The organism is Kitasatospora sp. NPDC088548 (assembly GCF_044753005.1).
GTDB lineage: Bacteria > Actinomycetota > Actinomycetes > Streptomycetales > Streptomycetaceae > Kitasatospora.
The window spans coordinates 1-57103 of the sequence record NZ_JBIVMI010000024.1; the positions used below are offsets into that span (position 1 = coordinate 1).

45 protein-coding genes, 2 tRNA genes, 5 pseudogenes and 1 riboswitch (1 of these 53 cut by a window edge) are annotated in these 57103 nt (G+C 73.0%); of the genes and pseudogenes, 14 read left to right on the forward strand and 38 right to left on the reverse strand.

What is annotated here, in order from left to right:
* Window positions 1–102, forward strand: a pseudogene (locus ACIP82_RS26825) (ABC transporter ATP-binding protein); the annotation flags it as partial.
* Window positions 103–148: 46 nt separating this feature from the next.
* Complete coding sequence (locus ACIP82_RS26830; protein WP_363607013.1) at window positions 149–2707, forward strand: FtsX-like permease family protein; 2559 nt, start codon at window positions 149–151, stop codon at window positions 2705–2707.
* 222 nt (window positions 2708–2929) lie between these two features.
* On the opposite strand, the gene ACIP82_RS26835 is transcribed toward ACIP82_RS26830, so the two are convergent.
* From ACIP82_RS26835 to ACIP82_RS26865, 7 genes and pseudogenes are all read right to left on the reverse strand, one after another.
* Complete coding sequence (locus tag ACIP82_RS26835) at window positions 2930–4300, reverse strand: NAD(P)/FAD-dependent oxidoreductase (RefSeq protein WP_363607012.1); 1371 nt, start codon at window positions 4298–4300, stop codon at window positions 2930–2932.
* Window positions 4301–4728: 428 nt separating this feature from the next.
* A complete protein-coding gene (locus ACIP82_RS26840; RefSeq protein WP_363607011.1) occupies window positions 4729–5670 on the reverse strand; it encodes a Ppx/GppA phosphatase family protein in 942 nt (313 codons plus the stop codon).
* Between the two features lie 161 nt (window positions 5671–5831).
* Window positions 5832–6344, reverse strand: a pseudogene (locus tag ACIP82_RS26845) (DUF501 domain-containing protein); the annotation flags it as partial.
* Entirely contained in the window at window positions 6316–6798 is a 483-nt protein-coding gene (locus ACIP82_RS26850; protein WP_363607010.1) for a septum formation initiator family protein, read from the reverse strand. The gene ACIP82_RS26850 and the pseudogene ACIP82_RS26845, both read right to left, overlap by 29 nt.
* A gap of 139 nt (window positions 6799–6937) precedes the next feature.
* Window positions 6938–8224 (reverse strand): phosphopyruvate hydratase, encoded by a 1287-nt coding sequence (gene eno, locus ACIP82_RS26855; protein ID WP_363607009.1) that lies wholly within the window; start codon window positions 8222–8224, stop codon window positions 6938–6940.
* A 244-nt stretch (window positions 8225–8468) separates the two neighbouring features.
* Window positions 8469–9356 carry a transglycosylase family protein gene (locus ACIP82_RS26860; RefSeq protein WP_400656960.1) on the reverse strand — a complete coding sequence of 296 codons (888 nt, stop codon included), beginning with the start codon at window positions 9354–9356 and terminating at the stop codon, window positions 8469–8471.
* A 5-nt stretch (window positions 9357–9361) separates the two neighbouring features.
* Window positions 9362–9533, reverse strand: a riboswitch (cyclic di-AMP (ydaO/yuaA leader).
* A 224-nt stretch (window positions 9534–9757) separates the two neighbouring features.
* The gene (locus tag ACIP82_RS26865; RefSeq protein WP_363607006.1) at window positions 9758–11026 is read right to left on the reverse strand and encodes a cytochrome P450; all 1269 of its coding nucleotides are present in this window, start codon (window positions 11024–11026) and stop codon (window positions 9758–9760) included.
* 156 nt (window positions 11027–11182) lie between these two features.
* Here ACIP82_RS26865 and ACIP82_RS26870 point away from each other — a divergent pair, with 156 nt between their 5' ends.
* Window positions 11183–11605 carry an SDR family NAD(P)-dependent oxidoreductase gene (locus ACIP82_RS26870; RefSeq protein ID WP_363607005.1) on the forward strand — a complete coding sequence of 141 codons (423 nt, stop codon included), beginning with the start codon at window positions 11183–11185 and terminating at the stop codon, window positions 11603–11605.
* A gap of 46 nt (window positions 11606–11651) precedes the next feature.
* Here the strand turns inward: ACIP82_RS26870 and ACIP82_RS26875 are convergent, their stop codons facing one another.
* Both ACIP82_RS26875 and ACIP82_RS26880 read right to left on the reverse strand, forming a co-directional pair.
* The gene (locus ACIP82_RS26875; protein ID WP_363607004.1) at window positions 11652–12671 is read right to left on the reverse strand and encodes a MazG family protein; all 1020 of its coding nucleotides are present in this window, start codon (window positions 12669–12671) and stop codon (window positions 11652–11654) included.
* Between the two features lie 83 nt (window positions 12672–12754).
* Entirely contained in the window at window positions 12755–13351 is a 597-nt protein-coding gene (locus ACIP82_RS26880) for a hypothetical protein (protein WP_400656964.1), read from the reverse strand.
* Window positions 13352–13806: 455 nt separating this feature from the next.
* On the opposite strand from ACIP82_RS26880, the pseudogene ACIP82_RS26885 reads away from it, so the two are divergent.
* A pseudogene (locus ACIP82_RS26885) lies at window positions 13807–14232 on the forward strand (phosphatase PAP2 family protein); the annotation flags it as partial.
* Window positions 14233–14322: 90 nt separating this feature from the next.
* Here the strand turns inward: ACIP82_RS26885 and ACIP82_RS26890 are convergent.
* From ACIP82_RS26890 to mfd, 3 genes are all read right to left on the reverse strand, one after another.
* Window positions 14323–15051 carry a response regulator gene (locus tag ACIP82_RS26890; RefSeq protein ID WP_400656966.1) on the reverse strand — a complete coding sequence of 243 codons (729 nt, stop codon included), beginning with the start codon at window positions 15049–15051 and terminating at the stop codon, window positions 14323–14325.
* Window positions 15035–16516 (reverse strand): sensor histidine kinase, encoded by a 1482-nt coding sequence (locus ACIP82_RS26895; RefSeq protein WP_400656968.1) that lies wholly within the window; start codon window positions 16514–16516, stop codon window positions 15035–15037. The genes ACIP82_RS26890 and ACIP82_RS26895 overlap by 17 nt, the downstream gene beginning before the upstream one ends.
* A 203-nt stretch (window positions 16517–16719) precedes the next feature.
* Window positions 16720–20349 (reverse strand): transcription-repair coupling factor, encoded by a 3630-nt coding sequence (gene mfd, locus ACIP82_RS26900; RefSeq protein ID WP_400656971.1) that lies wholly within the window; start codon window positions 20347–20349, stop codon window positions 16720–16722.
* Between the two features lie 607 nt (window positions 20350–20956).
* Here mfd and ACIP82_RS26905 point away from each other — a divergent pair.
* A complete protein-coding gene (locus ACIP82_RS26905; protein ID WP_363606998.1) occupies window positions 20957–22270 on the forward strand; it encodes a nucleotide sugar dehydrogenase in 1314 nt (437 codons plus the stop codon).
* 82 nt (window positions 22271–22352) lie between these two features.
* Here the strand turns inward: ACIP82_RS26905 and ACIP82_RS26910 are convergent, their stop codons facing one another.
* Window positions 22353–22679: a beta/gamma crystallin domain-containing protein gene (locus tag ACIP82_RS26910; protein ID WP_400656975.1), complete on the reverse strand. Its 327-nt coding sequence runs from the start codon at window positions 22677–22679 to the stop codon at window positions 22353–22355.
* A 453-nt stretch (window positions 22680–23132) separates the two neighbouring features.
* Here ACIP82_RS26910 and ACIP82_RS26915 point away from each other — a divergent pair, with 453 nt between their 5' ends.
* The gene (locus tag ACIP82_RS26915; protein ID WP_363606994.1) at window positions 23133–23813 is read left to right on the forward strand and encodes a hypothetical protein; all 681 of its coding nucleotides are present in this window, start codon (window positions 23133–23135) and stop codon (window positions 23811–23813) included.
* A gap of 18 nt (window positions 23814–23831) precedes the next feature.
* Here ACIP82_RS26915 and ACIP82_RS26920 read toward each other — a convergent pair whose 3' ends face one another.
* The 6 genes and pseudogenes from ACIP82_RS26920 to ACIP82_RS26945 form a co-directional block, all read right to left on the reverse strand.
* Window positions 23832–25079, reverse strand: a complete 1248-nt coding sequence (locus tag ACIP82_RS26920) for a hypothetical protein (RefSeq protein WP_400656978.1) — start codon at window positions 25077–25079, stop codon at window positions 23832–23834.
* Between the two features lie 253 nt (window positions 25080–25332).
* Complete coding sequence (locus ACIP82_RS26925; protein ID WP_400656981.1) at window positions 25333–27681, reverse strand: SUKH-4 family immunity protein; 2349 nt, start codon at window positions 27679–27681, stop codon at window positions 25333–25335.
* A 96-nt stretch (window positions 27682–27777) separates the two neighbouring features.
* The gene (locus ACIP82_RS26930) at window positions 27778–28779 is read right to left on the reverse strand and encodes an SMI1/KNR4 family protein (RefSeq protein WP_363606990.1); all 1002 of its coding nucleotides are present in this window, start codon (window positions 28777–28779) and stop codon (window positions 27778–27780) included.
* Window positions 28780–28903: 124 nt separating this feature from the next.
* Window positions 28904–29477 (reverse strand): annotated as a pseudogene (locus ACIP82_RS26935) (DegT/DnrJ/EryC1/StrS family aminotransferase).
* A 71-nt stretch (window positions 29478–29548) separates the two neighbouring features.
* Window positions 29549–30001, reverse strand: a pseudogene (locus tag ACIP82_RS26940) (DegT/DnrJ/EryC1/StrS family aminotransferase); the annotation flags it as partial.
* Between the two features lie 17 nt (window positions 30002–30018).
* Window positions 30019–30375: a DegT/DnrJ/EryC1/StrS family aminotransferase gene (locus tag ACIP82_RS26945; RefSeq protein WP_400656983.1), complete on the reverse strand. Its 357-nt coding sequence runs from the start codon at window positions 30373–30375 to the stop codon at window positions 30019–30021.
* A 420-nt stretch (window positions 30376–30795) separates the two neighbouring features.
* Between ACIP82_RS26945 and ACIP82_RS26950 the strand changes: the two genes are divergently transcribed.
* The gene (locus tag ACIP82_RS26950) at window positions 30796–31257 is read left to right on the forward strand and encodes a YwqJ-related putative deaminase (protein WP_363606988.1); all 462 of its coding nucleotides are present in this window, start codon (window positions 30796–30798) and stop codon (window positions 31255–31257) included.
* Window positions 31258–31322: 65 nt separating this feature from the next.
* Window positions 31323–31847 carry an SUKH-3 domain-containing protein gene (locus ACIP82_RS26955; protein WP_400657117.1) on the forward strand — a complete coding sequence of 175 codons (525 nt, stop codon included), beginning with the start codon at window positions 31323–31325 and terminating at the stop codon, window positions 31845–31847.
* Window positions 31848–31869: 22 nt separating this feature from the next.
* Here ACIP82_RS26955 and ACIP82_RS26960 read toward each other — a convergent pair whose 3' ends face one another.
* Entirely contained in the window at window positions 31870–33138 is a 1269-nt protein-coding gene (locus tag ACIP82_RS26960; RefSeq protein ID WP_363606987.1) for a histidine kinase, read from the reverse strand.
* Between the two features lie 336 nt (window positions 33139–33474).
* Between ACIP82_RS26960 and ppc the strand changes: the two genes are divergently transcribed.
* The gene (gene ppc / locus ACIP82_RS26965; protein WP_363607025.1) at window positions 33475–36210 is read left to right on the forward strand and encodes a phosphoenolpyruvate carboxylase; all 2736 of its coding nucleotides are present in this window, start codon (window positions 33475–33477) and stop codon (window positions 36208–36210) included.
* A gap of 175 nt (window positions 36211–36385) precedes the next feature.
* Here the strand turns inward: ppc and ACIP82_RS26970 are convergent, their stop codons facing one another.
* The 6 genes from ACIP82_RS26970 to ACIP82_RS26995 form a co-directional block, all read right to left on the reverse strand.
* Window positions 36386–36694, reverse strand: a complete 309-nt coding sequence (locus ACIP82_RS26970; RefSeq protein WP_363606986.1) for a hypothetical protein — start codon at window positions 36692–36694, stop codon at window positions 36386–36388.
* A 154-nt stretch (window positions 36695–36848) separates the two neighbouring features.
* Window positions 36849–37430: an aminoacyl-tRNA hydrolase gene (pth, locus tag ACIP82_RS26975; RefSeq protein ID WP_363606984.1), complete on the reverse strand. Its 582-nt coding sequence runs from the start codon at window positions 37428–37430 to the stop codon at window positions 36849–36851.
* Between the two features lie 111 nt (window positions 37431–37541).
* Window positions 37542–38132 (reverse strand): 50S ribosomal protein L25/general stress protein Ctc, encoded by a 591-nt coding sequence (locus ACIP82_RS26980; RefSeq protein WP_363606983.1) that lies wholly within the window; start codon window positions 38130–38132, stop codon window positions 37542–37544.
* A gap of 283 nt (window positions 38133–38415) precedes the next feature.
* Window positions 38416–39393, reverse strand: a complete 978-nt coding sequence (locus tag ACIP82_RS26985) for a ribose-phosphate diphosphokinase (RefSeq protein WP_363606981.1) — start codon at window positions 39391–39393, stop codon at window positions 38416–38418.
* 201 nt (window positions 39394–39594) lie between these two features.
* Window positions 39595–41052, reverse strand: coding sequence for a bifunctional UDP-N-acetylglucosamine diphosphorylase/glucosamine-1-phosphate N-acetyltransferase GlmU (glmU, locus tag ACIP82_RS26990; protein WP_400656989.1), 1458 nt, complete (start codon window positions 41050–41052; stop codon window positions 39595–39597).
* Window positions 41053–41207: 155 nt separating this feature from the next.
* Window positions 41208–41278, reverse strand: a tRNA-Gln gene (locus ACIP82_RS26995).
* Between the two features lie 373 nt (window positions 41279–41651).
* On the opposite strand from ACIP82_RS26995, the gene ACIP82_RS27000 reads away from it, so the two are divergent.
* Both ACIP82_RS27000 and ACIP82_RS27005 read left to right on the forward strand, forming a co-directional pair.
* Complete coding sequence (locus ACIP82_RS27000; protein WP_363606978.1) at window positions 41652–42623, forward strand: fatty acid desaturase; 972 nt, start codon at window positions 41652–41654, stop codon at window positions 42621–42623.
* A gap of 173 nt (window positions 42624–42796) precedes the next feature.
* Window positions 42797–43399, forward strand: coding sequence for a TetR/AcrR family transcriptional regulator (locus ACIP82_RS27005; protein WP_148643184.1), 603 nt, complete (start codon window positions 42797–42799; stop codon window positions 43397–43399).
* A 44-nt stretch (window positions 43400–43443) separates the two neighbouring features.
* On the opposite strand, the gene ACIP82_RS27010 is transcribed toward ACIP82_RS27005, so the two are convergent.
* Window positions 43444–44235: a methyltransferase domain-containing protein gene (locus tag ACIP82_RS27010; protein ID WP_400656991.1), complete on the reverse strand. Its 792-nt coding sequence runs from the start codon at window positions 44233–44235 to the stop codon at window positions 43444–43446.
* Between the two features lie 111 nt (window positions 44236–44346).
* Between ACIP82_RS27010 and ACIP82_RS27015 the strand changes: the two genes are divergently transcribed.
* Window positions 44347–44844, forward strand: a complete 498-nt coding sequence (locus ACIP82_RS27015; RefSeq protein WP_363606976.1) for a MarR family transcriptional regulator — start codon at window positions 44347–44349, stop codon at window positions 44842–44844.
* Window positions 44845–45071: 227 nt separating this feature from the next.
* Here the strand turns inward: ACIP82_RS27015 and ACIP82_RS27020 are convergent, their stop codons facing one another.
* The 3 genes from ACIP82_RS27020 to ACIP82_RS27030 form a co-directional block, all read right to left on the reverse strand.
* Complete coding sequence (locus ACIP82_RS27020) at window positions 45072–46088, reverse strand: LuxR C-terminal-related transcriptional regulator (RefSeq protein ID WP_400656994.1); 1017 nt, start codon at window positions 46086–46088, stop codon at window positions 45072–45074.
* Window positions 46089–46276: 188 nt separating this feature from the next.
* Entirely contained in the window at window positions 46277–46561 is a 285-nt protein-coding gene (locus tag ACIP82_RS27025; protein WP_400656996.1) for a hypothetical protein, read from the reverse strand.
* 74 nt (window positions 46562–46635) lie between these two features.
* Complete coding sequence (locus tag ACIP82_RS27030; protein WP_400656998.1) at window positions 46636–47253, reverse strand: NADPH-dependent FMN reductase; 618 nt, start codon at window positions 47251–47253, stop codon at window positions 46636–46638.
* Window positions 47254–47378: 125 nt separating this feature from the next.
* Between ACIP82_RS27030 and ACIP82_RS27035 the strand changes: the two genes are divergently transcribed.
* The gene (locus ACIP82_RS27035; RefSeq protein WP_363606972.1) at window positions 47379–48038 is read left to right on the forward strand and encodes a TetR/AcrR family transcriptional regulator; all 660 of its coding nucleotides are present in this window, start codon (window positions 47379–47381) and stop codon (window positions 48036–48038) included.
* A gap of 148 nt (window positions 48039–48186) precedes the next feature.
* On the opposite strand, the gene galE is transcribed toward ACIP82_RS27035, so the two are convergent.
* The 4 genes from galE to ACIP82_RS27055 all read right to left on the reverse strand — a co-directional run bounded on the left by galE (window position 48187) and on the right by ACIP82_RS27055 (window position 50732).
* Complete coding sequence (gene galE / locus ACIP82_RS27040; RefSeq protein WP_400657000.1) at window positions 48187–49149, reverse strand: UDP-glucose 4-epimerase GalE; 963 nt, start codon at window positions 49147–49149, stop codon at window positions 48187–48189.
* A gap of 174 nt (window positions 49150–49323) precedes the next feature.
* Window positions 49324–49992 carry a response regulator transcription factor gene (locus tag ACIP82_RS27045; RefSeq protein ID WP_363606969.1) on the reverse strand — a complete coding sequence of 223 codons (669 nt, stop codon included), beginning with the start codon at window positions 49990–49992 and terminating at the stop codon, window positions 49324–49326.
* 180 nt (window positions 49993–50172) lie between these two features.
* Window positions 50173–50245: transfer RNA gene (locus ACIP82_RS27050), tRNA-Thr, on the reverse strand.
* 76 nt (window positions 50246–50321) lie between these two features.
* Window positions 50322–50732: a winged helix-turn-helix transcriptional regulator gene (locus ACIP82_RS27055; RefSeq protein ID WP_400657003.1), complete on the reverse strand. Its 411-nt coding sequence runs from the start codon at window positions 50730–50732 to the stop codon at window positions 50322–50324.
* Window positions 50733–50895: 163 nt separating this feature from the next.
* Here ACIP82_RS27055 and ACIP82_RS27060 point away from each other — a divergent pair, with 163 nt between their 5' ends.
* Window positions 50896–51501 (forward strand): flavodoxin family protein, encoded by a 606-nt coding sequence (locus ACIP82_RS27060; protein ID WP_363606966.1) that lies wholly within the window; start codon window positions 50896–50898, stop codon window positions 51499–51501.
* A gap of 20 nt (window positions 51502–51521) precedes the next feature.
* Here the strand turns inward: ACIP82_RS27060 and ACIP82_RS27065 are convergent, their stop codons facing one another.
* The 4 genes from ACIP82_RS27065 to ACIP82_RS27080 form a co-directional block, all read right to left on the reverse strand.
* Window positions 51522–52862, reverse strand: a complete 1341-nt coding sequence (locus ACIP82_RS27065) for an MFS transporter (protein WP_363606964.1) — start codon at window positions 52860–52862, stop codon at window positions 51522–51524.
* A gap of 207 nt (window positions 52863–53069) precedes the next feature.
* The gene (mycP, locus tag ACIP82_RS27070) at window positions 53070–54296 is read right to left on the reverse strand and encodes a type VII secretion-associated serine protease mycosin (protein ID WP_400657005.1); all 1227 of its coding nucleotides are present in this window, start codon (window positions 54294–54296) and stop codon (window positions 53070–53072) included.
* A 118-nt stretch (window positions 54297–54414) separates the two neighbouring features.
* A complete protein-coding gene (gene mycP / locus ACIP82_RS27075) occupies window positions 54415–55809 on the reverse strand; it encodes a type VII secretion-associated serine protease mycosin (RefSeq protein WP_400657007.1) in 1395 nt (464 codons plus the stop codon).
* Window positions 55810–55955: 146 nt separating this feature from the next.
* Window positions 55956–57103, reverse strand: partial view of a WXG100 family type VII secretion target gene (locus ACIP82_RS27080; RefSeq protein ID WP_400657009.1) — the 3' portion only. 514 nt of this gene lie beyond the right edge of the window; only the last 1148 of its 1662 coding nucleotides appear in the window; its start codon lies beyond the right edge, outside the window; its stop codon occupies window positions 55956–55958.

Sequence of the window (57103 nt, forward strand, 5' to 3'; positions counted from 1 at the left end):
TTCCTCGCCGACGGCCGCATCGTCGACGAACTCGTCAACCCCACCGCCGACACCGTCCTGGACCGCATGCGCCGCTTCGACGCCAAGGGCCGTACGAGCTGACGCTCCGCCGGCAGCCGCCCGTCCCTACCTGACCCCAGGACACCCCATGTATCGCACCGCACTGCGCAATGTGCTGGCCCACAAGGGCCGACTGCTGATGACGGCACTGGCCGTCATGCTGGGCACCGCCTTCGTGGCCGGCACCATGGTCTTCTCCGACACCTTCGGCAAGGCCATGCGGGACAGCAACTCCAAGAGCTACACCGACGTGTCGGTCCAGATCGTCGACCGGGCCGCGGGCTCCTCCGCCAGCGCCCGGGAGAAGAGCGACAAGAGCTCGGCCACCCTGACCGACGCCACGGTCCAGCAGCTCGCCGCGCTCCCCGGCACCGCCCAGGCCCGCGGCGTGGTCAGCGGCTTCACCGGGGTCGCCGACCGCAGCGGCAATCTGATCGGCAAGGCGTGGAGCGCCAAGGGCGCCAACTTCGCCCCCGGCCAGGACGGCAAGGACCCGCGTTACCCGATGGCCGAGGGCCAGGGCCCGAAGACGGCCAAGGAGATCGCGCTCGACCGCAAGACCGCCGACAAGGGCGGCTACAAGGTCGGCGACACCGTCCGGCTCGCCTCCAACGGCCCGGTGATCGAGGCCCGGCTGACCGGCATCTTCACCACCGACGACCCGGTGGTGAACACCGGCGGCACGCTCACCCTGTTCGACCGCGCCAGCGCCCAGCAGCTGCTGCTGGAGCCGGGCCGCTACAGCAGCATCGTGCTCGCCGCCAAGCCCGGCACCACCGAGGACGCGCTGCTCTCCCAGGTCCAGCCGAAGCTCCCGGCCGGCCAGCAGCTCAACGCCGAGACCGGTCAGCAGCTCAAGGACGACGAGCAGAAGATGATCACCAGCGGCACCGAGAGCATGCGCACCATGCTGCTCGCCTTCGCCGGGATCTCACTCTTCGTCGGCATCTTCATCATCGCCAACACCTTCACCATGCTGGTCGCCCAGCGCACCAAGGAGCTCGCGCTGCTGCGGGCGATCGGTGCCAGCCGCAAGCAGGTCACCCGGTCCGTGCTGATCGAGGCCCTGGCGATCGGTGCCCTGTCCGCCGCGGCCGGTCTGGTGGTCGGTGTCGGCATCGGTGCCGGGCTGCAGTCCCTGGTCGGCGCGATGGACAGCGGGATGCCCAGCGGCCCGCTGGTGATCAAGCCGCTCACCGTGGCCGTCACCCTGGTGGTCGGCATCGTGGTGACGGTGCTCTCCGCCCTGCTGCCCGCCATGCGGGCCTCCCGGATCGCCCCGGTGGCCGCGATGAGCAGCGGTGACCAGCCGAGCAGCCAGAAGAGTCTGGTGGTCCGCAACACGATCGGCTCGATCGGCGCCGCCGGCGGCGCCGCGCTGATCGCCTACGGCGCGTCCACCGGCAACGGCGACGGCCGGATGCCGGTCGCGGTCGGCGCCGTGCTGGCCCTGGTCGGCGTCTTCGTCCTGCTGCCGCTGCTCTCCCGCCCGGTCATCGCCCTGATCGGCCCGGTCCTCGGGAAGCTGGCCGGCATGCCCGGCAAGCTCGCCCGGCAGAACGCGGTGCGCAACCCGCGCCGCACCGCGGCCACCGCCGCCGCGCTCACCATCGGCCTGACCCTGGTCAGCGGTCTGACGGTGATCGGCGCCTCGGTCGGCGACGCGATAGACAAGGCCGTCACCAGCTCCCTGAAGGCCGACTACCTGGTCGGGGCCGCCAACGGCATGAGCCTCTCGGACAAGGTCCCGGCCGAGATCGCCAAGACCCCCGGGGTGACCGCCTCCTCGCCGTTCACCACCGTCTACTGGGACCTCAACGGCAAGAACCAGGAGATCACCGGGCTGAACCAGGACTCCTTCGACAAGCTCGTCTCGGTCAAGCTGACCAGCGGCTCCACCGCCGGGCTCGGCCAGGGCCAGATCCTGATCGACGAGGACGTCGCCAAGAACGGCAACCTCACCACCGGCTCGACCGTCAAGATCACCTACCCGGACGAGTCCACCGGCCAGGTCACCGTCGGCGGTGTCTACCAGAAGGGCGGGATGGTCGGCGGGGCCGCACTGGCCAACAGCGAGATCGTCAAGCACGATCCCCAGCCCTACATCAGGAACGTCCTGGTCAAGGGCGCCGACGGCGCCACCGACAAGCTGAAGCAGTCGCTCAAGGACGCCACCGGCGCCAACCCGGTGATCGAGGTCCAGTCCAAGCAGGACGTCCGCGACGAGTTCAGCCAGACCATCACCTTCGCGCTGAACATGATGTACGGACTGCTGGCGATGTCCGTGATCGTCGCGATCCTCGGGGTGATCAACACGCTGGCCATGTCGGTCTTCGAGCGCAAGCGCGAGATCGGGATGCTGCGGGCGATCGGCCTGGACCGCTCCGGCATCAAGCGGATGGTCCGGCTGGAGTCCGTGGTGATCTCGGTCTTCGGCGCCGGCATCGGTGTCCTGCTCGGCTGCTTCATGGCCTGGGCGATCAACGGCACGCTGAAGTCGAGCCTGCAGGGCCTCACCACGGTGCTCCCCTTCGGCCAGCTGCTGCTCTTCCTGGCACTGGCCGGCGTGGTCGGCCTGGTGGCCGCCTTCTGGCCGGCCCGCCGGGCCTCCAAGCTGGACATCCTGGAGAGCATCAAGACCGACTGACCGCCGGCCGGGGAAGGCCGGAAGCCGGGGAGCCGGGAAGCCGGGAAGCCGGGAACGGGAAGTCCCCCGCCGGAGGGTTCGGCGGGGGACTTCCCGTACTTCTTGTACTCCGCCCGGTCGCACGGGCCGGCTGAGCACCACGGAGGTCGTGGTCCGGCGGCGTTGCCGGGCGGAGGGCCTCCGACTCATACCCCGACGCTCCCACGCCGGGGTGTCAGTCGCTTACTTGCTGGCGAGTTCCTTGTCCGCGGCCGGCTTGGCCGCCACGGCGGGCTTCGGCGCGGGCGCCGTAGCCTCCTGGAACGCCTCGAACGGCTTCTCCATCTGCGACAGGCCGACGGCCTCGCGCTTCAGGAACACGGCCAGCGTCCAGTCGGTGAAGACGCGGATCTTGCGGTTCATGGTCGGGACCATGGCGCCGTGGTACAGGCGGTGGAACCACCAGGCCGGACGGCCCTTCAGCTTGTACTTGCCGAAGAGGATCGCCACACCCTTGTGCAGGCCGAGACCGGCCACCGCACCGAGGTTCTTGTGCTTGTACTCGGACTGCGGGAAGCCGCGCATCCCGGAGATGACGTTGTCGCCGAGGACGGCGGCCTGACGGACCGCGTGCTGCGCGTTCGGCGGGCACCAGGCGCCCTCGCCGGCGGCGAGGTCCGGCACCTGGGCGTTGTCGCCGGCGGACCAGACGTAGTCGAAGCCCTGGACCTGCAGGGTCGGGGCGGTGTCGACGTGGCCGCGCGGGCCCAGCGGCAGGCCGAAGTTGGCCAGCACCGGGTTCGGCTTCACACCGGCCGTCCACACGATGGTGGAGGCATCGGCCTCGACGCCGTTCTTCAGCACGACGTGCTGGTCGACGCAGGAGTCCATCGAGGTCTCGATGTAGATCTCGATGTTGCGCTCTTCGAGCTTCTCCTTGGTCCACAGACCGAGGTCCGGGCCCATCTCCGGGAGGATGCGGTTGGCCGCCTCCACCAGGATGAAGCGCATGTCGTCACGGCTGACGGTCCGGTAGATCTTGGCGGCGTCGCGCGCCATGTCCTCGATCTCGGCGATCGTCTCGACACCGGCGAAGCCACCGCCGATGACGACGAAGGTCAGCGCCTTGCGGCGGACCGCCTCGTCCGTGGTGGACTCGGCCTTGTCCAGCTGCGCCATGACGTGGTTGCGGAGGCTGATGGCCTCCTCGACCGTCTTCATGCCGATGCCGTGCTCCGCCAGACCCGGGATCGGGAAGGTGCGGGAGACCGAGCCGGTCGCGACGACCAGGTACTCGAAGGGCAGCTCGTACGAGTCGCCGGCCGCCGGCTGGATGGTGGCGACCTTGCGGGCGTGGTCCACACCGGTGACCGCACCGGTGAGCACCTCCGCCTTCTTCAGGGCGCTGCGCAGCGGGGCAACGAGGTTGCGGGGCGCGACGTTGCCGCCGGCCGCCTCGGGGAGGAAGGGCAGGTACGTCATGTACGACCGCGGGTCGACGACCGTGACGGTCGCTTCGCCGTAACGCATCTTCTTGAGGATGCGCATCGCGGCATACAGGCCGACGTAACCACCGCCGACAATGAGGATGCGAGGACGCTCCGTGGTGCTCATATCCGAAAGTATCCAGCACCGTTCGGAGCAGCCTTCGTGAGCCCAGTCACAAGCTTCTGGACACCCTGTGCTACACTTCGCGGCCCATTTCCCGGCTCAGGAGTACAGCCCCACCACCCACCGGAGCCACGGGAGAGCACGCGCGTTCGAATGACCCGGCTGAGCAGCAACGATCCGTGCCGCGCCTGGGTTCCCGTGCATGATTTCGATTTTCAAACCCCCAGGGGAGCCTCACCTACGATCCAACGGTCGGCACGCCGGACGGACCTTTGGTCCCATATTTCGGACGGAGTGGGCCAACGACTGCGACGAATGACTGGATCGTCATGTGAAGAAATTCACGAACTTTCCCGCACGGCCCCGGGCGCGCCCCGGCCCCGGAGCCCCGATCGGGGCTCCGGGGCCGGAGAGGTAAGGCCCGCGGAAGGTCAGCGGGCAATACTCCAGGCGATGCCGTCCAGGATGTCGTGCTCGCTGACGACCACCTCGGCGGCGCCCGTCCGCTCCATGATCTCCAGCAGCTCCAGCGCGCCGGCCGCGATCACGTCCACCCGGCCGGGGTGCATCGACGGGATGGCCGCGCGCTGGGCGTGGGTGGCGGCCAGCAGCTCGTCGGCGATCCGCGCCACCCGCTCCCTGGTGATCCGCGAGTGGTGGATCACCTCGGAGTCGTACACGGGCAGGTCCTGGGCGATCGCGGAGACCGTGGTGACCGTCCCGGCCAGGCCCACCAGGGTGGCCGCACCGGTCAGCGGGACGGTCTCCTCGGCCTTGTCCAGCTCGGCCGCGATGTGTGCCCGGGCGGCGGAGATCTGCTCCGGCGTCGGCAGCTCGGCGCCGCCGAAGTGCCGCTCGGTCAGCCGGACGCAGCCGATGTCCACCGAGCGGGCCGCCTGCACGTCCCGCGTGCCCAGCACGAACTCGGTGGAGCCGCCACCGAGGTCGAAGACCAGATAGGGCGCCGGGAACTGACCACCGGTGAACTCCTTGGTGGCGCCCACGAAGGAGAGGTGCGCCTCTTCGTCGCCGCTGACCACCTCGGGCTCGACACCCAGGATCCCGCGCACACCGCTGATGTACTCGTCGCTGTTCTCGGCGTCCCGGGAGGCGCTGGTGGCGACGAAGCGGGTCCGGTCCGGGCCGACGCCGAGCCCGGAGATGACCTCCGCGTACTCGCGGCAGGCCGCGAAGGTGCGGGCCAGCGCGTCCGGGTGCAGCCGTCCTGTCCGGTCCACGCCCTGGCCCAGCCGGTTGATGACCATCCGGCGGTCGAGGTCGGTGATCTCCCCGGTCTCCGGGTCCAGGTCGGCGACCAGCAGCCGGATCGAGTTGGTGCCGCAGTCGATCGCGGCGACCCGGGTGACGCTCATGCGCCGGCCTCCCGGTCGTCCTGGCCGGCCTCCTCGGCGGCGCGCTTCTTCGCGGCGCGCTCCTCGGCCTTCCGCTGCTTGGCGGCGATCACGGCCTCGTGGTCGTGCTCCTTGGCGCGGTTGCGCGCGACCCGCCCACCGGCGGCCTCGACCTCGTCGGCGGAGACGCACGGGCCCTTGGCCCACCAGTCCTCCAGCATGCCGATCGCCTCGTCACCGAGCGGGTTGACGCCCGGTCCGGCCGCCAGCGAGTGGCCGACCAGTACGTGCAGGCACTTCACCCGGTCCGGCATGCCGCCGGCGCTCGGGAAGCCCTCCAGCACCTCGATGGCGTCCCGGCGGGCGATGTAGTCCTCGTGCGCCTTCTGGTAGGCGGCGGCCAGCTCCGGGTCCTCGGCGAGCCGGGCGGTCTGCTCCTTCATCACGCCGTCCGCCTCCAGGGTGCCGATCAGCGAGGCGGCCTTGGGGCAGGTCAGGTAGTACAGGGTCGGGAACGGCGTGCCGTCCGCGAGCCGGGGGGCCGTCTCCACGACGTCCGGGTTGCCGCAGGGGCAGCGGTGTGCGACCGCGCGCAGTCCGCGCGGGACCCGGCCGAGCTGCGCGGCGATGGCCGCGACGTCGGAGTCGGAGACGGTGGGGTGGTTCTCAGTGGTCATGGGGGGAGCTGTCTCCAGCGAGGGCGGGGGCGGGTGGAGAGGGCGGGGCCAGGGCGGCGGTGTCGGCTGTGTCGGCGGCGTCGACCGAGTCCCAGACGCTGGCGTACCAGGGCTTGGCCGCCGTCACCGGGCCGTGGGCCGCGCCCTCGGAGGGGGCGGGCGAGCTGACGGAGGACTTGGTGGCGCCCTGGCCGGCCGGGTCCACCGCGATGTACGGGGTCTCCCCCGGCATCGCGTAGTGCAGCCGGGCGCGGGCCTGCGCCTTGACGTACTCCGGGTCCTGCCAGCGGGCCTTCTCCCGGCGCAGCTGCTCGACCTGCTGCCGGGTGTGCTCGGCCTTCGCCCGCTGGGCGGAGATCTCGGAGCGCTGGGAGATGAACTGGCGGGTCGGGTAGGCGAGGATCGCCACCAGCGAGCAGAGCACCAGGACGAGGACGGTCGCCCGGCTCGTGAACCGGGGACGGGCCGCCAAGCCCGGAATCCTCCAGCCTGCCATCTCCCGATTCCCCTCCTGGTCGCGACGGTGCCCCGCCGTCCACCCTACGGGGTGAACGGCGGGGCACCGGTCAGGCGTGCGCTACCGGACGGCCGAGGGACCGGGCCGGAAGGGCTCAGCCCTCGTGCTTGAAGCGCGGGAAGGCGCCGCGGCCGGCGTACTCGGCGGCGTCGTCGAGGATCTCCTCGATGCGCAGCAGCTGGTTGTACTTGGCGACGCGCTCGGAGCGGGCCGGGGCGCCGGTCTTGATCTGGCCGCAGTTGGTGGCGACGGCCAGGTCGGCGATGGTGACGTCCTCGGTCTCACCGGAGCGGTGCGACATCATGCAGCGGTAGCCGTTGCGCTGGGCCAGCTCGACGGCGTCCAGGGTCTCGGTCAGCGAGCCGATCTGGTTCACCTTCACCAGCAGCGCGTTGGCGGTGGCGGTCTCGATGCCCTTGGCCAGGCGGACCGGGTTGGTGACGAACAGGTCGTCGCCGACCAGCTGGACCTTGTCGCCCAGCTTGACGGTCATGGCCTTCCAGCCGTCCCAGTCCGACTCGTCCAGCGGGTCCTCGATGGAGACCAGCGGGTAGGCGGCGACCAGCTCGGCGTAGTACTCGATGAGCTCGTTGGCCGAGAGCGCCTTGCCCTCGAACTGGTAGGCGCCGTCCTCGTGGAACTCGGAGGCGGCGACGTCCAGGGCGAGCGCGATGTCCTTGCCGGGCACGTAGCCGGCCTTCTGGATGGCCTCGACGATGAGGTCCAGGGCCTCGCGGTTGCTGTCCAGGTTCGGCGCGAAGCCGCCCTCGTCACCGAGGCCGGTGGACAGGCCGCGCTCCTTCAGCACGCCCTTGAGGGTGTGGTAGACCTCGACGCCCCAGCGGACGGCCTCGGAGAAGGACTCCGCGCCGATCGGGGCGATCATGAACTCCTGGATGTCGACGTTGGAGTCCGCGTGCGAGCCGCCGTTGAGGATGTTCATCATCGGGACCGGCAGGACGTGCGCGTTCGGGCCGCCCAGGTAGCGGAACAGCGGCAGGTCGCTGGCCTCGGCGGCGGCGTGCGCGACGGCCAGCGAGACGCCCAGGATGGCGTTGGCGCCGAGCGAGGACTTGTCCGGGGTGGCGTCCAGGTCGAGCATGGCCTGGTCGATCAGGCGCTGCTCGGTGGCGTCGTAGCCGACCAGCTCCGGGCCGATCTGCTCGATGACGGCCAGAACGGCCTTCTCCACGCCCTTGCCGAAGTAGCGGTTCTTGTCACCGTCGCGAAGCTCCAGCGCCTCGAAGGCGCCGGTCGAGGCACCCGACGGGACAGCGGCACGGCCGGTGCTGCCGTCGTCGAGGCCGACCTCGACCTCGACCGTGGGGTTCCCACGCGAGTCGAGAATCTCACGGGCTACGACGACATCGATGGACGGCACGAGGCATCTCCTAGCGGAAGCAGGGGTCCGGCTGACGGTGATGATGTCGGCGGGACAATTGCGGAGTCGTTACGACCAGAGCCTAACCGCACGGGCTCTCAGGGCCACGCTGACCTCGGTCCCGTCTCAGCGTGTGGCCTGCCTACCCACCGGTAGTTCACCTGGTTGCCCCATGGACGGGGCCGGAAGCGGGCGAAGGGGGCCGAATCCGGCCCCCTTCGCCCGCTGTCGCCCGGTGCGGGACTCAGCCGAGGGTGAGCACCTGGCCGGGGACGATCAGGTTCGGGTTGCCGCCGACGGTGCCGCGGTTGCCGTCGTACAGCGCCTGCCAGCCGCCGGAGACGCCCTGGGCGGCGGCGATGGTGGACAGCGTGTCGCCGGACTGGACGGTGTAGCCGTGACCGCTCTTCGGCGCGGCGGCCGGGGCGCTCTGGGCGGCCGCCGGGCGGAAGTCCTGGCTCGCGGCCTGGCCGGCGTACTGCTGGTAGACGCTCTGGTGGCTGGTCCAGTACCAGGCACCGTTGTTCTGGTACCAGTACACCTTCGCGTCGGCGTCCCAGCCGGCCTTGCCGGAGAAGCCCGGGGCCTGGGTGTTCTGCTGCGCGGGCTGGGCGGGCTTCGCGGCCGGCTGCGGGGCCTGCTGCTGGACGGGCTTCTGCGCGGGCTTCTGGGCCTGCTGCTGAACCGGCTTCGGCTGGGCCGGCTTCGGCGCGGCGGGCTTGGCGGCGGATGTGTCGACCGCGGCCGGGGCGCCGCCCTTGGTCAGGCCGGCCTTCTGGGAGCAGACCGGCCAGGCGCCCGGCCCCTGCGAGGCGAGGACCTTCTCCGCGACCGAGATCTGCTGGGCCTTGCTGGCCTGGTTGGCCTGCGCGGCGTACGCGTTGCCGCCGTACGCCTTCCAGGTGCTGGAGGTGAACTGCAGGCCGCCGTAGAAGCCGTTGCCCGTGTTGATGCTCCAGTTGCCGCCGCTCTCGCACTGGGCGACCGCGTCCCAGGTGGAGGCGGGGGCGGCCGAGGCACCGGAGGCGGTGAGGAGCGGCATCGCGAGTCCGACGCCGGCCACACCGGCGACGGCGATGGCCTTCTCGGCCTGGGTACGACGACGGTGACGGCCAGTTCCAACGAACAGCATGAAGATGTCCCTCTCCGCACGCCTGCGAGGTGAGCTGTCGGGTTCGGACCGGGAGGTGGCCCGGCCGCGTCACGCGGAACGTCTCGGCCCGCGCGGGCGGCTTCACCCCAAGCCGTGGGGGACGGCAACAAACCTGGTTCCCCCGCCCCTGCCCAAGGGTTCTGGTCGATTTCCCGTGACGCGGCGGGCAGGATTCGGCGTCCCGCGCACGAGGTCCGCAGCAGCGGACTCCAGGGAGGTTAGACAGATCATCACATCAATCACAAGCTCATATCGCCCACATCACACATAAATTACGGCCCGTGGTCATGCGCCTACCAACCGAGGTGCTATGTCCGGTTTAATGGTGATTCAGGCCACGTGGAGCGGGTCGACGGCACCCGACTGACGCGCCGGAAACCTCAGTCGACGGTCTCGGACGACGGCCTCTCCGGGGTGAATTCGACCGGCAGTTCACGAAGTCCACGCATGATCAGACCACCGCGCCACCGCAGATTCTCCGGGCTTTCGGCAAGCCGCAGATCGGGCAGCCGGGAGAGCAGCGTGGCCAGTGCGGCCCGGCCCTCCAACCGGGCCAGCGGGGCGCCGATGCAGTAGTGGATGCCGTGCCCGAAGCCGAGGTGCGGGTTGTCCGTCCGGGCCAGGTCGAGGGTGTTCTCGTCGGAGAACCGCGCCGGGTCCCGGTCCGCCGCCGCGAGCACCACCAGCACCGGGTCACCGACCGGGATGTCCACCCCGCCGATGGTCAGCGGGGTGGTGGCGAACCGCCAGGTGGCCAGCTCCACCGGGCCGTCGTAGCGCAGGAGTTCCTCGATGCCGGTCTCCAGCAGCGCGGTCTCGCCGCGGACGATCGAGTCCTGCAGCAGGGCCCGCTGGCCGGGGTTGCGCAGCAGCGCGTAGGTGCCGTTGCCGATCAGGTTGACGGTCGTCTCGAAGCCGGCGAAGAGCAGGATGAAGGCCATCGCCGCGGCCTCGTTCTCGGTCAGGTGCTCGCCGTGGTCACTGGCCCGGATCAGACCGGAGATCAGGTCGTCGCCGAGGTCGGCCCGCTTGCGGTGGATCAGCTCCAGCAGATACGCCCGCATCTTCCGTACCGCGCGCCCGACGCCACCGCGCTGACCGCCGCCGTGGCGGATCATCATGCCCGCCCAGTCCCGGAAGTCGTCCTGGTCCTCGGACGGCACGCCGAGCAGGTCGCAGATCGCGTAGATGGGCAGCGGGAAGGCGAACTCGTGGATCAGGTCCGCCGAGCCGCGCTCCGCGAAGCCGTCGATCAGCCGGTCGGTGAGCTGCTGCACCCGCGGCTCGAACTCGGCCACCCGGCGCGGCGTGAACGCCTTCGACACCAGCCGGCGCAGCCGGGTGTGGTCCGGCGGGTCGATGTTCAGCAGGTGCGTCATCAGATCGGCCTGCCGCTCCCCCGGAATGCCCACCCGGCCGGTGCGGTGCGCCTGCCCGCTGTGGTGGGCGGGGTTCTTGGAGAGCCTGCCGTCGGCGAGCGCCTGCCGGGCGTCCGCGTACCTGGTCACCAGCCAGGCCTCCACCCCGCTCGGCAGGGTGGTGCGGTGCACCGGCGCGTGCTCGCGCAGCCACGCGTACGCGGGGTACGGGTCGGCGGCGAACTCCCAGGTGAAAAGCGGCGGGCGGGCGGAATCGGGCTGAACTGGCATGGGACGACCGTATCCGGTGGGTAAGTCCGGCCCGGCAGGCGTGAGCCTGGTCACCTGAGGGGTAATCCCTGTTGCGGAGGGTCAGGACGTGCCTACGATCCTCCAACGAAAAAATGTGGGCGACGGTGCGGTGCCGTCCACTGGAAGGAGCGCACCATGCGGGTAGCCGGGGCAGTCGTGGTCATCGCCGTACTCGACGGCGGGTCGGGTGCCGACCTCGCCCGCCGCTTCACCTCCGCCGGCGCCTCCGGGGTGCTCGTCGCCGACCTGCGGGTCGGCATCGCCGAGGACCTCGCCGCCGAGCTCGACCGGCCGGGCTGCCCGGTCGTCGGCGTCTGCGGCGACATCCACCGCCCGAGCGACATCGCCGCCCTGGTCGACACCGCCGAGAAGCACCTCGGCCCGATCGACCTGTTCTGTGTGGCCGGTCCGGACGGCGAGCGGATCATCTCGCTCGCCGAGCTGCCCGACCACCTCGACCTGGAACGGCTCGCCGAGCTGCTCGCCCTGGTCGGCGAGGCGATCGGTGAGGTCGTCCCGCCGCAGCGCCGGCCGGTGGAGAGCGTCCAGCCCGTCTGACCCCTGCCGGGACTGCCCGGGCGGCCGGCCGCCCGGGCAGTCCCGGCTACTCGGGCTTCAGTCCCTCGGCCGCGCGCACCGCGTCCCGGTAGCCGCGCGCCGCCGCCCGCAGCGCGGCGTCCACGTCCACCCCCGCGTCGTGCGCCCGCTGCGCCACCGCGAGCAGCAGCCTGCCCGCCGACTCCGCCGTGAGCTCGGCGGGCAGCTCGTACGGCTCGTCCGGCACGCCCGTGAAGCCCGCCCGGCGCGCCCGCGACACCAGCTTCGCCGCGTACGCCAGCGCGGGCAGCCCGGCCGGCACGCCGTCCAGCACCGACTCGCGCTCGGACTTCTCGGCGGCCTTCAGCTGCTCCCAGTTCGCCTCCACCTCGGCGGCGCCCTCGGCCTCGACGTCCCCGAACACATGCGGGTGGCGGTACATCAGCTTCTCGACGATGTCCCCGGCCACGTCGTCCACCGAGAACGGGTCGGTGGGGTGCTCCTCGGCGATCCGGGAGTGGAAGAAGACCTGGAGAAGGACGTCCCCCAGCTCCTCGCGCAGGGTGTCGCGGTCCCCCTCCTCGATCGCCTCGACCAGCTCGTACGCCTCCTCCACCAGGTACTTGACCAGACTGGCGTGGGTCTGCTCGGCGTCCCAGGGGCAGCCGCCGGGCGAGCGGAGGCGGTCCATCACGGAGACCAGGTCGAGCAGCCGGGCGCCCGGCAGGTCGTACGAGCCGGGCAGCACCTCGATCTCCGGCACCTCGCCCGCGTGCTCGACCGCGAGACGCGCCAGCGCGTCGGTCAGGCCAGGGTCGCCGTCCGGGCCGCCCAGCCAGACCGTCGGGCCCGCGCCGGGCGCCGGCTCGGTCAGCAGCCGGGCGAGGGCCGGCGCCGAGCCGGCCGGCACGAGGTCCACCTCGACCCCGGCCTGGCGCACCGCGGCCAGCTGGGGGTGGTCGGCGTCGGCCGCCAGCACGCGCCCGGCCGTGCGCAGCGCCTCCCAGGCGGGCCAGGCCAGCAGGCCGGGGGCCACCCGGTGGGTGGTGGTGAGCAGGATCAGCTTCGCGGGCGGAGGATTCGTCACCCTCCGAACCTACCCGGCCCCGGTGGCCCGCCGCGTCCCGGTTTCGGGCGGCGGTCCGGCGAGGCGGCGGGGCGGGGCGGGCCCTACCGGGCCAGCCAGGGCGGGGCGTCGGGGAGCAGCACCGCCCGCTCCGCGTCCCAACCGCCGTAGCGGGGGTTGACCCGCAGGTGGAGCGTGGTGGCGGCATCGGCCAGCGCCCGGCGGACGGTGGCGTCGCCCGCCGGGGTACCGGCGTCCTGCCCGGCCGCGGCGGCGAGGCCGCGGATACCCAGCTGCCGCCGGTAGTAGGCGTCGGCCCCGGCCGCCGGGACGCCGCGCGCGACCAGCACCCGGGCCAGCGGACCGGCACCGCCGTACCGGCCCTCCTCCGCAGCCCGGACCGCCGCGACCTCGGCGCCGCCGACGGCCAGGCCGCGGTCGGCCACCGCCCGGGCGACCACCGCGTCGAGCACCAGGTCCGCGACGGCCCGCCGCACCAGCCCGTCCGCCTGCTGCCGGACGTCCGTCGACGCACCGCCGGGCGCGGCCCGCAGCTGCGTCACCCGGGCCTCCACCGCGCCGACCGGGATCCGCCGGCCGTCCAGGACCACCGCCGTACCCGCCGTCAGGCCGTCGCTCCCGCAGGCGGCCAGCGCCGAGACGGCGAGCAGGACACCCGCGGCGGCGGTCCGACGGTGCATGGCTGGTCTCCGGGGGTGGCGGCGGGCCCGGCCGGGCGTTTCCCCGAGGGTAGGGCGGCCGTGCGCCCGACGCGCGGACCGTGGCCCGAACGGCTCAGCGGAGCGGGAGCCCGGCTGTCAACCCTGACGATCGTCCAGGGTCCCGTCTGACTTTCGGGCCGGGCCTCCGGCGTCGGCCGCTCCTACCGTCGGTGAGCATGAGGAGAACGGTCAGGACGTACACGACCACGACGGGAACGGCCGCCGCCGACACGGCCAGGACGACGGGTGCGACGGGTGCGAGAGTGGCGTCGGCGGTGGCCCTGCTGGGGGCGGGCGCCGGCGTGGTCGGGTGGCTCGCCCCGGCGGGCGGCGGCGAGGAGGCACCGACCCGGGTGGTCGGCGGCCCGTCCGTCACGGGCTACCGGCGGGTGGTCGAGGCGGTCGCCGACGCACCGCACTGGCTGGGCTCGCTGATGGAGCCCGCCACCGAGGCCGGGCTGCTGGTGCTCGGTCTGCTGCTGGCGCTCCGCTGGTGGACGGCGCGCGGTCGGCGCGCCGCCGGACCGGTCGCGGGGGTCGTGCTCACCGGCCTCGGCACGGTGCTCGCGTACGGCACCAGCGAGGTGCTGAAGCTGATCGTCGACGAGGAGCGGCCCTGCCGTGCGCTGCCCGGGGTGCCGGCCGTCGCCGAGTGCCCGCCGCCGGGCGACTGGTCCTTCCCCAGTAACCACGCGACCCTGGCCGTCGCCCTGGCCACCGGCCTGGTGCTGCTGCGGCCGCGCTGGGCCCTGCTCGTCATACCCGTCGGCGGCGCCACGGCCGCGCTGCGGGTGGCGGCCGGGGTGCACTACCCGCACGACGTGGCCGCTGGGGCCGCCCTGGGCGCCACCGTCACGGCGGCGGTGGTCGTCGCGCTGCTCCCGCTCGCCACCGGGGCGGTGTCCGCGCTGGGCGGCGTGCCGTTGCTGGGGACGCTGCTGCTGGCGCCGTCAGTCGCGCGGGCCACCCGCGCACGAACCGCCGACGGTCAGGCCGGCCTCGTGCGCGAGGACGGCGGCGGCCGCGCGGTTGGCCACGCCGAGCCGGGCCAGGATGGAGCTCACATGGGCCTTCACGGTGCCTTCCACCACGCCGATCCGGCGGGCGATCTGACCGTTGGACAGCCCGGCGGCGATCAGCGTCAGCACGTCGCGTTCCCGGACGGTCAGCCCGGCCACCTGGTCCCGGGCGGCGGTCCGGCGGTCGGCGGGCCCGCCCGCACCGCCCGCGGCGAGATGGGCGACCACCCGCGCGGCCACCTGGGGTGAGAGGTAGGCGGCGCCGTCCGCCACCGCCCGGACGCCGGCGATCAGTTCCTCCGGCTCGCCGGACTTGATCAGGAAGCCGTTGGCGCCGCCGCCGAGGGCCCGCAGGATGTAGTCGTCCTCGCCGAAGGTCGTCAGGATGACGATCCCGGTGGCGGCGCCGGTCCGGCGGATCTCGGCGGCGGCGGTGAGACCGTCCGCTCCGGGCATCCGGATGTCCAGCACCACGACGTCCGGCCGGTGCCGCCGGACCAGTTCGACGGCGTCCCGGCCGTCCCCGGTCTCGGCGACGATCTCGATGCCCGGGTCGGTGCTGAGCACCGCGCGCACTCCGGCCCGGACCATCGGCTCGTCATCGGCGATCACCACACGAATCGTCACCGCCCGCCTCCCGCGTTCACCGGAGCAGAGCATCGAGCGAGACCAGCACCTGCCCCTGGAAGCAGAGCCGGTACGCGTCGCCCGACCAGTCGACCAACAGATCCGCGGACATCGCGTAGTACTCGCATTCGACTCCCTCTCCCGACGGGGCCGGCGGCACCGCCGCCATGGCGGGCGGCCGGTAGGTGAGCTGACGCTCCGGCAGGACGCCTCGCACGGAGGCCCGGTCCTGACCGACCCGGAGCGACGCGTAGCCGGCCGGGTCCAGCACCGCCTGGCTGGTGACGTGGAAGGCCCATCCTCGCACGGCGAGCACCAGCACCAGGCCGGTCGCCAGCGGCACCAGAACCGCCGCCGCCAGCCCCCGGACCACCCGCCGCCGGGCGCGCCGGAGCTCCCCCGCCGTCTCCGCCGTCCGGGTCTCCGCCACCCGTACGGAGGACGCGGGACCAGGGGCGGAGCCAGGGCTGAGGGCGGAGCCAGGACCGGGGGCGGGGGCGGTGTTCGCGGGGCGGACCCGCGGCAGGCTCGCCACCACCTCGAAGCCGCCGTCGGGCCCCGGGCCGTGGGTGAAGACCCCGCCGGCCAGCCGGACCCGCTCGGCGAGTCCGATCAGCCCGCGTCCACCGGTCGCCGGCGCCGGCGCGGCCGGGGACGGCCCGTTGGCCACCCCGACCCGGGCCCCCTGCGCCGAGTACCCCACCTCGACGGTGACCAGCGCCCGCGGTGCGTGCTTGGCCGCGTTGGTCAGCGCCTCCTGCACCACCCGGTAGGCGGCGTGCTCGGCCGCCCTCGGCAGCCCGTCCGGCTCGCCCGTGACGGCCAGCCGGACGTCCAGGCCGGCAGCCGCGGCCTCGACGACCAGTTGCGCGATGGACGCGTCGGCCGGACCACGGGGGGCTCCCCCGTCGTCGTCCCGCAGGACGCCGATGACCTCGCCGAGCCGTTCCACCGCGACCGCGGCGCCCGCCCGGATCTCCTGGGCGGCCTCCCGGTGCGGCGGTGCCAGGCCGGGTGCGAGCTTGAGTGCCCCCGCCCGCAGGGCGATCAGGCTGAGATCGTGGCCGAGCGCGTCGTGCATGTCCTGGGCGATCCGGGCACGTTCCCGCAGCCGGGCCTGCTCCGCCACCAGCCACTGCTCGCGCTCCAGCCGCTCGGCCCGCTCCCACCCGGCCCGCACCAGCTCCTGCGACTGGCGCCAGAACCGCCCCAGCAGCCACGGCCCCATCGCGACGCACACCGAGAGCAGGACGAACCTCGTCCCGAGCACGAACCACCGCGGCACCACCGCCACCGCCACCAGCCCGACGGCGACCAGCCCGGCGAACACCGCGACGGCCGACCGGGCCCGCGCCGTCCGCCGCCCCGCCAGGAACGCGGCCGCCGTCGCGGGCAGCGCCCACCAGAGACTGAACACACTCCACCCGGTCGCCGCCGCCGCCACCGCCAGCAGCCCGCCGTCCAGCCACCCGTCCCACCGCTGTCCACCTGTTCGCACGGAGACGACAGTACGGAAGGGCGGCGCGGGGCGGATCTGTCGAAAGTCATGCCCGCGGGTGCGGGAGACCGGGGGGCCCGCCGGCAAGTCCCGGTCACTGGAGGAGGGTGCGCACGCGTGCCCCACCCGCGCAACACGCAACGGCGGCCCCGGGCAGTTCGCCCGGGACCGCCGCCCCCCCGGGGGCAGACCCCCGGCGCCCGCTACTTCTTCGCCCCCGCCAGGTCGTCGAACATCGCCGACAGGAACTCACCGCACCAGCCCAGCAGTTCACGCCCGACCAGCGGCTTGCCGCCGATCCGGCCGGTCGTCGGCCGGGGCACCAGCAACTGCCGGGCGGCGGCCTTGACCTGGCTGCGCGGGTAGAGCCGGTTCAACCGCAGCTGCTGCGACTCGCGCAGCTCCACCGGCCCGAACCGGACGTTGGAACCCTGCAGGGTGATGTCCGAGATGCCGCACCGGCGGGCGTACAGCCGCAGCGCCGCCACCATCAGCAGGTTCTCCACCGCCTCGGGCAGCTTCCCGTAGCGGTCCACGAGTTCGTCGCGGACCTGGGTGATGTCCGCCTCCGAGTTGACCGCCGCGATCGAGCGGTACGCCTGGAGCCGCAACCGCTCGCCCGGCGCGTAGTCGTGCGGCACATGGGCGTCCACCGGCAGCTCGATCTTGACCTCCAGCGGCTCCTCCTCCGGCTCGCCGCCGCCCGCCAGCGACTCGCGGAACTCGGCCACCGCCTCGCCGACCATCCGCATGTAGAGGTCGAAGCCGACCCCCGCGATGTGCCCGGACTGCTCCCCGCCGAGCAGGTTGCCGGCGCCGCGGATCTCCAGGTCCTTCATCGCCACGTACATACCGGCGCCCATCTCGGTGTGCTGGGCGATGGTGGCGAGGCGCTCGTGCGCGGTCTCGGTCAGCGGCTTCTCCGGCGGGTACAGCATGTACGCGTACCCGCGCTCGCGGCCTCGGCCGACCCGGCCGCGCAGCTGGTGCAGCTGCGAGAGCCCGAAGGTGTCGCCGCGCTCCACGATCAGGGTGTTGGCGTTGGAGATGTCGATGCCCGACTCCACGATCGTGGTGGAGACCAGGACGTCGAACTCCTTCTCCCAGAAGTCGACGACGACCTTCTCCAGCTGGGTCTCCCCCATCTGCCCGTGCGCGGTGGCGATCCGCGCCTCGGGGACGAGGTCCTTCAGCCGGGCGGCCGCCTTGTCGATCGACTCCACCCGGTTGTGGATGTAGAACACCTGGCCCTCGCGCAGGAGTTCACGCCGGATCGCGGCCGAGATCTGCTTCTCGTCGTACGGGCCGACGAAGGTCAGCACCGGGTGCCGCTCCTCCGGCGGGGTGGTGATGGTGGACATCTCGCGGATCCCGGTGACGGCCATCTCCAGGGTGCGCGGGATCGGGGTGGCCGACATGGTCAGCACGTCGACGTTGGCGCGCAGCTTCTTCAGCTGCTCCTTGTGCTCGACGCCGAACCGCTGCTCCTCGTCCACGATGACCAGGCCGAGGTCCTTGAAGCGGGTCTCCGAGGAGAACAGCCGGTGGGTGCCGATGACGACGTCCACCGAGCCCTCGAACAGGCCCTCCAGGACGGCCTTCGCCTCGCCGTCGGTCTGGAACCGGGAGAGCGCCTTCACCGTCACCGGGAAGTTCGCGTAGCGCTCGGCGAAGGTGGAGAAGTGCTGCTGCACCAGCAGCGTGGTCGGCACCAGCACCGCCACCTGCTTGCCGTCCTGCACCGCCTTGAACGCCGCCCGCACCGCGATCTCGGTCTTGCCGTAGCCGACGTCGCCGCAGATCAGCCGGTCCATCGGGACGGACTTCTCCATGTCCGCCTTGACCTCGGCGATGGTGGTCAGCTGGTCGGGCGTCTCCGCGTACGGGAAGGCGTCCTCCAGCTCGCGCTGCCACGGGGTGTCCTGGCCGAAGGTGTGGCCGGGGGCGGCCATCCGGGCCGAGTACAGCTTGATCAGGTCGGCGGCGATCTCCTTGACCGCCTTCTTGGCCCGCTGCTTGGTCTTGGCCCAGTCCGCGCCGCCGAGCCGGTGCAGGGTCGGGGCCTCGCCGCCGACGTACTTGGTGACCTGGTCCAGCTGGTCGGTCGGCACGAAGAGCCGGTCGCCGGGGTGGCCGCGCTTGGCCGGCGCGTACTCCAGCACCAGGTACTCGCGGGTCGCGCCCTGCACGGTGCGCTGCACCATCTCGACGTAGCGGCCGACGCCGTGCGCCTCGTGGACGACGTAGTCCCCGGCGGCCAGCGCCAGCGGGTCGATCGCGTTGCGGCGCCGGGACGGCATCCGGCGCATGTCCTTGGTGGAGGACTTCTGGCCGGACAGGTCGGTCTCGGTGATCACGGTCAGCTTGAGCGCCTCGTCGACGAAGCCGTGCTCGATCGAGCCGCAGGAGACATGGACGACGTCCCGGGTGGGCGCCTCGGCGAGGTCGGCGACCAGCCGGGCCGGGATCCCCTCGTTGCCGAGCACCTCGGCGAGCCGGGAGGCCGGGCCGTGCCCCTCCGTGACCATGACGACCCGCCAGTCGGCGGCCAGCCGTTCCTTGGCGTCGGCGATCGCCCGGGCGGTGTCACCCCGGTACGCCTCGACCGCGTGCATGCCGAGGGTCAGCGTGTTGGCGTCGAACTCCAGGACGGAGTCCACCGAGGACTCGCTGGTGGCGAACGGGCTGACCGACCACCAGGGCAGGCCGATCTCCTCGGCGTGCTCGCGCACCTCGGCCAGCGAACGGAGCGAGGCGGCGGAGACGTCGATCGCCTCCAGGTCGATCGGCCGGTCCCCGCCGGCCGCGGCCGCCACCCACGAGGCGTGCAGGAACTCCTGGCTGGTCGCCACCAGGTCGGCCGCCCGGGTGCGGACCCGCTCGGGGTCGCAGACCACGGCGACCGAGCCGAGCGGGAGCACGTCCATCAGCAGTTCCATGTCGTCCACCAGGACGGGTGCCAGCGACTCCATGCCCTCGACCGCGATGCCCTCGGCGATCCTGTCCAGGATCTCGGCCAGCCCGGGGTGCTCGACGGCCAGCGCGGCGGCGCGCGTCCGGACCTCGTCCGTCAGCAGCAGCTCACGACAGGGCGGCGCCCAGAGACCGAAGTCGGCGATCTCCAGCGAGCGCTGGTCGGCGACCTTGAAGTAGCGGATCTCCTCGACGTCGTCGCCCCAGAACTCCACCCGCAGCGGGTGCTCCTCGGTCGGCGGGAAGACGTCCAGGATGCCGCCGCGCACCGCGAACTCGCCGCGCTTCTCGACCAGTTCGACCCGGGCGTAGGCGGCGGCCGACAGCCGCCGGGCCACCTCCTCCAGGTCGTGCGACTCACCGCGCCGGACCGCCACCGGCTCCAGCTCGGCCAGCCCCTTCACCTGCGGCTGAAGCACCGAGCGGACGGGGGCCACGACGACCTGCACCGGGCCTGCCGCCGGGTCGTCCGCGCGCGGGTGCACGATCCGGCGCAGCACGGCCAGCCGGCGGCCGACGGTGTCCGAGCGCGGCGAGAGCCGTTCGTGCGGCAGCGTCTCCCAGGCCGGGAACTCGGCCACCGCGTCGGGTGGCAGCAGCGAGCGGAGCGAGGCGGCGAGGTCCTCGGCCTCCCGGCCGGTGGCCGTGACGGCCAGCACCGGCCGGCCGCGCTCCCCCGCCGCCTGCGCGGCGAGCCCGCGGGCCAGCGCCGCGACGGCGAACGGTCTGGCGGCGGGCGGGCCGACCAGGTCCAGGTGGCGGCGGCCGCCGGCGGCGGCACCGCTGGCGGTCGCGGCCTCGATCGCCTCGGCGAGGGCCGCGTCCCGCGCGACGACATCGAGCAGTCCGGTCAGGCTCATCTGGAGTCTCTTCTTCGTCCCGTGGCTGGTGCTGCCCCCGGGCGACGAAGGCCCGCCGGGGCAACGCGAACGGCCCGGCACGCCGTGCGGCCGGGGGTCTCCAGCCTACGCCGCGGCGCAGACGCGCACGCGGCGCACGGCCACGGCACGGCCGGGGCGCGGCCGGGGCGCGGCCGGGGCGCGGCCGGGGCGCGGCCGGACCACCGGCCACCGGGCCGCGCACACGGCTTCGCGATCTGCCACGAACTGGACATACTCCTGTCACTGGCCGTCCATGGAGATCGCGCACCATGGTGAATGTGCCCGCCGCACCCAACCGTGGGGGATGGCTGTGGCGGCACAGTCGCACACCCGATGGGGGTCGGGGGTGCGAGGCCGGGCGACCCTGGGTGGGGGCGCCCGCCCAAGCGCCGGGAACCGTGGCGTCCTTTCCTGGAGGACGCCACGGGTCTCGGCCTCGTCCGCTCCGCGCCGCCGCGCCCGGACCGCCCGCCCGTTTGCCCGAACGCGCACGCCGCCCCGCCACCGCTCCCTACCCTGTTGTGAAGGCCGTGTGGGGACGCTCCGGAGGGGTCTGGGGGCGTCGCGATGGAGGGGGTTCTTCGTCATGCGCGTTGTCATCGCAGGCCAGGGCTATGTGGGGCTGCCGCTGGCGGTCCGCGCGGCCGAAGTGGGGCACCGGGTGGTCGGCTACGACGTGGACGAGCGCCGGATCAAACGGCTGGCGGTCGGCGAGTCGTACGTCGAGGACATCCCCTCCGAGCGGCTGCGCCCGCTGCTGGAGAGCGGCGGCTATCTGCCGTCCGCCGACCCGGCCGACGTGGCGGGCTTCGACATCGCGGTGATCACCGTACCGACGCCGCTGCGCGACGGGGTGCCCGACCTGTCCTGCATCGAGTCCTCGGCCCGGCTGCTCGCCCAGCACCTGCGGCCGGGGGCGACGGTGGTCCTGGAGTCCACCACCTACCCGGGCACCACCGAGGAACTGCTCGCGCCGCTGCTGGAGGAGGGCTCGGGCCTGACCGCCGGCCGGGACTTCCACCTCGGCTACAGCCCCGAGCGGATCGACCCGGGCAACCCGACCTGGCGGCTGGAGAACACCCCGAAGGTGGTCTCCGGTGTGGACCCGGCGGCCCTGACGGCCGTCGAGGGCTTCTACGGACAGCTGGTCGAGCGGACGGTACCGGTCTCCTCCTGCAAGGAGGCCGAGCTGACCAAGCTGTTGGAGAACACCTTCCGCCATGTGAACATCGCGCTGGTCAACGAACTGGCGATGTTCGCGCACGACCTCGGGATCGACGTCTGGGAGGCGATCGACGCCGCCTCGACCAAGCCGTTCGGCTATCTGCGTTTCACCCCGGGGCCGGGCGTCGGCGGGCACTGCCTGCCGATCGACCCCTGCTATCTGTCCTGGCGGGTGGAGCGGGCACTCGGCCAGTCGTTCCGCTTCGTCGAGCTGGCCAACGACGTCAACAGCCACATGCCCGACTACGTGGTGCGGCGGCTCGCCGAGGCGCTGAACGAGCGGCGGCGCTCGGTGAAGGGGTCGCGGGTGCTGCTGCTCGGGCTCGCCTACAAGAAGAACACCGGGGACGCCCGGGAGACGCCGGCCGCCCGGGTCGCCGAACTGCTGACCAGGATGGGCGCCGAGGTCCGGGCCGCCGACCCGCACGTGGTGGTCGGGGTGCACGTCCCGGAGCCGGTGATCCCCGGCCAGCGGGCCGCCGAGCAGGATCCGCACGGCGATCCGTTCGCCGCCGTCCGCCGGGTGGAGGCGACACCGGAGGAGCTGGCGGCGGCGGACGCGGTGGTGCTGCTCGCCGACCACGACGAGTTCGACTACGAGGCCGTCACCACGCACGCCCGGTACGTGCTGGACTGCCGCCGCCGGCTGTCGGGCGCCGCGGTCGAGGTGCTGTGACCGGGCCGGGAGGGCGACCACGGGATGGTGCCGGGCGTCCGCACCCGCCCGGCACCCCGTGGAGGACAACGGCTCGCGCCGGCTACCAGCGGGAGAGGTTGATGTCGTACATCATCACCTGGTGGCCCTGGTTGCCGTTGAAGTCGTACTGCTCCCAGTTGAAGACCGTCCAGGAGCCGAGCCCGCCGCCGAGGTACGTGATGACCCGGTTGTTACCGGCGTCGATCCGGTCGACGTTGTAGATACGGACCGACATCCACCCGTCGTTCGCGAAGCAGAGCTGGCCGCTGTAGCCGTAGTTGTACACCTTCGCGTAATCGGTGTGGTTACCGCAGTCGATCCGGTTCACGGCGTTCGCATCGGCCACCGGCAGCAGCGCGGCGGCGGTGGCGGCCAGAACGGCGAGCACGCCGATCCTGCTCGCCCTGATATTTCCCGTACGGCGATCCTTGCGGGGATTTGTGCGGCGAATCATGAAACCCCTCCATCGACAGCTGTTGCGACTCCAGAGATTTACATGGAGGCCTGCTACCGAACAGCTGTTTTCCGGCCAAGCCGTAGTACCGCGGGTACCCCCGAAACGAACCCAGGGGGAATGCGCTAGGGTCCGATCAGCCTTGCCGGGCCTGAGGAACGGAGCAGAAGCTTGGCACGTCCACCACATTTGGGACGATTCACCGCCATCGCCCTGGCGGCTGCTTTTTCGACCCTTTCGGCAAGTTGCACCGCTTTCCCCGGAGGCGGTTCGGCGGAATCCTCGCCGACGCCGCCGGCGATCGACTCGCCGAAAGCCCCGGAATCCGGTCGCGGCGGAATGACCGGACTGCCGCTCTCCGCTTATCAGGGCAATGACCAGAGCGCCGTGAAAGAGATTCAGGCCAGGAATGCGCTGGTCGTCTCGTGTATGCGGCGGGCCGGATTCACCGCGTTCGGCGGCGACGGCCTCCAGCCCGCGCAGGCGCCGGACAACGCGACCGCCCTGCCGGCCGGCGCCTGGGGGTATCTGGGGGCCGGGGCCGCTGCCGTGCAGGGATTCCACCCGCCGACGCGGACCGCACCCCGGCCGGTCGGGTCACCGGCCGGGTCCGGCGAGGCGTACGACGCCGCCCGGGTGGACTGCGACCGGCAGGCGGCGGAACGGATCGGCTCGCCCCCGGGCAACGGCACCGCACTGGTCAGCCGGCTGTTCGACGAGTCGTTCCGGGCGACCGGCCGCGACGAGCGGGTGGTCGCGGCGACCCGGAACTGGTCCGGCTGCATGGCCGCCGCCGGGTTCCAGGCCGACGACCCGGCGGTCCTGCCCGGACGGTTCCAGGGCGCCCGGGAGATCACCGCGAGCGAGATCGCGACCGCCCGCGCCGACGCCGACTGCACCGCGAGCAGCAACCTCGGCGGCATCTGGTTCGCCGTCCTGGCCGGCTACCAGCGGCAGCTGATCGACCGCAACGCGCAGGCCCTGACCGCCCAGCGGGAGGCGGTCAGGGCCCAGGACGAGAAGCTCGTGCGGCTGCTGGCGGGCGACGGCCCCTCGGCCGCGCCCTGAGGCGGGAACCGCCCGGGGTCAGCGCCGGTGGTAGCCCACGGTGTTCGGGCTGCCGTCGTCCACGATCACGATCTTGGGGATGATCCGGGTCTCCTCCTCCGGCCGCCTCTGCTCGCCGCCGGTCGCGCCGCCGGAGGGCGCACCGCTCGGCGGCGAGGCCGGCCGCGGCGGCGCCCCGGCGGGCGCGACCGGCCCCGGGGTGACCGGGCCGGGCGGCACCGGCAGCACCGCCGTCGCCGCCTCGGCGGCGGCCGGCCGGACCCCACGGGCGACCCCGACCGCACCGTCCTTGCGCAGATTCGCCACCGCGATCTCGCCGGTGTCCGCCTCGGAGTCCACCTCCGGCGCGTCCCGCGCCCCGGCCCGCGCCGCCTCGGCGGGGTCGAGCGCGCCCACGGCCGCGCCGGTGAGCGAGGCGAGGGTGGCCTTGATGTGGTCCAGGTGCTGCTGCACCGTCTCCTGGCGGGTCTCGAACTCGCGCTGCTCGCGCTCGCTCGCCGCGTTGATCCGCTCGGCCTCGCGCCGGGCCTGCTCGATCAGCTGGTCCGCCCTGGCCTGCGCCTCGGCGTCCGCCTGCTTGATCTGGCCGAGCACGGTCTCCCGGTGCTGCTCGGCCTCCTTGACCCGGCGCTCGGCGGTCGCCGCCACCTGGGCGTCCGCGGCGTCCGCCTTGGCCTCGGCCGCGGCGAACGTCTCGTCGGCGCGGCGGCGCAGCTCGGCCAGCTTGGCCTCGGCCCGCTCGGAGGCCTCCGCCGCCGCGACCCGCACCTTGGCGGCGTGGGCGGTGGCCGCGTCCCGGACGGACCGGATGTCGCGGTCGGCGTCGGCGCGGATCGCCTCGGCCTCGGCCCGGGTGCGCTCGTCGGTGCGCCGGGCGGCCTGGTCGGCCTCCGCGCGGGTGGTCGCGGCGTACTCCTTGGCGGCGTGGGACAGCGCCTGGCCGGCCTCGTAGACGTCGTCCCGGTTGTCCTCGGCGTACCGCTCGGCGGCGTCGCGGACGGCCCTGGCCTCGTTCTCGGCCATCCTGGCCAGCGCCAGGGCCTGCTCGCTGAGCACCTCGTAGTCCGGCTCCGGGGCGTCGGCGGCGGCCTGCCGGATGTCGGCCAGCCGACGCTCCATCTCCCGGATCCCGGCGCCGAGCACGCTCAGCCGTTCCCACGCCTCGTCGCGCTGTGCGGTGAGAGCGGCCAGGGCTCGGTCGACCTGCTCGGGCGCGTAACCGCGCCGGGCAGCGGTGAAGCCGTGCTGGGGGACGGCGTCGCTCATGGGCTCTTCCCCTCGTGTCGCGGGCTGCGGAGCCCATGATCGGACGGATCGGACGGATCGGGAACCGAGTCTGGAACCGAACGTCTTACGGATCGAAACGCGGTGAGGACCGGCCGAATAGACCCATCCTCTTGACCTATTTTGCGCAGATCGTGGCGAAACCCCAATGAGGCAGAGCCGCAGCAGCACGGCGAAGGGGCCGTTCCGGACAGCGGAACGACCCCTTCCACCTGGGTGGACCGGGGGCGGTCCGCTACAGCAGACCGTCCCAGAACTGCTCCAGCAGCACGGCCCACCAGGTGTCCGCCGACTGGAGGGCCGCCGGGTCGACGGCGGCGAGCTGGGCCTGGAAGTCGGTTGTCCAGCGGCCTGCCTGATCGGGCGTCAGCCCGTACCGCAGCCGCCACATCCGGCCCAGCAGGGCCAGCGCGCGGACGAACTCCGGTACACCGCTGTTGACGAACCGGGGCGGCTCGCCGGTTCCGTCGACGTCCACCGCGACCACGTGCGCTGTGCCGTACTGCACACAGAGCTGGCGGCCGTAGTCGTTGCCGAGCACCAGGTAGCCGCCGAAGTCCGGGCCGGCCGGCAGGCCGCGTTCGACCGCCAGCTCGGCGAGCGTCGGGATCGGGCGGCCCTCCTGGGCCTGCGCCCAGAAGAACGGCCCGAACTCGCGCGGCAGGCCCGCCCACATCAGGGTCTGCGCCACCGGCTCGGGCACCCCCTGCCGGGCGACGGCGCGCTGCTCGAAGCGGAACACGTTCGGGCCGAAGGCCTGGCCGAGCTCCTGGGCGAGCTGCTGCGGTGCGAGCGGCGGCAGCGGCGGGACACTCCCCGGGGCGGGCAGCGGCACCCGGAACGGGCGCACCCGCTGGGCGCCGGAGGCCAGCTGGTGCAGCTCGTCCAGGTGGTCGAGCAGCTGGGCCATGCCGGCCTGCCGGGTGTGGTGGTCCCGGCCGTAGTCGGCGGTGTGGGTCAGCCGGACGTTCGGCCAGGAGGCGGCGATCATCCGGTGGCAGTAGCCGCCCGGAAGGTCGCAGGACTCCAGCTCGGTGTAGAGCTCCAGCACCTGCTCCGGCGGAACGTTCAGCCGCCGCAGGTCCTGGAGGATCTTCCACTCGGGGTGCGGGGTGCCGGGCTCGCTGCGGTGGAGCAGCTTCTGCTCGGAACCGTCCGGGCCGCGGTAGCTGAGCGCCGCGAAGTAGCCCGGGCCGACGGCGGGCACGCCGGGCGGCACCGGGGCGCCCTGCGGAGGGCCGGGGACGGGCGCCGGCGGAGCGGCCGGGGCCGGGGCCGGGGCGGCCGGGTAGCCGTAGCCGGACGCGGGCGCGCCGGGCCCCGCGGCGCCGGGTGGCGGCGGCACGGCCGGGCCCCCGGACGGCGGCGTGCCGGGGTCGCCGGGCACGCCCGGGGCGGCACCGGCGGCCGACAGGTCGATCGCGTTCGCGAGCTGGGTGCGCTCGTACGCCGCCCCGGCACCGGGCGCGGCGGGCGGACCGTCGGCGCCGCGCAGGCCCGCCGGGGGCGGGGGCGGCGGGGCGGCGGCCGGGTTGCGTCCGCCGACGGCCGCCACGGGCGTGCCGCCGCCCGGGGTGTGCCGCAGCTCGCCCGGCGGAGGCGGCGGCGGAGCGCCGACCGGGTTACGGCCGGGGACGCCCTGCGGCACGGCGGGCGCGGGCGCGGCGGGCGGTGGCGTCCCGGGCGCGCCGGGGCCTGGTACACCGGGGCCGGGCGCCCCGGGCAGACCCATCAGCCCGGGCAGACCGTCCGGCGAGGCCAGCACCGTCGGCGCGGGCTCCACCGCCGGGCCGGCCGGCGGCGGGGACGGAGGCGTCCCGTAGCCGTCGGCGGGCAGCAGCACCGTGGCCGCCTCCGCACCGGGCCGGCCCGCACCGGGCAGACCGGCGCCGTTGGTGCGCAGGCCCTCGGGCAGCAGCACCGTGGCCGCCTCGGCACCGCCGACCGGCGGAGCGGCAGGCGGAGCTGTGGGCGGAGCTGTGGGCGGCGCTGTGGGCGGCGCGGCGGGATCGGCGACGGGGGCCTGCGGCGCCGGGCCGGGCGGCGGGGCGAGCATGGTCGGCGCGTCCCCGGCGGGCCGCTCGGAGGCCGGCGGCGTGGTCAGCACGGCGGGCGCCGGCGGAGCGGCGGCCTGCGGGACCGTTTGCGCGGCGGCGGCCCGCGGGGCGGCGGCCGTCCCCAGCCGCTCCGCCTCCGCCGCGATCGCCGCGGCGCCCGCCTCCTGGAGCCACTGCGGCGGGCTGAGCAGGAAGGACGTCGCCTCGACCGGCCCGGGCGCGGGCTTCGCCGCACCGGCCGGGTTTGCCGCGACCGGCCGCCCGTACACCTCCTCGTACTGCCGGACCACCTCGTTGACCGGCAGCGCGGGCCAGAGCGTGCTGGCCCCGGAGTCCCGGGCGATCACCAGCCGCGCCTCGCCCGCCGAACCGCCGGTCTCACCCGACGCCCGGTCGGCGGGCTGGACCGCCCAGCAGACGAAGCCCAGGTCGAACTCGCGGACCCGCACCTCACGCTGGAGCGGACGCGGCACCCCGCCGTTGATCCACTCCTCGGCGAGCTCCTGTGCCTGCGCGTACGTCACCACGCCCGGTTCACCCCTGTCCCCTTCGTCCCCGCTTGTTCCGCACCTGTCGCGCCCACCGCGTCCATCACGCCGGACACCGCCACCGCCGGGGCCACGTCAGCCCACCGGCACGGCGCGGGCGAACCCGCCGTCCACCATCAGCTCCGCGACCGTCTCCAGCTCCGGCGGGCTGCCGGCCAGCCGGAGCAGGAAGGCGTCGAAGTCCTCACCGCAGGGCAGCAGCAGCCGGGCGACCCGGTCCTCCGGGGCCTCGGCCGCGCCGTTGTCCCGGGCGTCGTCGTAGAGGCAGAACCAGACCGAGCCGACCCGGTCGCCGCGCACCTTGAGCGCCACGATGCCGCCCTGGGCGTAGGCGATGCCGAGGTAGTCCTTGGTGAGGTGGTCGCGCAGGCACTTGTTGGCGTACACGACGTCCTCGGTGCCGTACTCCTCGCTGAGGGTCAGGAACGGCTGGTCGAGCAGCAGTCCGAGCTCCGGGTCCAGCGCCACGCCGACCGGGGCGCGGCCGCCGCCGAGCTTGAGGAAGGTGCGGTACGCGCCGGGCAGCCGGTAGCCGAGGCGCTCCTCGGCGCTCTGCAGCAGGTCCTCGGGGACGCCGATCGGGTCGCCGCCGTCCCGGGCGAGCGAGAAGTGCGCGGGCCGCCGCTCCTGCAGCGGGCGGGTGCCCCGGCGGCTGTGGTCGGCCGAGGAGGTGGCCAGCCCGCCGTGGTGCCGCAGCAGCGCCTTGACCTCGACCGGGACGAGTTCCATCCGCCGCCGGCCGGGCGCGGCCCGGCCGACCGCGTGGTGCCAGGTCCAGCCGGGCGGGGTGGCGACGGCGGTCTCCAGATCGGCCCAGAGCGGGTGGCCCTGGGTGAACAGCGCGGCGTTGGCCGAGACGTAGTCGGTCAGCCGCAGCTCGTCCACGCCGAAGCCGTCCGGCGGGTCGGCGACCTCGGCCGCGGCGGCCGCGTACGGGCCGAAGTCCGGGTAGCCGTGCTCGTCCACCCGGACCCCGGCGGGGTGCCGCTCCGCGCGGACCGGATCCGGGAACTGCACCACCTGACCTGCGTACGCCGCGTTTGGCGCGGCGGCGACGCCGGGCCGACCTGTCGTCATCTGGGAGCCCCCACTGGCTGCTGCAAATTCTCGGTGCGCTTGCTGGACACCAGGGTAGGGGGTCTGCCCCGGCCCCGGACCCCCGCCCGGGAAGACCGGAACGGGGCCGGCGGCCGGTGGTGGCTCAGGCCGCGAGGGCCTTCGCCAGGGCTTCGGCGACGCGTTCCTGCTGGACCTCGGTGATCTGCGGGAACGGCGGCAGGGTGAGCAGTTCGCGGGCGGCCCGCTCGGCCACCGGGAAGGCCCCCTCGCCGTGACCGAGGTGCCGGAAGGCGGGCTGGAGGCGGACCGGGACGGGGTAGTGGACGGCGGCGCCGACGCCAGCGGCCTGGAGCGCGGCGAGGACGGTGTCCCGGTCGCGGCCCGGACCGATCCGCACCGCGTACAGGTGCCGGACGCGCTCGTTGCCGGGCGCCGTCCGCGGCAGGGTGACGCCGTCGAGGCCGGCCAGCAGCCGGTGGTAGCGCCCGGCGGGCGTCGTTCCGGGCGGGCGGCCGGCGCGGCTTGGCCCGCAGCACCACGGCCTGGAGGGCGTCCATCCGGGAGTTGAAGCCGAACCGCTCGTGCTCGTACTTGCGGCCCGAGCCGTGGTCGCCGATGAGCCGGACGGCGGCGGCCAGGTCGTCGTCGGTGACGGCGGCGCCCGCGTCGCCGTACGCGCCGAGGTTCTTGCCGGGGTGGAAGCCGGCGGCGGAGATCCGGCCGTGGAAGGCGCGGCCGTACTGCCTGGCGCCCTGGGACTGGGCGGTGTCCTCTCCACCACGGGCAGGCCGTCGGCCGCGTCCAGCAGCGGCGCCGTCGGGGCGAGCCGGCCGTTGAGGTGGACGGGCAGCAGCGCGACCGCCCCGGGCCGCGCGTCGGCGGCGCGGGCCGGGTCGATCAGCGGATGGGCGGGGTCGGCGTCGACCAGGACCGGGCGCAGGCCGGCCCGGACCACGGCCTCCGCGGTGGCGACGAAGGTGCTGGCGGGCAGCACCACGCCGCCGGGCGGCAGGCCGAGGGCGCGCAGGGCGAGTTCGAGGGCGTCGGTGCCGTTGGCGGCGCCCACGCGGTGCCGGGTGCCGGAGAAGTCGGCGTACTCCTCCTCGAAGCCGGCCACCTCGGGGCCCTTGAGGTAGCCGCCGGTGGCGAGCACCCGGTCGAAGCCGGCCCGGACCTCCGCCTCGACCTCGGCGTGCGCGGCCTTCAGGTCCACCAGTGGGACGGGTGTGCCGGTGGGCATCCTGCTCCCCTTCGGGGTCAGCGCGGTGGGAGGGCGGCGCGCAGGGCGTCGGTCACCCGGTCCTGCTGCCGCTCGGTGAGCGAGTGGTAGAGCGGCAGGACCGGCGAGCGGCGGGTGAGCAGTTCGGCGGCGGGCAGCGGCACCCGGGCGGCGCCCTTGTACGGGGCCTCCAGGTGGGCGGCCACGATGCCGCGCCGGGCGAGGACGCCGGCCCCGGCGAGCCGGGCGAGCAGTTCGGCGCGGTCGGGGGCGCCGTCCGGCGGCAGCACCCAGCAGGACTGGTAGTTGGTGGTGCCGTGCGGCGGGTCCGCGACCAGCCGGGCGCCGGTGCCGGCCGGTGGTGCAGGAGGAGACCGCGACGGCGTGCGGCACACCGGGCGTGGGCACGTGCTCGCCCGGCGCCTCGTTGGCGGTTTCCGTCATCGCAAGATCCCCCTTGCCCGACGTCTGGACGCCCCCGCCACGGCGGCCTCAACGGCCGTGCCGAGCAAAGGAGTTGCCTTGACCGGCCGGCCATCCCCATGGCCCGGCCACCCCCTCGGCCCGCTGCTGGAACGCTACCGGCCACCGCCGCCGGCCGGGGGTGGATTCGGGTCCACCGGGGACGAGTCGTGACGATGGCGTGCGGATCCGGCCACGATCGCGTGCCCGCCCGGCCGGTCACCCCGCGAGCGGCCCTGACGACCACCCACCTCCGCACCCCGGTTGTGCGGATGGCGGGGATATTTGACAGGCTTGCCCCGGACTGACCCCATCAGCCGTGCCGTCAGCGGAAAACAGGAGGAGGACGACGCATGACCACCGGGGAACCGGACGGCCCGCCCCTGCTGCGCCACCACCGCGACAGTCTGCTGCCCGCCGTCGCCGCCGCCCTGTCGCTGCGCGGCGGCGAGGTGCACACCCTGGCCGGCGACAAGCCCGCCCGGCGCCCGGTGCTGCACCCGCTGGTCGGCGAGTTCCTGGACGGTCTGCCGGTCGAGCACCGCGAACGCTTCACCGGCCGCTGCCCGGAGGCCGTCCTGCTCTCCCAGTACCTCACCACCGTGGACGGCAAGCGCTCCAAGCGCGCCTCCCGCAAGCCGATGAGTCTGCACGAGGCCCGCAAGGCGCTCAAGGGGGCGCGGCTGACCACCGTCCGCATCCGCGAGGAGCACGACCCGGCGCACGGCACCCACGCCCCGCCCTGCCGGTCCTGCGTCCCGCTGCTGGAGCACTTCACCGTGCAGAGCGTCGCCGTCGGCCCGCCCGGCCGCTGACCGCGCCCCGCACGCCCCCCGTCCCCGAGCCCCCGGAGCCCGTCCTGAATCCGCCCAGCCCGCCGCTGCCGCCGCCGGCCACCCTCGGCGCGCCCGCCGGCCGGACCCGCCCCCGTTTCCCCGCCGACGTCGCCGCCGAGCTCAAGGCGGCCGGCTGGCACCCCGGCCGCTGGCAGATCCGGCAGGCCGAGGAGTGGGCCGACGCGCTGGTCGCGTACGGCAGTCCGGCCGGCGTCCAGCACGCGGTGTTCCCGGCCGCGGTCGAGGCCTGGGCCGAGTTCGGCGGCCTCGCCTTCGACCTGGGCGGACCGGGGCGTCAGCTCGCCCGCACCCCGTTCCTGGTGGACCCGCTCTGCGGCCTGCACCAGCCGCGCACCCTCGCCGACCTCGGCCGCGCCCTGGACACCCGGCTCGCCCCGCTCGGCGAGGAGACATACGGACAGGCGCTGCTCGCCATCGACGAGGAGGGCCGCGTCTACAGCCTGGACCACACCGGCGAGTGGTTTCTCGGACACGGCATTGACCAGGCCGTCTCCACACTGATCCTCGGCACCGCCCCCGAGCGGCTGCGCACCGCCGACGAGACCTGACCACCCCGGCCGTGCCCGGCCGTCAGACCAGCCGCTCGGCCCGGACCACCAGCCGGGACGGCAGCACCGCCTCCACCCGGAACCCGCCGTCCCGCTCCGGACCGGCCGAGAAGGTGCCGCCCAGCGCGACCACCCGCTCGCGCATCCCGACCAGCCCGTTGCCGCCGCTGGGCAGCGCCGCCGCGCCCCGCTCCCCGCCCGGGCAGGCGTTCACCACGCTCACCCGCACCCCGTTCGGCGCGTACGCCAGCAGCACCGCGACCTGCGCGCCGCCCGCGTGCTTGTGCGCGTTGGTCAGCCCTTCCTGCACCACCCGGTACGCGGTCTGCTCGGCCTCGCCGGTGAACTCCTGACGGCTGCCGCTGACGGTCAGCGTCACCGCCATCCCGGCCGCCCGCGACTGGTCGACCAGCCGCGGCAGCCCGGCCAGCGAGTCCGGCTCCGGCGCCTGCTCGTCCGACATCCGCAGCACCCCGAGGATCTCCCGCAGCTCGTTCAGCGCCTGCCGGCCGACCTCGCCCATCAGCTTGGCGCTCTGCGCCGCCTTCTCCGGGTCCTTCGCGACGATCCGCTCCAGCGCCCCGGAGTGCACCACCATCAGCGACACCCGGTGCGCCACCACGTCGTGCATCTCCCGGGCGATCCTGGTCCGTTCCTCCAGCCGGGCCCGGCGGGCCCGCTCCCTGGCCTGCTCGGCCAGCAGGTCCAGCTCCGCCTCCAGACCGTGCGCGCGGTCCTGGAGCGATTCGATCAGCCGTCGCCGCGCGCCCACGTACAGCCCGGTCACCACCGGCGGCACCGTCAGCGCGACCGCCACCAGCACCGACAGCAGCACCTTCCCCCAGAGCGGCGGCTCGGGCATCGCCCCGCCGCCGGGCGTCACCATCGACACGAGCATCACGCCGGACGCCTCGACGAACGCCACCACCGACAGCGCCACCATCCGCAGCCGCCGCGACGGCCACTCCCAGGACTCCGCCATCGTGTACAGCGACATCACCAGCAGCAGCACGCCGAACATGCCGGGCACCGTCACCAGCGCCACCATCACCGGCACCGCCGGCCAGCGCCGCCGCAGCACCAGGGTGGAACCCGCCAGCGCCCCGGCCAGTGCGACCCCCACGATCGCCGGCAGCCCCAGGTCAAGCCGGGGTGCCAGGAAGGTGACCGCGCTGACCGCGCACTCCAGCGCCGCGAGCCCGGCCAGCCCGATGTCCAGGAGAGCGCTGCGCCGACGCTCCCACCACCAGAACGACCTGACCGGCACGCGCTCCCCAGGCGACTTGCTCATGGCCGACAGCCTAAGCCGCAACAGGGTCCTCTCCCCACCCGGATACGCCGCGACACTTCACCGGGGCCTCAAGTGGTCCAGACCACATGGGCTGTGTGTGATCTTGTCCGCCATCCGGCCACCTCGCGGACAGCGACCCTCCCGACACCTATGCTGGTCGCGTCGGACAGCGCGGTCCGCACGCGTCACACGCGCCACACGCGCGCGGAACTGTGACGATGAGCCGTTGCCGAACCCCACCACCACAGGGAGCCAGCCGTGACCGCTCCGGTCCCCACCCCGGCGGACAGCCCCAGCCATGTCGGCGCCGCCGGCCCAGTCGCGGACAACGCCGCCCTGCGCGCGGACATCCGCCGCCTCGGCGACCTGCTCGGCGAGACGCTCGTCCGCCAGGAAGGCCCCCAGCTGCTGGGCCTGGTCGAACAGGTCCGGCTGCTCAGCCGCACCAACGGCGAGGCCACCGCCGAACTGCTCTCCGACATCGACCTGGAGACCGCCGCCAAGCTCGTCCGCGCCTTCTCCACCTACTTCCACCTCGCCAACGTCACCGAGCAGGTGCACCGCGGCCGCGAGTTCGCCACCCGCCGCGCCCGCGAGGGCTCCCTCCTCGCCCAGACCGCCGACCAGCTCGCCGAGGCCGACCCCAAGCACCTCGCCGACACCCTGGCCCACCTGGCGGTCCGCCCGGTCTTCACCGCCCACCCCACCGAGGCCGCCCGCCGCAGCGTCCTCAACAAGCTCCGCCGGATCGGCGAACTCCTCGACCGCGTCCACCGCGACCAGCTCGCCTCCGGTCTCGCCGCCGCCGACCCGGCCCGCACCTCCTCCGCCAAGCGCCAGGCCGACCGGCGCCTCGCCGAGGTCATCGACCTGCTCTGGCAGACCGACGAGCTGCGCATCGCCCGCCCCGAGCCCACCGACGAGGCCCGCAACGCCGTCTACTACCTGGACGAGCTCTACCGCGACGCCGTCCCCGAGGTCCTCGAGGAGCTGCACGAGGAGCTGGCCCGGGTCGGCCTCAGCCTCCCCGACGGCGTCCGCCCGCTCACCTTCGGCACCTGGATCGGCGGCGACCGGGACGGCAACCCCAACGTCACCCCCCAGGTCACCTGGGACGTCCTCAACCTCCAGCACGAGTACGGCATCAAGGACGCCCTCGCCGCCGTCGACGACCTGCGCAACTCCCTCTCCACCTCGGAGCGCCTCGCCGGCGCCTCGGTCGAGCTGCTCGCGTCGCTCAACAACGACCTGCACGCGCTCCCCGAACTCAGCCCCCGCTACAAGCGGATGAACGCCGAGGAGCCCTACCGCCTCAAGGCCACCTGCGTCCGCCTCAAGCTGGAGAACACCCGCGAGCGGCTGTCCCACGGCACCCCGCACATCGACGGCCGCGACTACCTCGGCACCCGCGAGCTCATCGCCGACCTGCGCCTCATCCAGGACTCCCTGCGCGCCCACCGCGGCGAACTCATCGCCGACGGGCGCCTCGCCCGCGCCATCCGCACCATCGAGGCCTTCGGCCTCCAGCTCGCCACCATGGACGTCCGCGAGCACGCCGAGGCCCACCACCACGCGCTCGGCCAGCTCTTCGACCGGCTCGGCGAGGAGGCCTGGCGCTACAACGACATGCCCCGCGAGTACCGGCAGAAGCTGCTCGCCAAGGAGCTCCGCTCGCGCCGCCCGCTGGCCCCCACCCCGGCCCCGCTCGACGCCGCCGGCACCAAGACCCTCGGCGTCTTCAACACCATCCGCGAGGGCTTCGAGCGGTTCGGCGACGAGATCGTCGAGAGCTACATCATCTCCATGTGCCAGGGCGCCGACGACGTCTTCGCCGCCACCGTCCTCGCCCGCGAGGCCGGCCTGATCGACCTCCACGCCGGCATCGCCAAGATCGGCATCGTGCCGCTGCTGGAGACCACCGACGAACTCCGGGAAGCCGACCGCATCCTGGACGAGATGCTCTCCGACCCGTCCTACCGCCTGCTCGTCTCGCTCCGCGGCGACGTCCAGGAGGTCATGCTCGGCTACTCCGACTCCTCCAAGTTCGGCGGCATCACCACCTCCCAGTGGGAGATCCACCGCGCCCAGCGCCGGCTGCGCGACGTCGCCCACCGCTACGGCATCCGGCTGCGCCTCTTCCACGGCCGCGGCGGCACCGTCGGCCGCGGCGGCGGCCCCTCGCACGAGGCCATCCTGGCCCAGCCCTGGGGCACCCTGGAGGGCGAGATCAAGGTCACCGAGCAGGGCGAGGTCATCTCCGACAAGTACCTGCTGCCCTCGCTGGCCCGCGAGAACCTCGAACTGACCATCTCGGCCACCCTCTCCGCCTCCGCGCTGCACACCGCGCCGCGCCAGGCCCCCGAGGAACTGGCCCGCTGGGACGCCGCCATGGACCAGGTCTCCGCGGCCGCCCACACGGCCTACCGCGCCCTCGTCGAGCAGGACGACCTGCCGAAGTACTTCTTCGCCGCCACCCCGGTCGACCAGCTCGCCTCGCTCCACCTCGGCTCCCGCCCGTCCCGCCGCCCCGACTCCGGCGCCGGCCTGGACGGACTGCGGGCCATCCCGTGGGTGTTCGGCTGGACCCAGTCCCGCCAGATCGTCCCCGGCTGGTACGGCGTCGGCTCCGGCCTCGCCGCCGCCCGCGCGGCCGGCCTCGGCGACGTCCTCGACGAGATGTACGGCCAGTGGCACTTCTTCCGCAACTTCCTGTCCAACGTCGCCATGACGCTGGCCAAGACCGACCTGCGGATCGCCCGCCACTACGTCGAGCAGCTCGTCCCCGCCGAGCTGCACCACATCTTCGACCAGATCATCGCCGAGCACGAGCTCACCCTGCGCGAGGTCCTGCGCCTCACCGGCGAGAGCGAACTGCTGGAGCACAACCCCGTGCTGAAGCAGACCTTCACCGTCCGCGACGCCTACCTCGACCCGATCTCCTACCTCCAGGTCGCGCTGCTGCGCCGCCAGCGCGAGGAGGTCGCCGCCGGCCTCACCGAGGACCCGCTGCGCGCCCGCGCGCTGCTGCTCACCGTGAACGGCATCGCCGCCGGCCTGCGCAACACCGGCTGACCGGCCCCGCGACGACGGACGGGCCCCGTGGCATCACCCGATGCCACGGGGCCCGTCCCGTCCGTCCCCCGCGCGACGCGGGCCCACGGTTCCACCACCGGCCGTCGAACACGGTCGAACACGGCGGGGCCGGTGCCCGGAACCCGGACACCGGCCCCGCCGGACACCACGTGCGCTACTCCCCCGGATCGCCCGCACGACGGCGCTTCAGCCAGAGCGCCGCGCCGCCGGCCGCCACGACCAGACCGCCGCCGACCGCCAGCAGGCCCGCGTCACCGCCGACCGAACCACCCAGCACCGGCCCCAGCTGCGCCGACACCGGCTCCGGGGACACCACACCCGGATCGGGCTCCGCCACCGACTCCGCATGTGCCAGACCGCCACCGGAGAGCAGCACTCCGGCCGCCCCCAGCGCACCGGCCGTACCCACCCGCCGTCCGAGCTGCCTCAGCCGCACCACTCGGACCGGCCGCAATCTCCGCATCGAGAACTCCCCAGGACCCGTTCGCGTACCCTCCCGACGCTATCCGATCGCGCACAGGTTTCTCACACCTATTCAGGTTTGGACGGCCAAGCGTTGTACGACTGTTGCGTACCCGCCCGGCGTGGCGGCCGCCGGGCTGACGCCCGGTCACCGCTCAGGAGTTGTACGTCCCCTGCGCCCGCTCCAGCCCCTCGGACAACAGCGCCTCCACCGCGTCCGCCGAGCGGTCCACGAACCACTCCAGTTCCTTGCGCTCGGTACTGGAGAAGTCCTTCAGCACGAAGTCCGCGACCTCCATCCGCCCCGGCGGACGGCCGATACCGCACCGCACCCGGTGGTAGTCGGGGCCCAGCGACTTGGTGATCGACTTCAGCCCGTTGTGACCGTTGTCGCCGCCCCCCAGCTTCAGCCGCAGCGCCGCGTAGTCGATGTCCAGCTCGTCGTGGACCGCCACCAGCGCCGACGCCGGCACCTTGTAGAAGTCCCGCAGCGCGGTCACCGGACCGCCCGAGAGGTTCATGAACGACATCGGCTTCGCCAGCACCACCCGCCGGCCGCCCAGCCGCCCCTCGGCCACCTGCGCCCGGCTCTTGTGCGCCTTGAACCGCGCGCCCATCCGCTGCGCCAGCAGGTCCACCACCATGAACCCGATGTTGTGCCGGTTCCGGGCGTACTGCTCACCCGGGTTGCCGAGCCCGACCACCAGCCACGGCCCCTCGTACGCGTCCTCGCTCATCCCACGCTCCTCGAACTCGACCCTCGTCGACATCATCCCGGACACACCGCTGCCCCGGCCGCTCCAGTACGGGAGCGGCCGGGGCAGCGGTGTCAGTGACTGGCGGGAGGCTCAGGCCTCGGCGCCGGCCTCGGCCTCCTCGGCCTCCTCCTCGGCCGGGGCGGCCTGGGCGCCGATGACCTGCAGCACGACGGCGTCGGCCTCGACGGCCAGGGTGACGCCGGCCGGCAGGGTGATGTCCTTGGCGTGGATCGAGGCACCGGCCTCCAGGCCCTCGACCGAGACGGTCACGGACTCGGGCAGGTGGGTGGCCTCGGCCTCGATCGGCAGGGCGTTGAGCACGTGCTCCAGCAGGTTGCCGCCGGGGGCCAGCTCGCCCTCGGTGTGCACCGGGATCTCGACGGTGACCTTCTCGCCGCGCTTCACCAGCAGCAGGTCGACGTGCTCGATGGTGCGCTTGATGGCCTCACGCTGGACGGCCTTCGGCAGCACGTACTCGTCCTTGCCCTCGATCGGCACGACCAGCAGGGCGTTCGGGGTCTTCAGCGCCATCATCAGGGCGTGGCTCGGCAGGTTCAGGTGAACCGGGGCGTGGCCGTGGCCGTAGACGACTCCGGGGACGAGGCCGGCGCGGCGGGCACGACGGGCGGCACCCTTGCCGAACTCGGTACGGGTCTCAGCGGCAATGCGGATCTCGGACACGACTGCACTCCTCGTGAAAATGGCGCGGGGGTGCAGGCAACGCGAAAAACCGCCGGGACCACACCCTCAGTACGTTCGGGGGTCACTCGGCGGTGCACGACCTCTGCCGGCCATCGGAAATCCGGCACCGGCAGCGCGTCGATCACGGAGCGGGCACCCGGCAAGCAGGCACACGGCATCCCTCGCCGAGCAGTTTCACGAGTCTAACCGCACCGGCGGCCTCCCGCGAAATCGGCGGCGGCCCCGGCCCGCGAGGGACCGGGGCCGCCTGCGCGGGGCTTCGTCAGTGCACGCCCTCGAAGAGGCTGGTGACCGAGCCGTCCTCGAACACCTCGCGGATCGCCGCGGCGATCGACGGGGCGATCGACAGCGTGGTGATCTTGTCGAGCTGGAGCTCGGCCGGCGTCGGCAGCGTGTTGGTGAAGACGAACTCGCTGACCCGCGAGTTCTTCAGGCGGTCCGCCGCCGGACCGGACAGCACGCCGTGCGTGGCCGCCACGATCACGTCCGCGGCACCGTTGTCGAACAGCGCGTCGGCGGCGGCGCAGATCGTGCCGGCCGTGTCGATCATGTCGTCGACCAGGACACAGACCCGGCCCTTGACGTCACCGACCACCTCGGCGGACAGGATGGTGTTCGCCTGCGTCATGTCACGGCGCTTGTGGATGATCGCCAGCGGTGCGCCCAGCCGGTCCGACCACTGGTCCGCGACCTTCACCCGGCCCGCGTCCGGCGACACGATGGTCAGCCGGTCCCGGTCCACCTTCGCGCCCAGGTAGTCCGCCAGCAGCGGCAGCGCGAACAGGTGGTCCACCGGGCCGTCGAAGAAGCCCTGGATCTGCGCCGTGTGCAGGTCCACCGCCATCAGCCGGTCCGCGCCCGCCTGCCGCAGCAGATCGGCGATCAGGCGGGCGGAGATGGGCTCACGGCCCAGGTGCTTCTTGTCCTGGCGGGCGTAGCCGTAGAACGGCAGGATCGCCGTGATGCTCCGCGCGGAGGCCCGCTTCAGAGCGTCGATCATGATCAGCTGTTCCATGATCCACTGGTTGATGGGAGCCGTGTGGCTCTGCATCACAAAGCAGTCCGCACCACGCGCCGAATCCAGGAAGCGGACGTAGATCTCCCCGTTCGCAAAGTCCAGCGCCTTCGTCGGAACCAGTTCGGTCCCCAGCGACGCGGCCACCTCGCTCGCCAGTTCGGGGTGGGCACGGCCGGAGAAGAGCTTCAGTTTCTTCTCACCCGACGTCGTGATCCCGCTCACTGCACCGTCTCCTCGCGTTGCTGACGCTGAACCCGTCCGCACCGCGGACAGGCACAGGCCCGCTCGCGACAGGGGTCGGGGGAATGTCGGTACGCCTTGACACGGGCGGTAAGCCCTATGGCGCACGTATGTCCCCAAGGTTACGCGCCCGCGCAGAAACCGTCCGCCCCGGGACCGGCCCTCGGAGCCCCGCCGGCCTCCTCAGCGCTCGTCGGCCCCGTCCGTCGCGGCGGCCGCGGCCTGCGCCGACGTGGTGCCCGGACGCTTGCGCTCCACCCATCCCGCGATGTTGCGCTGCTGCGCCCGGCTCACCCCCAGGGCGCCCGGCGGAATGTCTGCGGTGATCACCGAGCCGGCCCCGGTGTAGGCGCCGTCGCCGACCGTCACCGGAGCGATGAACATGTTGTCCGAACCCGTGCGGCAGTGGGCCCCGATCACCGTGCGGTGCTTGTTCACCCCGTCGTAGTTCACCGTGACCGAGGCCGCGCCGATGTTGGTGCCCTCACCGATCGTGGCGTCCCCGATGTACGACAGGTGCGGCACCTTGGCGCCCTCGCCCAGCTCCGAGTTCTTCACCTCGACATAGGTGCCGACCTTCGCCTTGCGGGCCAGCTTCGCCCCCGGCCGCAGGTACGCGTACGGCCCCGCGACGGCGAAGTCACCCACCTCCGCACCGTCCGTCGTGGCGTTGCTCACACGCGCGCCGGCGCCGATCCGGGTGTCCTTGATCGTCGAGTTCGGGCCGACCTCGCAGCCCTCGCCGAGGTGGGTGGAGCCCTGCAGCTGGGTGTTGGGCAGCACCACCGCGTCCGGCTCGTAGGACACCTGCACGTCGAACCAGGTCGTCGCCGGGTCCACCACGGTGACACCCTCGCGCATCGCCCGCTCCAGCAGGCGGTCGTTCAGCAGCCGGCGGGCCTGCGCCAGCTGCACCCGGTCGTTGATGCCCAGGATGTCCCGGTAGTCCGCGGCCACGACCGCGCCCACCCGGTGGCCGGCCGTCCGCAGGATCTCCAGGGTGTCGGTCAGGTACTCCTCGCCCTGCACGTTGTCCGTGGTCACCCGGGAGAGGGCCTCGGCCAGCAGCTTCGCGTCGAAGGCGAAGACCCCGGAGTTGATCTCGCCGATGGCCCGCTGGGCGTCGGAGGCGTCCTTCTCCTCGACGATCGCGGCGACCGCGCCGTCGGCCCCGTCGCGCAGGATCCGCCCGTAGCCGAACGGGTCCGGCACCACGGCCGTCAGCACCGTCACGCCGTTGCCCTGCTCGGCGTGCGCCTCGGCGAGCGAGCGCAGCGTCGCCCCGGTCAGCAGCGGCGCGTCCCCGGTGGTGACGATCACCGTGCCGTCCAGCTCCACCCCGTCCGCGGCCAGCGCCTCCAGCGCCGTCCGGACGGCGTGCCCGGTGCCGTTCTGCTCCTCCTGCACCACGGCCCGCGCCGCCGGGTGGAGCGCCGTCAGGTGCTCCCGCACCTTCTCCCGCATGTGCCCGACCACCACGACCAGCTGCTGCGGCGTCAACTCCTGGGCCGCCGCGACCGCGTGGCCCACCAGCGACCGCCCGCACACCTCGTGCAGCACCTTGGGCAGGCTGTTCGACTTCATCCGGGTCCCGCCACCGGCGGCAAGCACGACAACGGCGGCAGGCGAATTGGCACTCACGGGGGGAGGCTCCTCAGTCGGTTCACAGAGAGGGCAGTGCGGGCCGGGGAGCGGATCCGCACGTCTGCGCCCCGGCGCTTCGAGGATAGTGCGGGGCAGCCCGGCGCAACGCCAGCGCGGGTCTGCCCCGCACCGGCCACACGGCCTCTGAGGTGCTCCCGGAGGAGGATTCGAACCCCCATAAGCTGGACCAAAACCAGCTGTCCTGCCCTTAGACGATCCGGGACGGTACCGTCACCGCGCCCCGGTGCCGCCAGGGCGCGCTCGCCCAAGACTACGGGGTGAACGGCGCCGTAATCCACCTCCATTTCCCGACCGCCGCCCCGCGATCCACCGGTAGGGGTCCGCGCCGCCGGGGACGTTGACGGACAGGCACCCGGGCCCGCCCGCCCCGCCGTCGGGCCGGCCACCCCGGCCCGGACGCGGTGATCCGGTGGGCGATCCGTCCGGACACGGGCCCGGTCCCGGGTTCATCCATCCAGTCGAGTGAATTCACTAAAGCGCCCCCGGGTGCCGTATTTCCTTCGTGGCGGAGCGCAACCTACGATGCCGTAAGTTACGCAAACGTAGCCTCCGCCCCCTCCCCCAAGGGACACCCCATGACCATCCAGGCCGGCGAGGCACACGCCGATACCGCGCTCTCCGCCGACACCGCCCCGACCCTGCTCTCCGCCACCCGCGGCGGGGAGAAACAGGGGCTCGCCGAGCGGATCGCGCTCGGGCTGTTCATCGCCGTCCCCTTCACCGCGCTGCTCGCCGCCGCGCCGGTGGCCTGGGGCTGGGGGCTGGGGTGGACGGACCTCGCGATCGCCACCGCCATGTACTTCCTCACCTGCCACGGCATCACGATCGGTTACCACCGCTACTTCACCCACGGCGCCTTCAAGGCCAACCGGGCCCTGCGGCTGACCCTCGCGGTGGCCGGCAGCCTGGCGATCGAGGGACCGCTGGTGCGCTGGGTGGCGGACCACCGCAAGCACCACCGGTACAGCGACAAGGACGGCGACCCGCACTCGCCCTGGCGCTACGGGGAGAGCATCCCGGCCCTGCTCAAGGGCCTCTGGTGGGCGCACATGGGCTGGCTCTTCGACGAGGAGCAGACCCCGCAGCTGACCTATGCGCCGGATCTGGTCCACGACCCGGCCATAAGGCGGATCTCCCGGCTGTTCTGGCTCTGGACCGCGATCTCGATGCTGCTGCCGCCCCTGGTCGGCGGGCTGGTCACGCTCTCCTGGCAGGGTGCCCTGTCCGCGTTCTTCTGGGGCTCGCTGGTTCGGGTGGCGCTGCTGCACCACGTCACCTGGTCGATCAACTCGATCTGCCACGCGCTCGGCGAGCGCCCGTTCCGCTCCCGTGACCGCTCCGGCAACGTCTGGTGGCTGGCCGTGCTCTCCTGCGGAGAGTCCTGGCACAACCTGCACCACGCGGACCCGACCTCGGCCCGGCACGGCGTGCTGCGCGGCCAGATCGACTCCTCGGCACGGCTGATCCGCTGGTTCGAGCTGGCCGGGTGGGCCCGCGACGTCCGTTGGCCGGACGCACAGCGGATCGCCGCCCGCCGCGCCGCATGAGGGCTCGCCTGCAGCATGATGTAGGGGTGAACGGGAGCAGCGCAGACAGCACAGGCGGCCACGAGAGCCCGCGGACGGACGCCGCGCCGGGTGCGGCGCAGGCCCGTCCGCGTGCCGCTGCCCCGACGGGTACCACCGCACCGGCGCCCCGCCGCCGGGGCGGCCGGGTGCGGATGACCGGGAAGCAGCGGCGGGAGCAACTGCTGGAGATCGGCCGGTCGGTGTTCGCGGAGCGCGGCTACGACGGCACCTCGGTGGAGGAGATCGCCGAGCGGGCCGGGGTGTCCAAGCCCGTGGTGTACGAGCACTTCGGCGGCAAGGAGGGGCTGTACGCGGTGGTGGTGGACCGCGAGATGCAGCTCCTGCTGGACATGGTGACGGGGGCGTTGACGGGCGGGCACTCGCGGGAGCTGCTGGAGCAGGCGGCGTTCGCGTTGATGGACTACATCGACACCTCCACGGACGGTTTCAAGATCCTGGTCCGGGATTCCCCGGTGGCGCAGTCGACGGGAACGTTCGCGTCGCTGATCAGCGACATCGCGACGCAGGTGGAGGACATTCTCGGGCTGGAGTTCAAGGCGCGGGGCTTCGACGCCCGCCTTGCCCCGATGTACTCGCAGATGCTGGTCGGAATGGTCGCGCTGACCGGGCAGTGGTGGCTGGAGGTCCGCAAGCCGCAGAAGGCGGAGGTGGCGGCGCATCTGGTGAACCTGGCCTGGCACGGCCTGGAGGGGATGGAGCGGCACCCGAAGCTGGTCGGCGAGCGGAAGGCCTGAGCGCCCGGCGGTGGGCGTACCGGCCCCGGAGGTACCGGCGATGCTCAGCGGCGGACGGCCACCGCGAAGATCCGCCGGAACGGGAAGACGGTGCCGTGCGGTCCCGCGGGGTAGGCCTCGCGGAGCAGGGCGCCGTACTCGGCGAGGAAGGCGGCCCGGTCGACGGGGTCGGTGAGCCGGGTGAGGACGGGGCGCAGGGCGGTGCCCTTGACCCATTCCAGGACGGGGTCGGCGCCGGTGAGCAGGGTGCTGTAGGTGGTCTCCCAGACGTCGACGGCGCAGTCGGCGTCGGCGAGGGTGGCCAGGTACTCGGCGGGCCGGTGGACGCCCGCGCGGGTGGCGTTGTCGCCGACGGCGTCGCGCCAGCGGGGGTCGCGGCGGAGTTCGGCGAGCAGGGTGTGGCTGGGTGAGCCGAAGTTGCCGGGGACCTGGAAGGCGAGGACGCCGCCGGGCCTGAGGGCGTCGGCCCAGCGCGGAAGCAGCGCGAGGTGCCCGTCCACCCACTGGAGGGTGGCGTTGGACACGATCAGGTCGGGCGCGGCGGTGGCCGGGTCGTAGTCGCGGGCGTCGGCGAGCCGGTAGTCGGCGGTGGGTTCGCCTTCGGTGCGGGCGGTGGCGAGCATCTCGGCGGAGTTGTCGATGCCGGTGATGCGGGCTTCGGGCCAGCGTCGGCGCAGGACGGCGGTGGAGTTGCCGGGGCCGCAGCCGATGTCGAGGATCGTGGCGGCGGGTTCGTGGGGAACGGCGGGGACGCGGGCGAGCAGATCGCGCAGCGGGCGGGTCCGTTCGTCGACGAAGCGCAGGTACTGTTCCGGGTCCCAGACGGGGGTGCTCATGATCGTCCTCACAAGTATCTCGACATCAAGATATCCAGGCGCAGCCTCCACGCTACATTTCTCGATGTCAAGAGACTTCACATCGACACATCCCCCGATACACTGATCGTCATGGAGGACGAGGTCGACCGCCTGGTCGCAGCATGGCGCCGAGAGCGCCCCGACCTCGACGTGGAACCACTTGAGGTGCTCAGCCGGGTCAGCCGACTCGCCCGGCACCTCGACCGCGCCCGCCGGACCGCCTTCGCCGAGCACGGCCTGGAGCCGTGGGAGTTCGACGTCCTGACCGCGCTGCGCCGGGCCGGCTCCCCGTACCAGCTCTCCCCCGGCCAGCTGCTCACCCAGACCCTGGTCACCTCCGGCACCATGACCAACCGGATCGACCGTCTCACCGGCAAGGGCCTGGTCAAGCGCCTGCCCGACCCGGACGACCGGCGCGGTGTGCTGGTCCGGCTCACCGACGACGGGCGCGACCGGGCCGATCAGGCGCTCGCCGGCCTGCTCGCCCACGAGCGCGAGCTGCTCGCCCAGCTCAGCGCCGGGCAGCAGGGCGAACTCGCGGGGCTGCTGCGGCAGTTGGTCGCCCCGTTCGACAACATCCCGGGCTGAGCACACCCCCCGGCCGGCCCCCGCGCCGGCGGCCGGCTCCGACGATCAGGGTGCGTAGGCCGGTCGGGGGTACGGCGGCGGCGCTGGGACCGTTCCGGGCCGTGTCCGGGTCGTTCCGGGCCGGGTGTGAGCCGTTCCGGACCGTATGCGGGCGTGCGGAAGTACGGTGCGGCGACATCTGCCCCCGGTTTTCCCTGACCTGACGAACCTGAGTCGGTACCGGGGTGTCACGGGGAGCCGACGCCGGGAGCTGTGGTCGAGGCGACGGATGGTGGGGCGCTGGGGGCGGCCGGTTCGGACGGGCTGACGCCCGCCCGGCGGGCGACCGCGACGGCGGCCAGGGTGGAGTGCACCCCGAGCTTGCCGAGGACGTTCTGCATATGGGTGCGGACGGTGTGCGGGGAGAGGTAGAGGCGTTCGGCGACGGCCTGCCGGCCGAGGCCGGCGACCATGCAGCGCAGGATCTGCTTCTCCCGCGGGGTGAGGGTGTCGACGAGACGTTCGCTCTCGGTGCGGTCCCGTCGCGCGGTGGTGAGCTCCCGGATGACACCGGTGAGCAGGGCGGGCGGCAGGTGGGTCTCGTCGCGCAGGACGCCACGGATGACGGCCAGGAGGCGGGCCAGCGAGCTCTCCTTGGCGACCCAGCCGGTGGCGCCGGCGTGCAGGGCCCGGGCGGCGCGGTGCGGGTCGTCGGCGGTGGCCAGGACGATCGCCTTCAGGCCGGGGTGGTTGCGGCGGATCCGGGCGAGCAGGGTGATGCCGTCGGGCGCCGGGGGGACGGGCCGGTGCGGCTCCTGCCGGTACGGTTCCGGCCGCTGGATCTCCTGGCGGCGGAGCTCGGGCCGGTACGGCTCCTGCCGGTGCGGTTCGGACCGCTGCGGTTCGGCCGGGTGCGGGGCCTGGTGCGGGGGCGACGAGCCGGCGGGCGGTGCGGGTGCGACGGCCGGACGGCGGGGCGCGGGCACGCTGGGCGGCAGGCGCCGCCGCGCGGCATCGGGCGGGTCGGCGCCGGGCTGGCGGGGTTTGCGCGCTCCCCCGAGGACGCCCTCGCCGCCGAGGTCGGCGTCGATCAGGACGACGTGGAAGGCGCGGCCCTCGGTGGCGGCGCGCTCGAGCGCGCGCTCGGCGGCGGCCGCGCTGCCGGCGGCGCCGACCTCGACGTCGGGCTCGGCGGTGAGCGCCGCGGCCAGTGCCTCGGCGAAGATCCGGTGGTCGTCGACCACCAGGACGCGGATCCGCCCCATTGCCACTTCCCCCCTGCTAGACCCGGCCCGCGCCCGGGGTGACGGCCCAGACTCCGGTGCCGCGACCTGGGCACTTCTCCTCGGCCCACCCCCCGGACGGCCGGTCGGGCCCAGGCGCCGGCCCCCACCGGTACCGAATTCAGCGTACGGGGTAGGGGGCGGCCCGGCGGGGGTTTGGTGAACTTTCGTCAGGAGGTGCGAATTTGCTGCCACTTGGCGCTCGGAAGCGGCCCGGGGCCGGTGGTTTCGGGGGTGTCGGTGCCTGGGGGCGTCAGCCCCCCGCCCCGGCCGCCGGCCGGCGTGGTGAACGGCGGCCGGGGGGCCTGGAAGCCCTCGGCAGGGCGGTTGAGGGCGACGTCGACGATCGTGGCGTCGAGGACGGTCACCAGCGAGCCGAGGGCCACGACCGCGGCGGTGCGCGGGCGGGGTGGGGCGGGTGCCGCGGTGGTGGCGGCGGGTACGGCGGCGCTCATCGGCCCCTTGGACGGTCGGGCTTCGGGGCCCGGCCCGGGTGCGCGGCTCTTGACGGGTGGTCGGGGCGGGCAGGTCAGACCGCGTACGGGCGGGCGGTGCGGGCGTCCCGCAGGGCGTGCGCCCACCAGGTGAGCTGGTCGAGCATGCCCTTGGCGGCCCCGTTCGGGACGGCCGGGTCGACGGGCTCGCCGTCGTCGCCGAAGACGGCCCAGGCGCCGTGGAAGCTGACGGTGTCCCGGACGGTGACGGCGTGCAGCTCGGCGAAGACCAGCCGGAGCTGCTCGACCGCGCGCAGCCCGCCGCCGAGTCCGCCGTAGGAGACGAAGCCGACCGGCTTGGCCTGCCACTCGGCGCGGTGCCAGTCGATGGCGTCCTTGAGGACGCCGGGGAAGCTGTGGTTGTACTCGGGGGTGACCACCACGAAGGCGTCGGCGGCGGCCAGTCGCGGCGAGAGCGCGGCGAGCCGCCCGGCCTGCTCGGCGGTGGGCTCGTCACCCAGGCGGGGCAGCGGGTGGTCGGCCAGGTCGATGACGTCGAGGTCGAGGTCGTCCCGGCCCCGGGCGGTGCGCAGGAACCAGTCGGCGACGGTGGGCGCGAAGCGGCCCTGCCGGCTGCTGCCGACGATGACGGCGAGCCGGTACGGGGCCGTGGCCGGCGTCTCGGACGTGGCCTGACGAAGGGTCTCGGGCATTGCGGTCTCCAGGGTTGCGACGTTTCACCGGACGGTCGCCGCCCGGCCGGACGGTACGTCAGGTAAAGTACAACGTGTATGGCAATGAGTAAAACGATGACTGCATCTTTCTCGGAGGAGCCTCGATGACCAGCCAGGACGAGACGACGCCCCGGCCCCGCCGAGGGCTCGCCGAGAAGCGTCAGGCCATCACCCGGGCCGCCCGTACGGTCTTTGGTCGCGACGGCTACACCCGCGCCGGCATCGACGCCATCGCGGCGGAGGCCGGGGTCTCCACCCGGACCATCTACAACCACTTCGCGGGCAAGGAACTGCTCTTCCAGACCGTCGTCCAGGAGAGCGCGGGGCAGGTCAGGGACGCCCACCTGGAGGTCATCGGGCGCACCCTGGCCAAGGTCACCGACCTGGAGGCGGACTTCACCGCCCTCGGCCTGGCCTGGGTGAGCGCGCTCACGGAGTTCGCCGACCACTTCGCGCTGGTCCGGCAGATCAACGCCGAGGCCGGACATCTGCCGAAGGCCCTGCTGGACGCCTGGCAGCAGACCGGGCCGCGCCGGGCCATGGCCGAACTCGGCAGCCGGTTCGGCGAGTTGGCCGCTCAGGGCCTCCTGGACGCGCCCGACCCGGCGCGCGCCGCCCAGCACTTCGTGCTGCTGACCGGGACCGAGGTCACCCAGCGCTCGTACTGGGGCGCGCATCCGCTCACCGGGCAGGAGACGACGGAGATCATCACGGCCGGCGTACAGGCGTTCCTGCGCGCCTATGCCGCGCGCCCGGCGCACTGACGGCCACGCACTGACGGCCACGCACTGACGGCCGCGCGCCGACGACCCGCATACCGACGACCGCACGCCGACGACCGGCGCCCGGACATGCCCGAGGCGCCGCCCCCCGACCGGTGGGAGCGGCGCCTCGGACCGGAGCCTTCGAGCCTTACTGGCCGTTCTTCTCCAGGGTGAACTTCCAGGCGTCGGCGACGATGTCGTCCAGGTTCGGACGACGCGGGGTCCAGCCCAGCGCCTGGTGGGCGCGCTCGGCGGAGGCCACCAGAACGGCCGGGTCGCCGGCCCGGCGGCCGGAGGTCACCACCGGGATCTCCCGGCCGGTGACCCGCTTGACCGACTCGATCACCTCGCGCACCGAGAAGCCGCTGCCGTTGCCCAGGTTGCAGATCAGGTGCTCGCCCGGCTTGGCCGCGTCCAGCGCCAGCAGGTGCGCCTCGGCCAGGTCGGCGACGTGGATGTAGTCGCGGATGCAGGTGCCGTCCGCGGTCGGGTAGTCGTCGCCGTACACCGCGATGTGCTCGCGCTGCCCGAGGGCGGCCTGGAAGACCAGCGGGATCAGGTGCGACTCGGGATCGTGCCGCTCGCCGTACGCGCCGTACGCGCCGGCCACGTTGAAGTAGCGCAGCGAGACGGCGGCCAGGCCGTGGGCGACGGCCTCACTGGTGATCAGGTGGTCGACGGCCAGCTTGGTGGCACCGTAGGTGTTGGTCGGCGAGGTGCGGGCGGTCTCGGCGATCGGGACGACCTCCGGCTCGCCGTACACGGCGGCGGTGGAGGAGAACACCAGCTTGCGCACACCGGCCTTGCGCATCGCGGCGACCAGCTCCAGCGAGCCGGCCACGTTGTTGCGCCAGTACTTCTCCGGGTCCGCGACCGACTCGCCGACCTGCGAGGAGGCGGCGAAGTGCAGCACCCCGTCGAAGGAGCCGTCCAGCACCTCGCCGGCGTCCTGAATGCGTCCGGACACGAACTCGGCCCCGGCCGGCACGCCCTCGCGGAAGCCGGTGGAGAGGTCGTCCAGGACGGTCACCTGGTGTCCCGCCTCCAGCAGGTGGGCGGCGACCACACTGCCGACATAGCCGGCGCCACCCGTGACCAGGTACTTACTCATGATGAGACCTCCAGCGGGCGATGGTCCGCCGCCTCGGCGGGCCATCGGTGACGTACGTACGACTGGGGCCTATTCTCCCTGGCCGCCGGGGGTGCTCCGGACCACCCGGGAGCCCTTTCCGGACCATCCGGCCGCGACCGTCCGCCGGGCCCGGCCGCCGCCGGAACCGCCCCATCAGCCCTGGGCCATCCGCTCCAGCAGCCCGGTCCTGGCCGCGACCGCCGCCGCCTCCAGCCGGGTGCGCGCGCCGAGCTTCATCAGCACCCGCTGGACGTGGGTCCGGGCGGTGCTGGCGGCGATCCGCATCCCGGCCGCGATCGCCGCGGTGTCCTCGCCGTCCGCGATCCGGGCCAGCACCTGGACCTCACGGCGGGTCAGCAGCCGCAGCAGCCGGACGGCTTCGTCGTCCGGCTCGGCGGCCGGTCTCAGCAACTGGTCGAAGGCGCCCCGCAGGACGTCCACCGCGACCGCCGCCTCGCCCGCCCGGGCCCGGGCGATGGCCCGCTCGACCACCTCGATCCGCTCGTCGCTGGGCACGTAGCCCGCCGCCCCGGCCGCGAACGCGCCTGCCACACCGCGCAGTTCACCGACCGGCCCGAGCACGATGACGGCCACCTCGGGCCGCTCCCGGCGGATCCGGCGCAGCCCGTCGAAGGCGCCGGGTTCGGCCGGACCGGTTACCCCGAGCAGACACACCTCGGGTCGACGGCCGGCCACCAGGTCGGCGGCCGCGCCGGCCGGCGAGCCCACCGCGAGCACTCGGTGGCCGCGCAGCTGGAGCGCGGCGGCCAGCGCCTCGGCCAGCAGCCGGTGGTCGTCGACCACCACGAGTCGAACGCCCATGACGCCCTCCAGGTCGGGGTCCGGCCCGCGTCCACGCCCGTTGGGGCGGGCGGCCGATGACGCACCATCACAGCGCATTCCGGGCCCGGCCCGCTAGGCCGCGTCACGCCCCCGTACACCCCGACGCCGGTGCGGGGACACGAAAAAGACCCTCGCCGTTGGGCGAGGGCCTTTCACTTGAGCCCCCATGCGGAATCGAACCGCAGACCTTCTCCTTACCATGGAGACGCTCTACCGACTGAGCTATAGGGGCGAACCGGTCGAACAAGGAAGACATTACACGGCTGGCGGGCCAGAAGGGAAATCGGCTCCGGCCGGCCGCACCGGCCTCAGCCGTCGGCGTGCGCCCGGTCGAACTCCTCGCGGGCGGCGAGCATCAACTCGGTGTGCTCCTCGGCCCAGCGCCCGAGCGGCGCCACCAGCACGGCCAGTTCACGGCCGAGCGGCAACAGGTCGTAGACCACGCGCGGCGGCGTCTCGGGGTGCACCGTACGACGCACCAGGCCGTTCCGCTCCAGGGTGCGCAGCGACTGGGTGAGCATCTTGCGACTGACCCCGTCGACCGCGCGCTGCAGTTCGGAGAAGCGCTGCGGGCCGAGTTCGCCGAGGCTCATCAGGATCAGCATCGACCACTTGTCCGCCAGCTCCGCGAACATGGCCCGGCTCGGACAGAGCTGAGCGAAGACATCGAGCTCATGGGCCCGCTCCGGCCCGGCCGGGGAGCGCTCCTGCGTCGTCATGCCCTCCAGGGTAACGGGGAAGGTCTCCGATCCACCCTTGGTAACCAATAGAGACTTGGTCTATATTGGAGACCGTCGGGAGGCCGGGAACGCCGCCCCTTCCGGCCTGCCCTTCGAGCTTTCTCCCGTGCCCCCATCCCTCCCTCCCAGGAGCGCCCACGCCATGACCGCCATCCGCCCGACCGTCGCCATCGCCTTCCACTCCGGCTACGGCCACACCGCCGTCATCGCCGAGGCCGTGGCCCGCGGCGCCGCCGCCACCGGCGCCGAGGTCGTCTCGGTCGCCGTCGACACCATCACCGACGAGCAGTGGGCCCAGCTGGACGCCGCCGACGCGATCGTCTTCGGCTCACCCACCTACATGGGCACCGCCTCCGGCGCCTTCCACGCCTTCGCCGAGGCCAGCAGCAAGCGCTGGTTCGGCGACGCCTGGCTGGACAAGGTCGCCGCCGGCTTCACCAACTCCGCCTCCAAGAGCGGTGACAAGGCCGGCACCCTGGGCTTCTTCCAGACCCTGGCCTTCCAGCACGGCATGAGCTGGGTCAGCCTCGGCCTCAAGCCCGGCTGGAACTCCAGCACCGGCACCGAGAACGACCTCAACCGCCTCGGCTTCTTCGCCGGTGCCACCGCCTCCACCCCCTCCGACCTCGGCGCCGACGCCGTGCACAAGGCCGACATCGCCACCGCCGAGCACCTCGGCGAGCGGGTCGCCAAGCACACCGCCGTCCTGCTGGCCGGCCGCGCCGCCCTGGCCGCCCAGGCCGCCTGAGCCCGGTCGCCCCACCCGCGTCACGCCGCCGGATCCGCCCCCAGCACGGGCGCCCGGCGGCGTCCGCCGTCCACCCCGACAGCCCCGAGCTCCGCACCGCTGGTCTCCGGCAGCAGCCGCAGACAGAGCAGCGCCACCGCCCCCAGCCCCGCCAGATACCAGCCGACCGGCTCCGCCGTCCCGTACGCCTCGGTCAGCCTGGTCGCGATCAACGGGGTGGTCGCCCCGCCCACCACACCGCCGAGGTTGTACGTCAGCGCCGCCCCCGTGTAGCGCACCCTGGTCGGGAACAGCTCCGGCAGGAACGCCGCCACCGGCCCCAGCAGACACCCCAGCACCACCATCGCCCCCGCCAGGGCCAGGAACATCAGTGGCCTGCGCACCGTCTCCAGCAGCGGGAACAGCACCAGCGACCAGGCCATCGCGAGCCCCGTCGCCATCTGCAGGGTGCGCCGGCGCCCCCACTGGTCACTGCGCCGTGCGCTCACCCAGACCGTCACCCCCTTCCCCGCGGCGCCCACCAGCAGCATCGACAGCAGCAGCGTGCTCGGCACCCCGAGCCCCGTCGTCGCGTACGCCAGCGCGTACGTGGTGGTCAGATAGAACAGCGCGTACCCCACGGTGATCGCGCCGCAGCCGATCAGCACCGTCCGCCAGTGCCCGCGCAACACCTCCACCACCGGCGGTCGGCCCCGCTCCTCCCCTGCCCGGAACAACGGCGTCTCCTCGATCCGCAGCCGGACGAACAGCCCCACCGCCACCAGCACCAACGACGCCAGAAACGGCACCCGCCAGCCCCAGGCGGCGAACGCCCTCTCGTCCAGCACCAGTTGCAGCACCAGGAACACCCCGTTCGCCAGCACGAACCCGCTGACCGGCCCGAGCTGCAGAAACGCCCCGTACCGCCCGCGCCGCCCGGCCGGCGCGTTCTCCGCGATCAGCAGCGCCGCCCCGCCCCACTCCCCGCCCAGCCCCACGCCCTGGCACACCCGCAGCACCACCAGCGCCACCGGCGACCACCACCCCCACACCTCGTACCCCGGCATCAGCCCCACCGCGGCCGTCGACAGCCCCATCAGCAGCAGCGACACCACCAGCATCCGCTTCCGCCCCAGCCGGTCCCCGAAGTGCCCGAACACCACCGCCCCCAGCGGCCGCGCCAGAAACGCCACCGCGTACACCGAGAACGCCGCCAACAGCGCCCCCACCCTGCCCAGTTCGGGAAAGAACACCCCACCGAAGACGAGCGCCGCCGCCGTCCCGTAGAGAAAGAAGTCGTAGAACTCGATCGCCGTACCGATCAGCGCCGCGGCCGCGGCTCGCCGCAACTGGGCCGCCCGCCGGGCTTCCTGCGTATCCATACCGCCACCCTGACGACCCCCCGGCCCCACTGACAGCACCCACCCGGGTGACACCGGCGCACACCCCCACCCCGCACGCCCACCTCACGCACCCACGCGCACATCAGCCCACCGCGCCCCGGCTCCCCCGCCGGCCATCGACATCCACATCCGACGACCGGCTTCCCCTACCGCCACCGCGTGCACGGATCACCGCCCGACCACCGCCTACCGGGCAGCGGCCCGCCTCCGCACCACGAAGAACACCACCCCGGCCACCAGCACCAACCCGACAACCACCGCCACCACCAGCGGCACCACACTCCCGGAGCCGGACACCCCATCAGCCTCCGGCCGCACGGCAGGCGACCCCACCGGCGTACTGTCCTCGGTCGGCGCCGCCCCCGACCCAGCCGATGCGGAGGAAGCCACCGCCGACGGCGAAGCCGAAGCCGAAGGCACCCCCACCGGCTGCTCCGGAATCGGAGACACATCCGCCGGACCCGGATCCCCCGGCTCCGTCAAAGCAACTCGGGGCCGGACAGCTCCATAACCAACGCTGTCATTCCGACCGGACCCATCCGTCGGCTTACCCGCAGTATTGAGAAGAACCCGGGCGATCTGGTTTCCGTTCCAGTCCGGATGGACCGCCCAGACCAAAGCCGCAGAGCCCGATACAACAGCCGTGGCGTCGGACGTGCCATGCCCCTTACAGTAGCCAGAGTTTGCCGTACAGGCGCTATAGATGTCGACGCCTGGAGCAACAAGGTCAACCTGCGGCCCCTCGTCGGACTCCGCCGTGCCTTTCCCGCTCTGGTCAACGGCGCCAATGCCCAGCACAAGCGGAATCGCTCCCGGATACTCGACAGGACTACCCTCTTGGCCAGAGTTACCAACACTGGCCAAGACCAAGGAACCCTTACCGCTTGCATATGCCACAGCGCTTTTGAGTGCCGCCGCATCCGAGTCCGATGCGTTACTCGCAGCACCTCCCTGAGAGACACTAATAACCTTGGCTCCCCGATCGGCAGCATAGACAATGGCTTGACCGATCTGCCCAAGAAACTCCGAGGAACTCACGGAAGATCCCGAGTTCAAGCTATTCTTGATCTTCAGCGGCAGGATCCTGGCGCCAGGAGCGAGGCCGTAGGCACCTTTTCCATTCAGCCCCCTACCGGTCCCCGCAATGATTGAGGCCATTTGCGTGCCGTGGCCAGTCTTATCATCGCCAATTCCCCCGGGAAGGCCACTGAAATCCTTCCCAGGCAAGAATTGTCCGGCCAGATCAGGATGGTCCAGTTTGAAGCCGCTGTCGATCACCGCGACCGTGACGCCTTGCCCCTTGCTGGTCTTCCACATGTCGGGCGCCTTCATGACATCCAGGTGCCACTGTTGTTCACGGACCGAATCGGCCGCGAGCGCCGGCGACACAGCCGGCCCCGCGATCGCACCCATCGCCAAACACGCCGAAGCGGCCCCCCGCCACCACAGCGCCATGCCCGTCCGCCGCACCGCGCCCCCTCCTCACCCTCCCCGTCGGCCGAGAGATCACGCCCCGGCCAGTCGCCTTCCTCTACCGCGCATACGGATTGTCACTCGGCGGAGCCGACGGCCCGTACGAGGGCGGAGCCCCGGGCCCGCCCTCCGACGGAAGCTGCCCCTGCCCCTGCCCCTGCCCCTGCCCCTGCGGATATCCCACCGGCGGCACCACCGCTACCTGCCTGGCGGCGGATCGCCTCCGCACCACGAAGAACACCACCCCGGCCACCAGCACCAACCCGACAACCACCGCCACCACCAGCGGCACCACACTCCCGGAGCCGGACACCCCATCAGCCTCCGGCTGCGCGACAGGCGACCCCACCGGCGTACTGTCCTCGGCCGGCGCCGCCCCCGACCCAGCCGACGCGGCCGCCGAGGGCGTCTCCGATACAGAAGGGGTCGGCAAGGCCGAAGACGTAGGCCCCCCAACCGGCTGCTCCGCAATCGGATACAAATCCGCCGGCCCCGGATCCCCCGGCTCCGTCAACGCAATTCGAGGCCGGACTACGCCGTATCCGACGGCGTCATTCCGGCCAGACCCATCAGTGGGTTTACCTGCCGTGTTGATGAGCACCCGAAGAACCTGGTTTGGAGTCCAATCCGGATGCACTGCCCAGACCAGCGCGGCCGAGGCAGAAACAATGGCTGCCGCATCTGAAGTGCCATGGCTCTTGCAGTAGCCCGACGGGCCGGTGCAGGCACCGTACATATCCGTCCCGGGCGCCACGAGATCAACCTGCGCACCCTGCTCCGATTCGGTTGTCGCGATGCCCTTCTGATCGGCCGCGCCAACACCCACCACATGCGGCAAACCACCCGGATACTCAACAGGGTTTCCCGACTGTGCCGAGTTTCCGACGCTGGAAACCACCAACGCACCCTTGGCATTCGCGTGCGCAATGACACTGTTCAGGTTGGCCACGTCGTCAGGGAAGGTCCGCGTCGCACTGATGCCCTGCGAGATGTTGATGACCCTGGCACCCTGGTCAGCCGCGTAGGTAACAGCCTGCCCGATCTGGCCGAGAAGCTCGGACGAGGTGACGGCTCCCCCATCGGAACCATTTTTGATCTTCAGTGGAAGAATCTTGGCACCCGGAGCGAGGCCATAGGCCCCCTTACCGGCCATGCCTTTACCAGACCCTGCGATGAGGCTCGCCATAGCTGTCCCGTGTCCCTCGGCATAGGAGCCGATCCCTCCGGGAAGCCCGCTGAAGTCCTTGCCCGGCAGCAACTGCCCCGCCAAGTCTGGATGATCCAGCTTGAAGCCACTGTCGATCACCGCGACAGTCACCCCTTGCCCCTTGCTGGTCTTCCACATGTCAGACGCCTTCATGACATCCAGATGCCACTGCTGATCACGAATCGAATCCACCGCAGCCGCCGGCAGCACCCCGGGGCCGAAAACGACGCCTGCGGCCAGCAACACCGCAGCGGCTCCCCGCGAATATCCCCCTACATTCGTCCGCCGCATCCCAGCTCCCTCGTGAGTCTCCCCGTCAGCCGAGGGCTACGCCCCGGACAGGTCTGCCCGGCCACCAAGGCGTATCCAGTGGCCGGGCAGGCATTCCAGTACTACTCAATCACGCCCGGATTGCTTTGCGGAGTACCGCTGGTCCAGGTCTCCTCGTCCTCGTGCAGGTAGTCGGCCCGCTTACGACGGTCGCGCTCGTTCTTGCCCGCGCCACCCGCCATGCCGGGGCTCATCATGCCGTTCTGGCCCGAACGGGCTCCGCCCTCAGCTCCCGCGGCGGCGCCGGCCCGATTGCGCAGGCCGGTGCCGCCGGGCGTGAACTCGCCACCGACAACCGGGCCCTTGCGCCCGCCGACGGTGCCGCCGCTGGTCGAGGTCAGACCGCGCCCGCGCGCGCTGCCGCCCGAGCCGCCGGCACCGTGGCCGCCCATGCCCGGGTGCATACCGCCACCCATACCGCCCGCGCCCCCCATGCCACCGGCCGCTCCGGACCGGCCCGCCTGGGCCTCGCGCGCACCGAAGACCGTTCCACCACCGGTCGGCCCCGGGGCCCCGCCCTTCGCAGGCAGAGCGCCCCCACCGAAACTGCCGGCTCGGCTCGAAATCGAACCACCGCCGCCGCCCTTCGCCGGGACCGACCCGCCTCCGCCGGGTCCAAAGCCTCCGAGAGGAAGCGAACCACCGCCCGGATACCCACCGTCTGCGCCCGGGCCGCCAGGGAAACCGGGGCTGCCACCCGGACCGCTCGGAGGCAGGCTGCCGCCACCACCCGGCACGACCGGACCGGTCTGCCCAGGCAAAGTCGGCACGGACGGCAGGCTGTTGAGGTCGGTGCCAGGACGGTCGGTCGGGTACCAGGGCTGCGGCGACGGCCCGGGGACACCGGGGTCGTGCGGCAGCGACGACGGCCCGTGGTGCGGCGGAACCGAGTCGATGTGACCCGACCCGTCGGACCCCTGTGGGCCCGGCGCAGGCAGGTGAGGGGGAACCGACCCGCCGCTGTAGCCGCCGCCGGACGGGGTGTAGCTCCCGCCACCGCCACTACTGCTGCCCGTACGAGGAGTGCGAACGGTGCCGCCCGAACCGGTACTGCCGCCTCCACCAGTTGAGACGTCAGTCGAACTGTCTCGGCTGGCGCCGTCGCCTGGCATCCCCGGCAGGGTCGGCAGCTTCAGCCCGTTCAGTTTGGTCGTCGCCGCCTCGTACGCCTGCCCCAGTTTCTCCATCTGGTGGATGGCCTCCTGGTGCG

Excerpts from the sequence above, each read along its gene's own strand:
- ACIP82_RS26830 (WP_363607013.1), top strand. The coding sequence starts at position 149 with ATGTATCGCACCGCACTGCGCAATGTGCTGGCCCACAAGGGCCGACTG.
- ACIP82_RS26835 (WP_363607012.1), bottom strand. The coding sequence starts at position 4,300 with ATGAGCACCACGGAGCGTCCTCGCATCCTCATTGTCGGCGGTGGTTAC.
- ACIP82_RS26840 (WP_363607011.1), bottom strand. The coding sequence starts at position 5,670 with ATGAGCGTCACCCGGGTCGCCGCGATCGACTGCGGCACCAACTCGATC.
- ACIP82_RS26860 (WP_400656960.1), bottom strand. The coding sequence starts at position 9,356 with ATGCTGTTCGTTGGAACTGGCCGTCACCGTCGTCGTACCCAGGCCGAG.
- ACIP82_RS26865 (WP_363607006.1), bottom strand. The coding sequence starts at position 11,026 with ATGCCAGTTCAGCCCGATTCCGCCCGCCCGCCGCTTTTCACCTGGGAG.
- ACIP82_RS26870 (WP_363607005.1), top strand. The coding sequence starts at position 11,183 with ATGCGGGTAGCCGGGGCAGTCGTGGTCATCGCCGTACTCGACGGCGGG.
- ACIP82_RS26880 (WP_400656964.1), bottom strand. The coding sequence starts at position 13,351 with ATGCACCGTCGGACCGCCGCCGCGGGTGTCCTGCTCGCCGTCTCGGCG.
- ACIP82_RS26890 (WP_400656966.1), bottom strand. The coding sequence starts at position 15,051 with ATGCTCTGCTCCGGTGAACGCGGGAGGCGGGCGGTGACGATTCGTGTG.
- mfd (WP_400656971.1), bottom strand. The coding sequence starts at position 20,349 with ATGAGCCTGACCGGACTGCTCGATGTCGTCGCGCGGGACGCGGCCCTC.
- ACIP82_RS26905 (WP_363606998.1), top strand. The coding sequence starts at position 20,957 with ATGCGCGTTGTCATCGCAGGCCAGGGCTATGTGGGGCTGCCGCTGGCG.
- ACIP82_RS26920 (WP_400656978.1), bottom strand. The coding sequence starts at position 25,079 with ATGAGCGACGCCGTCCCCCAGCACGGCTTCACCGCTGCCCGGCGCGGT.
- ACIP82_RS26930 (WP_363606990.1), bottom strand. The coding sequence starts at position 28,779 with ATGACGACAGGTCGGCCCGGCGTCGCCGCCGCGCCAAACGCGGCGTAC.
- ACIP82_RS26950 (WP_363606988.1), top strand. The coding sequence starts at position 30,796 with ATGACCACCGGGGAACCGGACGGCCCGCCCCTGCTGCGCCACCACCGC.
- ACIP82_RS26960 (WP_363606987.1), bottom strand. The coding sequence starts at position 33,138 with ATGAGCAAGTCGCCTGGGGAGCGCGTGCCGGTCAGGTCGTTCTGGTGG.
- ACIP82_RS26970 (WP_363606986.1), bottom strand. The coding sequence starts at position 36,694 with ATGCGGAGATTGCGGCCGGTCCGAGTGGTGCGGCTGAGGCAGCTCGGA.
- pth (WP_363606984.1), bottom strand. The coding sequence starts at position 37,430 with ATGAGCGAGGACGCGTACGAGGGGCCGTGGCTGGTGGTCGGGCTCGGC.
- ACIP82_RS27000 (WP_363606978.1), top strand. The coding sequence starts at position 41,652 with ATGACCATCCAGGCCGGCGAGGCACACGCCGATACCGCGCTCTCCGCC.
- ACIP82_RS27005 (WP_148643184.1), top strand. The coding sequence starts at position 42,797 with ATGACCGGGAAGCAGCGGCGGGAGCAACTGCTGGAGATCGGCCGGTCG.
- ACIP82_RS27010 (WP_400656991.1), bottom strand. The coding sequence starts at position 44,235 with ATGAGCACCCCCGTCTGGGACCCGGAACAGTACCTGCGCTTCGTCGAC.
- ACIP82_RS27015 (WP_363606976.1), top strand. The coding sequence starts at position 44,347 with ATGGAGGACGAGGTCGACCGCCTGGTCGCAGCATGGCGCCGAGAGCGC.
- ACIP82_RS27020 (WP_400656994.1), bottom strand. The coding sequence starts at position 46,088 with ATGGGGCGGATCCGCGTCCTGGTGGTCGACGACCACCGGATCTTCGCC.
- ACIP82_RS27025 (WP_400656996.1), bottom strand. The coding sequence starts at position 46,561 with ATGAGCGCCGCCGTACCCGCCGCCACCACCGCGGCACCCGCCCCACCC.
- ACIP82_RS27030 (WP_400656998.1), bottom strand. The coding sequence starts at position 47,253 with ATGCCCGAGACCCTTCGTCAGGCCACGTCCGAGACGCCGGCCACGGCC.
- ACIP82_RS27035 (WP_363606972.1), top strand. The coding sequence starts at position 47,379 with ATGACCAGCCAGGACGAGACGACGCCCCGGCCCCGCCGAGGGCTCGCC.
- galE (WP_400657000.1), bottom strand. The coding sequence starts at position 49,149 with ATGAGTAAGTACCTGGTCACGGGTGGCGCCGGCTATGTCGGCAGTGTG.
- ACIP82_RS27045 (WP_363606969.1), bottom strand. The coding sequence starts at position 49,992 with ATGGGCGTTCGACTCGTGGTGGTCGACGACCACCGGCTGCTGGCCGAG.
- ACIP82_RS27055 (WP_400657003.1), bottom strand. The coding sequence starts at position 50,732 with ATGACGACGCAGGAGCGCTCCCCGGCCGGGCCGGAGCGGGCCCATGAG.
- ACIP82_RS27060 (WP_363606966.1), top strand. The coding sequence starts at position 50,896 with ATGACCGCCATCCGCCCGACCGTCGCCATCGCCTTCCACTCCGGCTAC.
- ACIP82_RS27065 (WP_363606964.1), bottom strand. The coding sequence starts at position 52,862 with ATGGATACGCAGGAAGCCCGGCGGGCGGCCCAGTTGCGGCGAGCCGCG.
- mycP (WP_400657005.1), bottom strand. The coding sequence starts at position 54,296 with ATGGGTGCGATCGCGGGGCCGGCTGTGTCGCCGGCGCTCGCGGCCGAT.